Source organism: Serratia sp. CY33802, from assembly GCF_052169095.1.
GTDB lineage: Bacteria > Pseudomonadota > Gammaproteobacteria > Enterobacterales > Enterobacteriaceae > Serratia > Serratia bockelmannii.
Genome location: NZ_JBJNLL010000003.1, coordinates 1 through 55,455 on the forward strand (window position 1 = coordinate 1; position 55,455 = coordinate 55,455).

Here is a 55,455-nt window from a genome sequence, read left to right on the forward strand (position 1 = left end):
TGAATTTTACTTCAGTTAGTCACTCTTCAAGACTTGATATTTTTTTGCATCCGAAGATGCTGGATATCGTCTTGTGGAGTGCCCACACAGATTGTCTGATAAATTGTTAAAGAGCAGTGAGTTAGGCGCTTTCGCTTGCTAACTCGAGGTGGCGTATATTACGCTTTTCACCCGGAGAGTCAAGCGTTTATTTCGCTTTTCTCTCGCTGACCCGGCGGCTTGTCAGTCGTTGTTCCCGGTCAGTGGAGGCGCATTATAGGGAGTTCTCGGCGGGCCGCAACCCCTAAATGCAAAAAACTTTTCAAGCGTTCAAATAATCACCAAAAACGCCTTTTTAGGATGTTTATTAGTCAGAAAATACCGGTTTTAGCACAGTAATAGCGGCAAACCCTGTAAACAGGGACAAACGAAGGTAAAGAAAAGGGAGCGGCCACCCGCTCCCTTTCATCTTTATTACGCTTAATTGCCGTTATTGGCGTGCAACGATATGGTCGTTTTCCACATCCAGCGTTACCAGCTTGCCGGGGATCAGCTTGCCAGACAGGATTTGCTGCGCCAGCGGGTTCTCGATCTCCTGCTGAATAGCACGCTTCAACGGACGCGCACCATACACAGGGTCGTAACCGGTTTTGCTCAACAGAGCCAGGGCCGGTTCGGTCATGGTCACTTCGTAACCGCGCTCTTCCAAACGCTTATACAGACGCGACAGCTGAATCTTGGCGATCGCGGCAATGTGTTTCTCGCCCAGCGGGTGGAACACCACCACTTCGTCGATACGGTTGATGAACTCCGGACGGAAGTGGTGACTCACCATCTCCATCACCGACTCTTTCATCTGCGCGTAGTTCATCTGACCGAAATGCTCCTGGATCAGATCGGACCCCAGGTTGGACGTCATGATCACCACAGTATTGCGGAAATCGACGGTACGGCCTTGACCATCGGTCAGGCGGCCGTCATCCAACACCTGCAACAGAATATTGAACACGTCCGGATGCGCTTTCTCGACTTCATCCAGCAGAATCACCGAATAAGGCCGGCGACGTACGGCTTCCGTCAGGTAGCCGCCCTCTTCATAACCGACATAACCTGGAGGCGCACCGACCAGACGCGACACGGAGTGTTTCTCCATAAACTCGGACATATCGATACGCACCATAGCGTCGTCGCTGTCGAACAGGAACGAAGCCAGTGCCTTGCAGAGCTCGGTTTTCCCCACCCCGGTCGGGCCGAGGAACAGGAACGAACCGATCGGCCGATTAGGATCGGACAGCCCCGCACGGCTGCGGCGGATCGCATTGGAGACCGCGCTGACCGCTTCGTCTTGGCCAATCACTCGCGAATGCAGTTCTTGCTCCAGGCGCAGCAGCTTGTCGCGCTCACCTTCCAGCATTCTGGCCACCGGGATCCCGGTGGCACGCGCCAGCACTTCAGCAATCTCCGCATCGGTCACCCGGTTACGCAACAGCTTCATGCTCTTGCCTTCGGCCTGCGTAGCGGCGGCGAGCTGTTTCTCCAGCTCAGGGATCTTGCCGTACTGCAGTTCCGACATCCGCCCCAGATCGCCGACGCGGCGCGCCTGCTCCAGGGTGATTTTGGCCTGCTCGAGTTCAGCCTTGATGTTCTGGGTGCCGGAGAGCGACGCTTTTTCCGCCTTCCACTCTTCTTCCAGCTCAGAATATTCGCGCTCTTTCTGCCCCAGCTCATCGCTGAGCATGTCCAGGCGTTTCTTGCTGGCGTCGTCAGACTCTTTATTCAGCGCCTGCTGTTCCAGCTTCAATTGGATGATGCGGCGCTCAAGCCTGTCGAGCGACTCCGGCTTAGAGTCCATCTGCATGCGAATGCTGGACGCCGCTTCGTCGATAAGGTCAATAGCCTTGTCCGGCAATTGACGATCGGCGATATAGCGGTGCGAAAGCGTTGCCGCCGCCACGATGGCCGGGTCGGTGATTTGCACGTGGTGGTGCAGTTCATAACGCTCTTTCAGGCCGCGCAGGATAGCGATGGTGTCTTCCACGCTCGGCTCCGCCACATACACTTTCTGGAAACGACGTTCGAGCGCCGCATCCTTCTCTATATATTGACGATACTCGTCGAGCGTAGTCGCGCCGACGCAGTGCAGCTCGCCGCGCGCCAGCGCCGGTTTGAGCATGTTGCCTGCATCCATCGCGCCATCCGCCTTACCGGCGCCGACCATGGTGTGCAGTTCGTCGATAAACAGGATAACGCTGCCTTCCTGCTTGGCCAGATCGTTGAGCACGCCTTTCAGACGCTCTTCAAACTCGCCGCGATATTTGGCCCCGGCGATCAAGGCGCCCATATCGAGGGACAATACGCGCTTGTGCTTCAGCCCTTCCGGCACTTCGCCGTTAATGATGCGCTGCGCCAGGCCTTCGACGATGGCGGTTTTACCCACGCCAGGCTCGCCGATCAGCACCGGGTTGTTTTTGGTACGACGTTGCAGCACCTGGATGGTGCGGCGGATCTCTTCGTCACGGCCGATCACCGGATCAAGCTTGCCCTGCTCGGCGCGCTCGGTCAGATCGATAGTGTATTTCTTCAATGCTTGCCGTTGGTCTTCGGCGCCTTGATCTTCCACGCTGTCACCGCCTCTCATTTGTTCAATGGCTTTGCTGATTTTGTCGGCCGTCGCGCCGGCCGCTTTCAACAAGTCGGTCAACGAGCCGCGGTCTTCCAGCACCGCAAGCACAAACAGCTCGGAAGAAATGAATTTGTCCGCGCGCTTCTGCGCCAGCTTGTCGCACAGGTTCAGGACGCGCACCAGCTCGTGGGACGGTTGAACGTCGCCACCGGTGCCTTCTACCTGCGGTAAACGGGACAGTGCCTGTTCGATTTCGGTGCGCACACGCCCGGCATCGATACCTGCGGAAGTTAATAGTGGACGAACCGTGCCCCCTTCCTGATTGAGCAGGGCGCTCATCAGATGTAGCGGTTCAATAAACTGGTTGTCGTGCCCAAGGGCTAGTGACTGGGCATCGGCGAGGGCAAGCTGGAATTTGTTGGTAAGACGATCCAGACGCATAACACCTCCAAGATGGGTCGAAATTGCTACTGGAGATTAAATGAGGTCATCCCTCAAATTTTCAAGGTTATCTCGACGCTAAATTTTCGGTACAACGCCATGCGTCGTTGGATCGTCCTAATTCAATAGGTTATATCAGCCAGATTAAACTTGCCAGACGTCCGGTTATTCCGTCGCGTCGATAGGAGAAAAAATGGCTCGTTTCGTTAACCGTGCAGCGATCGCCACCATAGATGGCCTGAACGCCCGCACGCAACAAGCGTTGGCGAGCCAGCAGGTAGATATTAGCCAAAAACTTATCGCCGTGCGGGGTAAATGCCGACGCAGCTTCAGCATCTTCCGCCATGAAAGCGGCGCGCACCTCTGGCCCGACCTCAAACTGCTGCGGACCGATCGCCGGCCCCAGCCAGGCGCTAATCTGGCTCGGTGCGGCGCTGAACGCCGCCACGGTTTGCTCCAGCACGCCGTGGCACAATCCGCGCCAGCCGGCGTGGGCGGCAGCCACTTCGTCACCGTGCTGCGAGCAGAACAACACCGGAAGACAATCCGCCGTCATCACGGCACACACCTGCCCCGGCACGTTGCTGTACACCGCATCCGCCCGCAAATCGGCAGGTGCTTTCCCCGTCAACGTCACCACGCGAGTGCCGTGCACCTGCTCGAGCCACACCGGCATCTGCGGCAAACCGGCGGCGATAACCAATCGTTCCCGATTGCGTGTCACCGCTTGCTCCTCGTCACCGACGTGGGTGCCGAGGTTCAGCGAGTCATAAGGCGGCAGGCTGACGCCGCCGCCGCGCGTGGTACTGCAAGCTTTAACGCCGGTAGGCAACGGCCAGTCAAGCAGAATGAGCGAGCTCATTACCAGTCCATCTGATCTTTGAATTCTTCGGTGTCCGCCTTCAGCGCGTTGATCAGATCAACCATGTCCTGCGGCAGCGGCGCATGCCACTCCATCTGGATGCCGCTGATCGGGTGGTACAAACGCAGCATGGTGGCATGCAGCGCCTGACGGTCAAAGCCGCGCAGCGTGCTGATGAAGGCTTCCGAAGCGCCTTTCGGCGGACGTGGACGGCCGCCGTACAGCGGATCGCCCACCAGCGGATGGCTGATATAGGCCATGTGCACGCGGATCTGGTGAGTACGGCCGGTTTCCAGGCGCAGGCGCAGGCGAGTATGCGCACGGAAGTGTTCCATGATGCGGTAGTGCGTTACCGCCGGCTTACCCATCGGGTGCACCGCCATGTGGGTACGCTTGGTGGAATGGCGCGCGATAGGCTCTTCTACCGTACCGCCGGCGGTCATGGTACCGATCGCCACCGCTTCGTATTCACGGGTGATTTCGCGCGCCTGCAGCGCTTCCACCAGCCGGGTTTGCGCCGGCACGGTTTTCGCCACCACCATCAGGCCGGTGGTGTCTTTATCCAGACGGTGCACGATGCCGGCACGCGGCACGTCGGCAATTTCCGGGTAGTGATACAACAGCGCATTGAGCACCGTACCATCCGGGTTACCGGCGCCGGGATGCACCACCAAATCGCGCGGTTTGTTGATCACCAGGATGTCGCTGTCTTCATAGACGATATCCAGCGCGATATCCTGTGGCTCCCAACGCGCCTCTTCTTCAATCTGTGCATCGATGGCGACTGTTTCTCCGCCCAGCACCTTCTCTTTCGGTTTGTTTGACGTTTTGCCATTGACCTTCACCCGATCGCCCAGGATCCACTCTTTTATGCGAGATCGTGAATAATCAGGGAACAATTCGGCCAAAGCCTGATCTAAACGTTGTCCGAGTTGAGATTCGGCCACCGTTGCGGTGAGTTGTACTTGTTGTGCCATATGCAGCTTCTTCGTTAACGTTGGGTTTTCACGGCGATGCCGTTTAATATAATGTGCTATTGTACCTGGTCTTTGTCGGGAGCTTAACGGACAGTCTCCCGGAATAACACCCTGAGGATAATCAAAACGTCATGACGCGTATGAAATATCTGGTGGCGGCAGCCACGTTGAGCCTGGCGCTGGCAGGTTGCTCCACATCCAAGGATGCGGTTCCCGACAACCCACCTTCGGAAATCTATGCTACCGCGCAGCAAAAACTGCAGGACGGTAACTTCAAGGGCGCGATTACGCAACTCGAAGCGTTAGATAACCGCTATCCTTTCGGGCCGTATTCCCAGCAGGTCCAACTGGATTTGATTTACGCCTACTATAAGGCCGCCGACTTGCCGATGGCTCAGGCATCCATCGATCGCTTCATGCGTCTGAACCCGACGCACCCGAACATCGATTACGTGATGTACATGCGCGGCCTGACCGACATGGCGCTCGATGACAGCGCGCTGCAGGGCTTCTTCGGGGTTGACCGTTCTGACCGCGATCCTCAGCACGCTCGCGCTGCGTTCCGCGACTTCAGCCAGTTGATTCAGCAATACCCGAACAGCCAATACGCGACCGACGCCAACAAGCGTTTGGTGTATTTGAAAGACCGCTTGGCCAAGTATGAGCTTTCGGTGGCGGAATACTACACTAAACGCGGTGCTTACGTCGCGGTCGTTAATCGCGCCGAGCAGATGTTGCGTGAATTCCCGGATACCAAAGCGACGCACGACGTGTTGCCGCTGATGGAAAATGCCTACAAGCAGCTGCAGCTGAACGGCCAGGCTGACAAAGTGGCCAAAGTGATCGCCGCCAACCCGCAATAAGCGCGCGTCGGTAACGGCAGAAAAACAAAACGGCAGCCTCGGCTGCCGTTTTCATTGGCGTCGACCGGGTTTTCACTGGAAAAATACACAAGTAAAAACACGGTGTTAGCTAGCGCTCCTCACCGGTCAACTCATCGATAATGCGCCATCCGGCGGCAACTCTCAAGCATTAGATAGCCAATTCAAATGCTGAATCACAGATTGAACTAACTTTGCAAAAAGTGACAAAAAATCGTGATTTACATCACGCATTTAAACAAAAAGCGGGGTATGCTGGGTTCACCAAGACGGAAAGACAGAGAGGTAAGTTATATGACATTGAACATTACCAGCAAACAAATGGATATCACTCCCGCAATCCGCAATCACGTCGAAGACCGTCTCACCAAACTGGAAAAATGGCAGACCCAGCTGATAAACCCACATATCGTCTTATCTAAAGAACCGCAGGGGTTTGTCGCCGACGCTACCATTACCACGCCTAACGGCCCGCTGGTCGCCAGCGCCAAACATGATGACATGTACACCGCCGTTAATGAGCTGATCGCCAAGCTGGAACGCCAGTTGAACAAGGTGCAGCATAAAGGCGAAGCGCGCCGCTGCAATGCCAGCGTGAAAGACATCGTGCCGGAAGTCACGCAAGAGCAGGAATAACCGTCCGACAGCGATTGCCGCATCAAACGCGCCCGAGGGCGCGTTTTTTGTCGGGTATTTTTGTTGACGGGGTAAAAGCCAGCGGTTACTTTAAAACCTGTTCGCATTAACCTTAGGTAGACCATGCCACGCACACCGTTTTTCTTCGCATTCTTTTTTACCTTCCCCTGACTGGGAGGCGTTTCGTCGTGTAAGAAAGAATGCGAAGACGAACAACAAAGCCTCCTGGAAACAGGAGGCTTTTTTTATGGCTGTTTTACAACGAATAAGAACTGAAGGCGGAAGCTGATTATGACTGACAACCCGTTATTGGTGCTGCGCGAGCGCATCAGCGCACTGGACTTGAAACTGTTGGCCCTGCTGGCGGAACGCCGTGAGCTGGCGATCGAAGTCGGCAAGACCAAGCTGCACTCTCATCGCCCGATCCGCGATAAAGAGCGCGAGCGCGATCTGCTGGATGCGCTGATCGCCGCCGCCAAGCCTTACGACCTGGACGGCTTTTACGTCACCCGCCTGTTTCAACTGATCATCGAAGATTCCGTCCTGACCCAGCAGGCGTTGCTACAGCACCAGCTCAACCCCGTCAGCCAACATTCCGCCCGCATCGCCTTCCTCGGCCCAAAAGGCTCTTACTCACATCTGGCAGCACGCCAATACGCTGCCCGCCACTTCGATCAGCTGATCGAATGCGGCTGCCAGAAGTTTCAGGATATCTTCACCCAGGTGGAAACCGGCCAGGCGGACTATGCGATTCTGCCTATCGAGAACACCAGCTCCGGGTCGATTAATGAGGTGTACGATCTGCTGCAGCACACCAGCCTGTCGATCGTCGGCGAACTGACCAACCCGATCAATCACTGCGTTCTGATTGCCGGCGACAGCGATCTGAGCCAGATTGAAACCGTCTACAGCCACCCGCAACCGTTCCAGCAGTGCAGCCAGTTCCTGAACCGCTTCCCGCACTGGAAAATCGAATACACTGAAAGCACAGCGGCCGCGATGGAGAAAGTCGCCAAGCTGAATTCGCCGAAGGTGGCTGCTCTGGGCAGCGAAGCCGGCGGCGCACTGTATGGGCTGCAGGTGCTGGAACATAACCTCGCCAACCAGCAGCAGAACATCACCCGTTTTATCGTCCTGGCGCGCAAAGCGATCGACGTCTCCGAACAGGTGCCGGCCAAAACCACGCTGATCATGGCGACCGGCCAACAATCCGGCGCACTGGTCGAAGCGCTGCTGGTACTACGCGACAACGGCATAATCATGACCAAGCTGGAGTCACGCCCGATCAACGGCAATCCGTGGGAAGAGATGTTTTATATCGATGTGCAGGCCAACCTACGCGCCGAGGCGATGCAAAAAGCGCTGCGCGATCTGACGCCAATCACCCGCTCGCTGAAGGTGCTGGGCTGTTACCCGAGCGACACCGTGGTGCCGGTCAACCCATCCTGAAACCATAAAAAAAGGGTTCGGCTTGGCCGAACCCTTTACGTTTACTGCCCGCGTTTCACTGCCGGCTGTCGTTAGCCTGCCGCAACAGCGTGCGGCTCTCCACCAGAAAGCGCTGGGCGTAATCGCCGAACCAATGCTCTACCTTGCGGAAGCTATCGATAAACGCCTGTTTGTCGCCATGCTCCAACAGCTTGATCGCCTCGCCGAAGCGCTGGTAGTAACGCTTAATCAGCGCCACGTTTTCTTCCGACGACATGATGATGTCAGCGTACAGCTGCGGATCCTGCGCGAACAGGCGGCCAACCATCGCCAGCTCCAGCCGGTAGATCGGCGAGGAGAGCGCCAGCAGCTGCTCCAGTTGCACGTTCTCTTCCGCCAGGTGCAGCCCGTAGGCGAAGGTGGCGAAGTGCCGCAGCGCCTGAATAAACGCCATATTCTGATCGTGTTCGACCGCGCTGATACGATGCAGCCGCGCCCCCCACACCTGCAGCTGTTCAAGCAGCCATTGGTAAGCCTCCGGTTGGCGGCCATCGCAGTAAACCACCACCTGCTTCGCCACGCTGCCCACGTCCGGACCAAACATCGGATGCAACCCCACCACCGGGCCGCTGTGCGCCGCCAACATAGCATGCAGCGGACGATTCTTCACCGACGCCAGATCCACCAGAATGCAGTCGTCGGGCAACGGCGGCAGGCGGCTTATCACCTGCTCGGTCACATGGATCGGTACGCTGACAATCACCATACCGGCGTCGGCCAACAGCTGTTCCGCCTGCAGCCAATCTTCCTGATCCAATACCCTGACCTGATAACCCGACAGCGTCAGCAGACGGTTGAACAGCCGGCCCATCTGGCCGTTGCCGCCGATGATGACGATCGGCCGCAGCTGCGGGCACAGAGTTTTAAAACCTTTATCGTTCTCGCTGACGTACGATTCGCGCATCACACGGCGCAAGACGTCCTCGATCAAATCCGGCGGCACGCCGAGGTTTTCCGCCTCCTGGCGGCGCGAGGCCAGCATCGCCGCCTCGCGTTCCGGCACATAAACCGGTAAACCGTGGCGGCTTTTCACCTCCCCCACTTCCGCTACCAGATGCAGGCGTTTCGCCAGCAGATCCAGCAACGCTTTGTCCACCTCGTCGATTTGATCGCGCAGCGCGGTCAGTTCTGCCACCATAACTTACTTTTCTCCCGTGCGTGCCTTCAGCGCAGCGCCGAGTTCCTGATGCATGTGGCGCAGCAGCGTTTCCGTGCTCTCCCAGTCGATGCAGGCGTCGGTGACGGATACGCCGTAACGCATGTCAGCACGCGGCTGTTCGGAAGACTGATTGCCCTCATGCAGATGGCTCTCCAGCATAATGCCGGTAATCGAGCGGTTACCCGCTTTAATCTGCTCCACCACGGACTCGGCCACCGCCGGCTGACGGCGATAGTCTTTATTCGAGTTGCCATGGCTGCAATCTATCATCAAGGACGGATGGAGTCCCGCCTCGAGCATCTGTTTTTCACAGGCCGCAACGTGCTCGGCGCTGTAGTTCGGGGTTTTACCGCCGCGCAGGATCACGTGCCCGTCCGGATTGCCCTGAGTCTGCAGCAAGCAAACCTGGCCCGCCTGGTTGATGCCGACGAAGCGGTGCGGCATAGCGGCGGCGCGCATGGCATTGATGGCGGTACCCAGGCTGCCGTCGGTGCCGTTTTTGAACCCGACCGGCATCGACAGGCCAGAAGCCATTTCACGGTGGGTCTGCGATTCGGTGGTACGCGCACCGATCGCCGACCAGCTGAACAAGTCCCCCAGGTACTGCGGGCTGTTCGGATCCAACGCTTCGGTAGCCAACGGCAAGCCCATGCCCACCAGATCCAGCAACAGGCGACGCGCGATATGCAAGCCTGCTTCAACGTCAAACGAACCGTCCATGTACGGATCGTTGATCAAACCTTTCCAGCCGACAGTGGTTCTGGGTTTTTCAAAATAAACGCGCATAACGATATACAGCTGATCGCTCAAGTCAGCCGCCAGGGTTTTCAAACGACGGGCGTAGTCCAGTGCCGCATCCGGATCGTGGATCGAACAAGGCCCACACACGACCAACAGGCGATGATCGCGCCCCTGCAAAATGTTGGCGATGGTGTTACGCGCGGTGGCGATTTCATTTTCGTCGTCGGCGCTGAGCGGGAACTGGTTCTTCAGCTCCTCCGGCGTGATGAGAACCTGTTCTGCACTGATGTGTACGTTATTGAGCGCGTCTTTTTGCATGATGCTATTCCTGTCGTTTGGCGTTATGCGTTGAAATGGAACATTGAGCGTTTCAGGGCTCTACCCTATCACGATATGTAAAGTTTTCAATCCAATTTCCGTAAATAAAAAATTACCATAATTTATCTTATGAAAGAACATGCATAAATACATCAAGAAAATACAATAAAAACAAACAAATTCAATTAAATAATAAATTCACGAACGCCTCAAAACGCACCTGTTCGCCTTCCCGGCGAAAGCCCCATATCGTAAACATATGTGTACAATTTGTTTTACAGGCAAGATACGCCGCCCGTCTGGGCGCCAACGAACGGGCAGGCGCGGATACCGTCAGACTCAGCACGAAATGCCGCCGAAAGCGATGAATTTCAGTAGAAGAAAAGCGAATAAATGAGGAATAAAAATTAAAAACTTAAGCTAATAGCGGCTATTTTTGTCGCTGAAATGAACCGATATAATGTGACCGTCATCAACAATAACCACCCTTAACAACTGGATCCAAGATGCTCTCTTCTCGCGCTCGTCGCGCTTTTCCGCTGTATATTTGCTGCTTAACGACTTTCACCAGTGTTTCAGCCTTTGCCGACAATACGCTTTTCACCGCGATGGACGATCCGGCCACCGCCAAGAAACCATTCGAAGGCAACGTGCAGGCGGGCTACAACGCCCAGTCAGGCAACTCGCAGAGCTCCACCCTGCTTGCCAACACCAACATGACCTGGTTCAACAGCGACGCGGCGTACAGCCTGTGGGGGGCGGCTAACAACACCACCTCCTCCAACGTGCGCTCGTCCGAAAAATACCAGGCCGGTGGCCGTACGCGCTATAACCTGACCGATCGCAACTACCTGTTCGGCCAGGCCAGCTGGCTGAGCGACCGTTTCAACGGTTACGACTCACGCTCCACGCTGACCGGCGGCTACGGCCGTCAACTCCTCAACGGGCCGCTTAGCGATCTGCGGGTGGAATTCGGTCCCGGCGTGCGCCATGACGAATACCATGGCGGCGGCCGCTCGACCAAAGGGTTGGCCTATGGCGCGGCCAACTATTCCTATCAGCTGACCGACAACACCAAGTTCATTCAGGGCGTTTCCGCACTGGCGAACGAAGAAACCACGCTGAACTCGGAAAGCGCGTTGAACGTGGCGATCAACGATCGCTTCTCGCTGCGCGTGGCTTACACTGTGACCTACAACAGCAAACCGCCGGCCTCGGCGCCGAAGAACACCGACACGACGACCTCGGTCACGCTGGTCTACGGCCTGTAATTTTCCCCCAATATTTCTCAAAGCCCATCATTGATGGGCTTTTTTTATGCCTGCCGCCCTCTTTTGCACAATCTGCTAAAAATATTCACCCCACCCATTGACGACTTTAGCAAATAGCTTAATACTGTATGCATATACAGTAATTATTATACAGCCTCGGAGCATGATGGATTTCGATAGAGAGTGGCCAGAAACGCATCGATAGCCGCCACAGCTCCCGAGAGACTGTAAACAAAGCGAGCATAAGCTATGGAGAAAATCACCTCATTCATCACCTACGCCATGGCGTTGTTTCTCGCCTGGCTCGGCAAGCTGTCACCGCAGGACATTGCCTTTCTAGTCGGTGCGGCGGTAGGCATCGGCACGTTTCTGGTGAACTGGTACTACCGACGTAAAAGCCTGCAGATCTTGAAGGCTATTGAACGCAATGCGGCATCACGGAGGAAAATTTACGATGAATGCAATCGTTAAGCACTGCAGCGTCGCCACCGTTTTGGCCATCGCCGTGCTATTGCCGTCATTTGGCGAGCTGCAAACCTCAGAAGCCGGCCTCAGGCTGATCGCCGATCTCGAAGGCTGCCGCCTGTCGCCTTACCAGTGTAGCGCCGGGGTGTGGACACAGGGCATTGGACACACTGCCGGCGTCATCCCAGACAAGATGATAGATGAACGCAAAGCCGCGGTGGATTTGGTAGACGATGTTCGCCGCACCGAACGCGGCATGGCCGCTTGCCTGCCGCATACGCTCTCGCAACAAACCTATGACGCAGTGATCGCCTTCGCCTTCAATGTGGGCGTCGGCGCAGCCTGCCACTCTACGCTGGTCGCGCTGCTGCAACAGCGCCAGTGGCGGCAGGCCTGCGATCAGTTACCACGCTGGATTTACGTAAACGGAAAGAAAAATAAGGGGCTGGAACAGCGACGCGCCATGGAACGCGCACTGTGCTTGCAGGGGATTGCCTCATCATGACGAGTTCGCTCGCCAAAGGGTGATGCCACAACAATTTCACTTAATTTGTTCAAGGGGGTTCTTATGATGCACTGTCCACTATGCGGTCACGTGGCCCACACTCGCTCCAGCCGCTATCTGAGCGAGTCGACCAAAGAGCGTTACCATCAATGCCGCAACATCAATTGCAGCTGCACGTTCGCCACGCACGAGTCCGTCGCGCGGGTGATCGTCAAACCTGGCGATGACATTATCCCGGTGCAGCCTCACCCGCCGGAGAGTCAGCATAAACAAAGCGCCGCGGCGCTATAATGCAAAAAGCCTGCTTATGCAGGCTTTATTATGTTGGCGGCGCGCAGACGAAATCTCGCAAATGTAACCAGTCGAGATTTAAGATAAAAAAAGGGGTTGGCATAATGCCAACCCCTGATAACTATTAACTTTTGGATGCAGCGTTAGCCAACGCGGTTCAGACGCTCTTTGATACGAGCAGCCTTACCAGTACGCTCACGCAGGTAGTACAGTTTAGCTTTACGAACGGCACCACGACGTTTCACAGCAATGCTGTCGATTACTGGGGAGTGAGTCTGGAATACGCGCTCAACACCTTCGCCGTTGGAAATCTTACGAACAGTGAATGCAGAGTGCAGACCGCGGTTACGGATAGCGATAACCACGCCCTCGAATGCCTGCAGACGTTTTTTGCTACCTTCAACGACCCATACCTTCACTTCCACGGAATCACCCGGACGGAATGCAGGTACGTCTTGTTTCATCTGCTCTTGTTCAAGTTGCTTAATAATGTTGCTCATAATATGTCTCTTACCCTAGGTAAACTGATATATCGGTCCCGTCTGTTGTCAGACGTTTCCTTCATAGTCCTGTTGCCTGGCCTGATGTTCCCGTTGGAACTCAGCCAGCAACACCGCTTGCTCGTCAGTCAGAGCTAGGCTTTCTAGAAGTTCAGGTCTTCTAAGCCAGGTTCGGCCCAGCGACTGCTTTAAGCGCCAGCGACGTATCTCGGCATGGTTACCCGACAGCAGAACTGGCGGTACCTCCATCCCTTCCAACACCTCTGGGCGGGTATAGTGCGGGCAGTCCAGCAATCCGTCGGCGAAGGAGTCTTCCTCCGCTGAGGCCTGATGGCCCAGCACACCCGGTATGAAACGGGCGACTGAATCAATCAGGGTCATTGCCGGCAGTTCCCCGCCGCTGAGAACGTAATCGCCGATTGACCATTCTTCGTCAATTTCGGTTTGGATTACGCGCTCGTCTATCCCTTCGTAACGGCCGCATACCAGAATCATCTTCTGATTGGCCGCCAGTTCGCACACGCCGGTTTGATCCAGCTTGCGCCCCTGAGGTGACAGATAAATCACCTTTGCTCCCTCGCCTGCCGCTGCTTTCGCCGCATGAATGGCTTCCCGTAAAGGTTGCACCATCATCAGCATTCCCGGGCCGCCGCCGTAAGGGCGATCGTCCACGGTACGATGCCGGTCGTAGGTGAAGTCGCGAGGACTCCAACACTGCACGCTCAGCAGGCCATTTTTTACTGCCCGGCCAGTCACCCCGTAATCGGTGATAGCGCGGAACATCTCAGGAAACAGGCTTACAATACCGATGAACACAAGCCAATCCCCTTACCGTTATTCCACTTGCTTCGACCGTTTGATCCGGGGGTCAAAAACCAGGATCCCAATCTGCCTCAATCACGCGGGCAGTGAGATCGACTTTCTTGATAACCTGCCCATGAAGAAACGGAATCAACCGCTCCTTCATGCCGAACGCATCTTTCAGGTTCGCTTTCACAACCATCACATCGTTCGAGCCGGTTTCCATCATATCGATGACTTTACCCAGCTCGTAGCCGGCGGTGGTGACTACCTGGCAGCCCATCAGGTCTTTCCAGTAGTAATCGTCACCCTCCAGCGGAGGAAGTTGCTCAGAATCCACCATAATCTCGCGATTAGTCAGCAGATTCGCCGCGTCCCGATCGTCAATGCCTTTGACCTTGATGATCAGATCCTGACTGTGGCGCTTCCAGTCTTCCAACTCGATATGCTGCCACTGACCCGCCTGCTGGATAAACCACGGCTGATAGTCAAAAATGCTTTCGGCGTTCTCGGTGGATGAAAACACTCTGAGCCAACCACGAATGCCGTAAGCGGACCCCATTTTACCGAGTACAATCGGCTGCTTAGGCGCTACCGGTTTGAGTTGCTTGCTCATTGCCACCACCGCGACAGATTAAGCTGCTTTCTTAGCGTCTTTGATCAGCGCGTGAACGCGATCAGAAACGGTTGCACCCAGACCAACCCAGTGCTCGATGCGGTCCAGGTCCAGACGCAGTGCTTCAGCCTGACCGGAAGCGATCGGGTTGAAGAAGCCAACGCGCTCGATGAAACGACCATCACGAGCGTTGCGGCTGTCGGTCACTACTACTTGATAGAACGGACGCTTTTTAGCGCCGCCACGTGCCAAACGAATTGTTACCATAACATCCTCTTTAGTTAATAAAACAGCCGGGCCCCATTGAGGGACGGGGCCCGGTTGCAATATAAAAAGCCCGAAAATTTTACTCATTTTGGCGCAAAAAGCAATCTAAAGCGTCGATCGCAGGGGACAACTTTTGCAGCCTGTCAAATTTCGGGCGGTTTTCACCGCGAACGGCGAATGCTGAAAGCGCCCGCACTCAGCGTGCGGAGGCCCATCAGCGGCCTGGGAAGCCCGGTGGCATCATACCTTTCATGCCGCGCATCATCTTCGCCATACCGCCTTTCTTCATCTTCTTCATCATACGCTGCATTTCGTCGAACTGCTTCAGCAAGCGGTTGACGTCCTGCACCTGCATGCCGGCCCCCATCGCGATGCGGCGCTTGCGCGAGCCCTTGATGATTTCAGGTTTGGCGCGCTCTTTCAGCGTCATCGAGTTGATGATCGCCTCCATGCGCACCAGCACTTTGTCATCCATCTGCGATTTGACGTTGTCCGGCAGTTGGCCCGCGCCCGGCAGCTTGCTCAACATGTTGGCCATACCGCCCATGTTGCGCATCTGCTTGAGCTGCTCCAGGAAGTCGGTCAGATCGAAACCGTCGCCCTTCTTCAGCTTGTTGGCCAGTTTCTCCGCCTGCTCGCGGTCGACCTTGCTTTCGATATCTTCGATCAGCGACAGCACGTCGCCCATGCCCAGGATGCGTGACGCCACGCGATCCGGATAGAACGGCTCCAGCGCTTCGGTCTTCTCGCCGACGCCGAGGAACTTGATCGGCTTGCCGGTGATGTGGCGGATGGACAACGCCGCACCGCCGCGCGCATCGCCGTCGACCTTGGTCAGCACCACGCCGGTCAGCGGCAGCGCTTCGTTAAACGCCTTGGCGGTATTGGCGGCGTCCTGGCCGGTCATGGCGTCGACCACGAACAGGGTTTCCACCGGCTTGATCGCCGCGTGCACCTGTTTGATCTCGTCCATCATCGCTTCGTCAACGTGCAGACGGCCGGCGGTATCGACGATCAGTACGTCGTAGAATTTCAGCTTGGCCTGTTGCAGCGCGCGATTGACGATGTCGATCGGTTTTTCTTTGACGTCAGACGGGAAGAAATCGATGCCGACACCTTCCGCCAGCGTTTCCAGCTGTTTGATCGCCGCTGGGCGATAAACGTCCGCGGAAACCACCAACACTTTCTTCTTCTGTTTTTCTTTCAGGAACTTGCCGAGCTTACCGACGCTGGTGGTTTTACCGGCGCCCTGCAGGCCCGCCATCAGCACCACCGCCGGCGGCTGGGCCGCCAGATTCAGCTCGGTGTTGACTTCGCCCATCGCGGCGATCAGCTCACCCTTGACGATCTTGACGAACTCCTGCCCCGGCGTCAGGCTCTTGTTGACTTCATGACCAACCGCGCTTTCTTTGACGCGGTTGATGAAGTCGCGCACCACCGGCAGCGCAACGTCCGCTTCCAGCAATGCCATACGCACTTCACGCAGGGTTTCCTTGATATTCTCTTCGGTCAGCCGCCCGCGGCCGCTGATATTGCGCAACGTGCGCGACAATCGATCGGTTAAATTTTCAAACATCGTCTCATGCTCAACGTGTAATGACAGGCCGCTCCGGCGACACAATTGCGCCGATGATAACACGAAGCGCGGCGGATCTCTGCCTCAGCGTTGGAGATAGGTTGGAGTGAAACGCGCGCAACGTTATACTGACACTCCTATTAACCACGCCGAAGCAAAATTAAACGCTATGCCAGTTTTCTCCATTGTGGCTTTGATGGCCTACCTGCTCAGCCTTGGACTGATCATTCCCAGCTTGTTGCGGAAGAACAGCGCATACCGTCGACTGGCCCTCGTCTCGGCGGTGGTGGCGCTGATTTGCCACGCCATCGCGCTGCAGCAGCGCATCTTTGACGTCAGCGCCGGGCAGAATCTCAGCCTGCTGAACATTGGTTCCATCGTCAGCCTGATCATCTGCTCGGTGATGACCTTCGTCGCCTCGCGCGATCGCGGCTGGTTCCTGCTGCCGATCGTCTACAGCTTTGCGATGATCAACCTGGCCTTCGCCAGCTTTATGCCCGGCGAGTTCATTACTCACCTGGAAGCCAGCCCGGAATTGATGGTGCATATCGGCCTGGCGCTGTTCTCTTACGCCACCCTGATCATCGCCGCGCTCTACGCCTTGCAGCTCGCCTGGCTCGACTACCTGTTGAAAAACAAGAAGCTGACCTTCAGCGCCGACATGCCGCCGCTGATGAGCATCGAGCGCAAGATGTTCCATATCACCCAGATCGGCGTGGTGCTGCTGACGCTCACCCTGTGCACCGGCCTGCTGTACATGGATAACCTGTTCAGCAAAGAGAACGTGCATAAAGCCGTGCTGTCGATCATGGCCTGGTTCGTGTATATCGTGCTGTTGTGGGGCCATTACCATGAAGGCTGGCGCGGCCGCCGCGTCGTCTGGTTCAGCTTCGCCGGCGCCTTCCTGCTGACGCTCGCCTATTTCGGCAGCCGTCTGATTCAGCAGGTGATGGTGCGCTAGGCCAGCCTGGCTCAATTCTCCCTCTCTATAAGGAATACTGCATTGGAGCATGTGTCGACGGGGACCCTCATCATTATCCTGGTGATCATGATCGTGGTCTCCGCTTACTTCTCCGCCTCCGAAACCGGCATGATGACGCTCAACCGTTATCGCCTGCGTCATCTGTCCAAACAGGGCAACCGCTCGGCGCGTCGGGTGGAGAAGCTGCTGCAAAAACCGGATCGGCTGATCGGCCTGGTGCTGATCGGCAACAACCTGGTCAACATCCTCGCCTCGGCGCTGGCGACCATCGTCGGCATGCGGCTGTATGGCGATCTCGGCGTGGCGATCGCGACCGGCATACTGACCTTCGCCGTGCTGCTGTTCGCCGAAGTGCTGCCGAAGACCTTCGCCGCCCTCTATCCGGAACGTATTGCCTTCCCCAGCAGCGTCCTGCTGGCCCCGTTGCAAAAGGTGATGTTCCCGCTGGTCTGGCTGCTCAACGGCATCACCAGCCTGACCTTGCGCCTGTTCGGCATTCGCACCAACGTGCGCATCAGCGACGCCGTCAGCAAGGATGAGCTGCGTACCATCGTGCGCGAATCCCAGTCGCAGATCTCACGCCGCAATCAGGACATGCTGATCTCGGTGCTGGATCTGGAAAAGGTGACGGTCAACGACATCATGGTGCCGCGCACCGAGATCGTCGGCATCGACGTCAACGACGACTGGAAGTCGATCATGCGCCAGCTGACCCACTCGCCGCACGGCCGCATCGTGCTGTATCGCAGCTCGTTGGACGATGCGATCGGCATGCTGCGCGTGCGCGAAGCCTACCGCCTGATGACCGAGAAAAAAGAGTTCAACAAAGAGAACCTGCTGCGCGCCGCCGATGAGATCTACTTCGTACCGGAAGGCACGCCGCTCAACGTTCAGTTGGTGAAATTCCAGCGCAATAAAGAGAAGGTCGGCATCGTGGTCGACGAGTACGGCGACATTCAGGGCCTGGTTACGGTGGAAGACATCCTCGAGGAGATCGTCGGCGACTTCACCACCTCGATGTCACCGACGCTGGCGGAAGAAGTCACGCCGCAGAGCGACGGTTCGGTCTTGATCGACGGCACCGCCAACGTACGGGAGCTGAACAAAGCCTTCAACTGGACCTTGCCGGCCAATGAAGCCCGTACCGTCAACGGTATGCTGCTGGAAGAACTGGAAGAGATCCCCGAAATCGGCACCCGGGTGCGTATCGGCCATTACGATATCGACATTCTCGACGTACAGGGCAACATGATCAAACAGGTGCGAGTCACGCCGATCACCTCGCTGCAGTCCAGCGTCGGCCATCACTGACCGCCGGCCAGAACGTAAAAAAGACGCGAAATCGCGTCTTTTTTGTTTCTGCGGGAAACGTACGGTCAGATATGCAGCTCCTGCAGCTTCTCTTTCGGCAGCGCCAGCTCGTCGTTGTGGTTCACCACCACGCCGTTATCCAGAATGTGCTTGGCGATTTCCTGCGCTTCTTCCAGCGAGTGCATGTGGTAGGTACCACACTGGTACTCGTTCAGCTCAGGGATCTTGCGCTGGTCGGTCACTTTCAGCACGTCGGCCATCGCCGCTTTCCAGGCATCGGCAACGCGCTGCTCTTCCGGCACGCCGATCAGGCTCATGTAGAAACCGGTGCGGCAGCCCATTGGGGAGATGTCGATAATCTCCACGCCCTGGCCGTTCAGGTGGTCGCGCATAAAGCCGGCGAACAGGTGTTCCAGCGTGTGAATGCCGCGTTCGGGCATCACTTCCAGGTTCGGGCGGCAAAAGCGCAGATCAAATACCGTGATGGTATCACCATGAGGCGTTTTCATGGTTTTCGCAACGCGGACAGCCGGGGCTGCCATACGGGTATGATCGACGGTAAAGCTATCCAGCAATGGCATTTCGCTACCTCCTCGTAAAAGAGCATTTATTTCGAAACTTTTTTTCCTAACCGGGAAACCTTTTCCAACCCTGCGAGTCTGAGTATGTGAAAGACGCGCATTTGTTATCATCATCCCTGTCATCAGAGATGCATATTTGGCCACATTGATGTGGCCTTTTTCTTTTTCAGCTTCCGCCGTTTTGCTTCAGGAACGCTTCAAAGCTTAGCGTATCATTGGCTTCTATGTCGCGTTGGCGCTGCCACGAGGCTTCCCGCTCTTTATCCAGCTCGGCCTCATTCAGGATTTCCAACGGTTCTTCCAGCAACGTCTGGCGATACTGCTCCGCCAGCTGCAGACCGACGCGCCCAGTGCCTTCCGCCTTCATCGCCTTCAGAATGCGCGCGGAGAAGGTCAGCTCAGGATCGTCGAACGCGGCGACCAGCTCATCGCACACCTGCTGGTATTGACGGTTGCCGGCTTCGCCGTCCAACACTTCCGCCACCCGACGCAGATCGGCGAACAGCGCCTTACCCACTTTTTCCAGCGGCTCATGGCTGGCACCACAGCCGATGCCGATGGTCTGGCCCGGCTTGCGCCCTTCGAGGATCACCCGGTTCCAGTTCTTGCGCGTGCACAGCAGTTCATCGCTGCTCATCTCCGGCGCATCGGCCAGCGCGCACCACACCAGGAACAGATCCAGGAAACGCGCCTGCACCGCATCCACGCCGATCGGCGAGAACGGGTTGATATCCAGCGAACGCACTTCGATGTATTCGATACCGCCGCGCAGCAACGCGTCTGACGGTGTCTCGCCGCTTTGGGTCACGCGCTTCGGCCGGATCGGCGCATACAGCTCGTTCTCGATTTGCAGCACGTTGCTGTTCAGCTGCAGGTAGCGATCGCCCTCTTTCACGCCCAGCTTGGCGAACTCTTCGGAAGGCGTAGCAATCGCCCGTTTCAGACCGGCCACATAGCTGTGCAGATCGTTGAAGGTGATGCCCAAATTGCTCTGCGACTTATTGGTGTAGCCCAGGTCGCTCAGACGCAGCGAGGTGGCGTACGGCAGGTAGCACATCCCCTGCTCGGTGCGCTCGAACGGCAGAGTGGTCTCGCGCCCTTTGAGGAACGAAGAACAAATGGCCGGCGATGCGCCAAACAGATATGGGATCACCCAGCCGAAACGATAATAGTTGCGGATCAGGCGGAAATACCCCGCCGAGATCTGCTCTTTACCGCTTTCTGCGTCCTGCACGCCGGCCCAGGCCTGCCAAAATTCCAGCGGCAGCGAGAAGTTGTAGTGCACACCGGAAATAGTCTGCATCAGCGCGCCATAGCGATTCTTCAGCCCTTCACGGTACAGCGTCTTCATGCGGCCGATGTTCGACGAACCGAACTGCGCCAGCTCGATGTCCTGCTCGGCTTCGATAAAACACGGCATGCTGAGCGGCCACATGCGCTCATCGCCAATGTTGCGCGCCACGTAGCGATGAATATCGCGCAGGAACGTCAGCAGGTGATCGATATTGTCATCAACCGGCGTAATAAACTCTAACAGCGCCTCGGCGAAGTCCGTGGTGATCCAGTGGTGCGTCAATGCCGCCCCCAGCTTTTCCGGATGCCCGGTGGTCGCCAAGGTGCCGTTCGGCGTGACTCGCAGCGTTTCACGCTCGATGCCGCGACGAATGCCTTTTAATGCCTGAGGATGGGCTTCCAACCAAGAAAGCGCCTGTGATACGTCCGGGATCAAATTGACCTCCCGCTTCTAAAAACAATAACTCGTAAGCATACTGAATCCGCACCCGAGAGAATATTGAGTTATATTCACTTGGTTACTGCCACCAGGCAATGCCCTGTACCGTTATCATAGCCAAAACGATGTAACGCAGCGCCTTTCCGATACACAGAAACAGCGCGACAGAGCCCCAGGGCATGCGCAGCCAACCTGCCAACACGCACAACAAATCGCCCACCACCGGCACCCAACTGAGCAACAGCGCAGCCGGGCCGAAGCGTTGCAGCCACCCGAGCGCCGTTGCCAGCCCCCGCTGTGGTTTCAACGCCGGTAACAGGCGCCCGATAATGACATTGGTCAAGCCGCCCAGCGTGTTGCCCAAGGTCGCGGCCAATACCAGCAATTCCGGCGAGACGCGACTCTGGGTCAGCAAGGCGACCAGAACGATTTCTGAATTTCCCGGCAGCAGCGTCGCACTGAGGAAGCTACTGCCAAATAACGATATTACGGCTAGCGTACTACTCACAGCGTGCGGACGTCTACCACAGCCATACCGGCACTTTTCGCCGCCTGAATGCCAAATTCGGCATCTTCAAACACCACGCATTTTTCCGGCGGCACGCCGATCAGTTCAGCACAGCGTAAGAAGGTATCCGGCTCCGGTTTATGGCGCTGTACGTCGTCCGCGCCGACGATCGCGTCGAAGCAGTCGAACAGGCCGAGATGACGCAGCAGCATTTCAGCCATGCGGTGCTCGCTGCCGGTACCGACCGCCATCGGACGGCGGCCGTGATAGGACTTCACCACCTCGATCAGCGGCAATGGACGCACGCTATCCAGCAGCATCGCTTCCACCGCGCGGGTTTTCTCCGCCGCCAGGTGATGGGGATCGAGGTCGGCCTGATGGCTGGCGATAATCGCCTGAGCGATGCGCCAGGTCGGCGAACCGCTCAGCGCCACCATGGCCGTTTCATCAAACGTCATGCCATAACGGGACAGCACTTCATGCCACGCTTTACGGTGCGTTGGCTCGGTGTCCAGAATCGTGCCGTCCATGTCGAAAATAAGACCCTGATAGCGGTCGTACATCGTTACTCCATGATCGTTGAGGAAAGAAAACTACTTTAGCGTAAAGCCGATGGGTTGTCGCTGACTGCGTCATAGCGGAATGTGCTGTGCCTAATCGTGCACAAAGGGGAAAGGGGGGGAGATAGATAAAGGCTGAAAAGCGAAAAACCCGCCGAGGCGGGTTTCTCTTAGATGGTGCATCCAGGAGGATTCGAACCTCCGACCGCTCGGTTCGTAGCCGAGTACTCTATCCAGCTGAGCTATGGATGCATGTCTATTTTTTTACTGCTTGCCTGCTTCGCTAACGAAACACGACAGAAAGAATGGTGCATCCAGGAGGATTCGAACCTCCGACCGCTCGGTTCGTAGCCGAGTACTCTATCCAGCTGAGCTATGGATGCACAGGAATTCTTTTTTGATACCGTATGGTACGTTGTTACTACCCCACCATACTGCAAAATATGGTGCATCCAGGAGGATTCGAACCTCCGACCGCTCGGTTCGTAGCCGAGTACTCTATCCAGCTGAGCTATGGATGCAAATGGCGGTGAGGCGGGGATTCGAACCCCGGATGCAGCTTTTGACCGCATACTCCCTTAGCAGGGGAGCGCCTTCAGCCTCTCGGCCACCTCACCATACGCTTCTTTCGAATTGTGCCTAACTTGCTTTGTAGAAGCTCATCGGCACTGCGTGGCGCACATATTACTTTCTCCGACTTTTAAGTCAAACAATTTTTCCCAACTCATGCGCGTTTGCACAATTCACACCCAACATGGGCGATTTCACGGCAAAAAGGGCGTTTTATCAACAGGCAACCGTAGCGTCTGTGGCAACAAAGCAGAAAACTAACCGGGAAAATAATCACGAAAAAGAGAGGGGAGAACGAAAGAAGTGGGTAAAACGATGCAGTAGCGTCTCGTCTGGCAACGAGACGCTGCTTCGGAATCAGTAAGTCGTCTGCTGAGACTTCTCTGCCTGAATGCGCTGATAGATTTCTTCACGGTGAACCGAAACCTCTTTGGGGGCATTCACACCAATACGCACCTGGTTGCCTTTTACCCCTAGCACAGTGACCGTAACCTCATCGCCAATCATGAGGGTTTCACCAACTCGACGAGTCAGAATTAACATTCTTTGCTCCTTGAAAGATTAAAAGAGTCGGGTCTCTCAGTTTCCCCGTCATTATCCATCATATGTGGTGAAAACGTAAGCCGCGCAATCCACAATAAGTGTAAGCAGACTTGGTCCCACCTCAGATAATGGTAAGTTTAGCCGACCTGAAAAACTTTGTTCCCGCAATTGTAACTAAATTGTGTTAGCACAGTATGAAAACGCCATAATCAACAAAGTATTATGGCGTTTGTGCGTGCTATTTATTTATGTTCACAGCTTCGAGGCCACCCAGGCTTCTACGCTGTTTAACGCCGCTGGCAGGGCGTTGATATCCGTCCCCCCCGCCATCGCCATATCAGGGCGACCACCGCCCTTGCCGCCGACCTGCTGCGCCACGTTGCCGATCAACTCGCCGGCTTTCACGCGGTCAGTCAGATCCTTGGTCACGCCCGCGACCAGGCTGACTTTGTCATCAGCCGTCGTCGCCAACACGATAATGGCCGAACCCAATTGATTTTTCAGGTCATCCACCATAGTGCGCAGCATTTTGGCTTCGACATTGTCCAACTGGCTGACCAACAGCTTCACGCCGTTAACCACTTTCGCCTGACTGGACAGCGACGCGCTTTCCTGCGCCGCCTGCTGATCTTTCAGTTGCTGCAGTTCTTTTTCCAGCACGCGGGTGCGATCGAGCACCGAGCGCACTTTATCGGTCAGGTTGTTGCTATCGCCCTTCACCAACTGCGCAACGTCTTGCAACAAATCGCTTTGCTGATGCAGCGTAGCTATAGCGCCAGCACCAGTTACCGCTTCAATACGGCGAATGCCCGCCGCGGTGCCCGACTCGCTCAGAATGCGGAACAGGCCGATATCGCCGGTGCGGCTGGCGTGGGTGCCGCCGCACAGCTCGGTGGAGAAGTCGCCCATGGTCAGCACGCGAACGTTGTCGTCGTACTTCTCACCGAACAGCGCCATCGCACCCTTCTCTTTGGCATCTTCCAACGCCATCAGCTCGGTCTGCACCGGCAGGTTACGACGCACCTGCTGGTTAACCAGATCTTCCACCGCGCGAATTTGTTCCGGCTTCATCGCTTCGAAATGCGAGAAGTCGAAGCGCAGGTATTTGTCGTTAACCAGAGAGCCTTTCTGCGCAACGTGCTCGCCCAACGTTTGGCGCAGCGCAGCGTGTAGCAGGTGGGTCGCGGAGTGGTTCAGGCGGATGCTGTTGCGGCGCTCAGTGTCGATCTGCGCGTCCACGCGATCGTTCAGCTTCAGCGAACCTTGCGCCAGCTTGCCTTGATGGCCGATAGCCTGACCGTATTTCTGGGTGTCGTTGACCACAAACTCGGCGCCTGCGGTTTTCAGCACGCCTTTATCGCCGACCTGGCCGCCGGATTCACCGTAGAACGGCGTCTCGTCCAGCACCACCACCGCCTCTTCGCCAGCGTTGATCTGATCGACCGGCTGGCCGTCGCGGAACAGCGCAATGACCATCGCCTGCTGCTCGTCGTGATCGTAGCCGCTGAACTGGCTGCTGCCGTCCACACGGATCAGGCTGTTGTAGTCGGCGCCGAAACCGCTGGATTCGCGCGCGCGGCGGCGCTGTGCTTCCATCGCCTCTTCAAAGCCCGCTTCGTCGACTTTCAGACCGCGCTCGCGGCAGACGTCAGCGGTCAGGTCCACCGGGAAGCCGTAGGTATCGTACAGACGGAAAGCGGTTTCGCCGTCCAGGGTATCGCCCTGCAGCTTGGCCAGCTCTTCGTCCAGCAGCGCCAGACCACGCTCCAGCGTACGGGCAAACTGCTCTTCTTCGGTTTTCAGCACCTGCTCCACCAGCGACTGCTGGCGTTTCAGTTCATCGGCCGCCGGGCCCATCACTTCGATCAGCGGCGCCACCAGCTTGTAGAAGAAGGTGTCTTTCGCGCCCAGCATGTTGCCATGGCGGATCGCACGACGAATGATGCGACGCAGCACGTAGCCGCGGTTTTCGTTAGACGGGATCACGCCGTCAGACACCAGGAAGGCGCAGGAACGGATGTGGTCGGCGATAACGCGCAGAGATTTATTGTCCAGATCGGTCGCACCGGTCACTTTCGCCACGGCGGCAATCAGGGTGCGGAACAGGTCGATCTCATAGTTGGAGTTCACATGCTGCAACACCGCCGCGATGCGTTCCAGGCCCATACCGGTATCCACCGAAGGTTTCGGCAGCGGCAACATGGTGCCGTCGGACTGACGGTTGAACTGCATGAAAACGATGTTCCAGATCTCGATGTAGCGATCGCCGTCTTCTTCCGGGCTGCCCGGAGGACCACCCCAGATGTGATCGCCGTGATCGTAGAAAATCTCGGTGCACGGGCCGCATGGGCCGGTATCGCCCATCTGCCAGAAGTTATCGGAAGCGAAAGGCGCGCCCTTGTTGTCGCCGATGCGGATAATGCGCTCGGCCGGTACGCCGATTTGCTTCTGCCAGATGTCGAATGCTTCGTCATCGGTTTCATACACGGTGACCCACAGTCGCTCTTTCGGCAGGTTGAACCAGTTTTCACCGGTCAGCAGTTCCCACGCGTAGCTGATCGCGTCGTGCTTGAAGTAATCGCCGAAGCTGAAGTTGCCCAGCATTTCAAAGAAGGTGTGGTGACGAGCGGTATACCCGACGTTTTCCAGGTCGTTATGCTTGCCGCCTGCGCGCACGCAGCGCTGCGAGGTAGTGGCGCGGGAATAGGCGCGTTTGTCGAGCCCCAGGAAAACATCCTTAAATTGGTTCATGCCGGCATTGGTAAACAGCAATGTCGGATCATTGTTAGGCACCAGGGAGCTGCTTGCTACAACCTGATGACCCTTACTATGAAAGAAATCGAGAAACGCTTGACGGATCTCAGCGGTGCTCTTGCTCATAATTTTCCTGGAAAGGCTAGAATAACGACACGTGAGCCGGTGGCGCGTCATCCCGACGATGACAACCAGCTCACGAACAAAAAGTGGGGATAAGATAAATTTTCTTCAGAGGGAAGTAAAACCCCGTGTGCGCTCATTGCGCAAAATCACGGTAAATTGACTGAATTTCTTCCTGGAAAAAGCCGCGATAGAGCAGATAACGCTGCACTTTGGCTTTCTCTTTCCAGTCAGTTGGCAACGCATCGCCAAATTTTCGCTGCGCCACCTGTTTCGCCTGTTCACACCAGTCGATGTCGCATTCCGCCAGCGCGTCCTGTACCAGCGCTTTGTCGACGCCCTTTTGCATCAGTTCGCTGCGGATGCGCTGCGCGCCGTAACCTTTGCGGCTGCGGCTGCCAATGTAGCTGTGGGCGAAACGCTTATCGTCCAGCCAATTATGCTGATAACAGTAGGCGATAACCTGCTCGATCAGCGCAGGATCTACCGGCTCTTCAGCCACCGGCGGTGATGTCGACGCATGTGGCCCCTTGCCGCCAAAACGGGCTTTCGCCACAAACGGCTGCGCCGCAAGTTTGCGGCGCAGTTCAGCTTCACTATGATCGCGTTGCGACAGCAGGCGCATGGCGCGGCTTAGCAAGTCATTCATCATTTGAGCCTGAATTCAGGGGATGTGCGCCACATAAACGGCGGCGCACATCTTCAGCGATTAAAACTGCTCGCTGGTTTCCGCTTCGTCATCTTCGAAGTCGTCACCGGAGGCAGCCACCAGCTCACCGCCGCTGTGCAGCAGCAGGTCGCGCAGTTTCTTATCCAGCTCGGCGGCGATAGCCGGGTTTTCTTTCAGGAAGTTACAGGCGTTCGCCTTGCCCTGACCGATCTTCTCGCCGTTATAGCTGTACCAGGCGCCGGCTTTTTCGATCATCTTGTGCTTCACGCCCAGATCGACCAGCTCACCACGGCTGTTGATGCCTTCGCCGTACATGATTTGGAATTCAGCCTGTTTGAACGGCGCAGCGATTTTGTTCTTCACCACTTTCACGCGGGTTTCGCTGCCCACCACTTCGTCGCCCTCTTTGATGGCGCCGATACGACGGATATCCAGGCGTACCGAAGCGTAGAACTTCAGGGCGTTACCACCGGTGGTGGTTTCCGGGTTGCCGAACATCACACCGATCTTCATACGGATCTGGTTGATGAAGATCAGCAGGGTATTGGCGTTTTTCAGGTTGCCGGCCAGCTTACGCATCGCCTGGCTCATCATGCGCGCCGCCAGACCCATGTGCGAATCGCCGATTTCACCCTCGATTTCCGCCTTCGGCGTCAGCGCCGCCACGGAGTCGACGATGATGACGTCAACCGCGCCGGAGCGGGTCAGCGCATCACAGATTTCCAGCGCCTGCTCGCCGGTGTCCGGCTGGGAGCACAGCAGGTTGTCGATATCAACGCCCAGCTTTTTCGCATAGATAGGATCCAGCGCGTGCTCGGCATCGATGAACGCACAGGTTTTGCCTTCGCGCTGCGCAGCGGCGATCACCTGCAGCGTCAGGGTAGTTTTACCGGACGATTCCGGGCCGTAGATTTCGACGATGCGGCCCATCGGCAGGCCGCCAGCGCCCAGAGCGATATCGAGTGACAGTGAGCCGGTGGAGATCGTTTCCACGTCCATGGAGCGGTCTTCACCCAGGCGCATGATGGAGCCTTTGCCGAACTGTTTCTCAATCTGGCCCAGTGCCGCAGCTAACGCCTTTTGCTTGTTCTCATCAATAGCCATTTTTGCTCCTTCGTTTCGCAATGCCGGTGTTACCCCACACTGCCACTGAATGTATGTTGTGCAGGAAATGTCACTAATTATACTGTATGGTCATACAGTATCAAGCCTAATTTACAAAAATTCGTCGATGGCGGTTTGCAGCGCGAAAATCGTCGCCTGCAGCCGCACCGCATCGCGGTCGCCCTCGAATTGCATCTTGCGCGACAGCCCCCGGCCATCGCTGCCGGCGAAACCGAACCACACGGTGCCGACCGGCTTTTCCGCGCTGCCGCCGTCCGGGCCGGCGATGCCGCTCACCGACAGCGCCAGATCGGCCTGCGCCGCCCGCAGCGCCCCTATCGCCATCTCGCGCACCACCTCTTCGCTGACCGCGCCGTGCGCCGCCAACGTCGCTTCGCTCACCCCCAGCAGGTCATGCTTTGCCGCATTGCTGTAGGTGACGAAACCGCGATCGAAATAGGCGGAGCTGCCGGCGATATCGGTAATGGCCTTGGCGATCCCCCCCCCGGTGCAGGATTCCGCACAGGTGATCCAGCGGCCCTGAGCCTTCAGTTTCTCCCCTGCCAGCACGCTGAGCTGACGCAGTTGGTTTTCACTCATAATCCCTCCCTCGCGAATTCAGGTATATGCGCCCGATAGTAGCATTTATCAAGGCGCTGCAGCGGCTGACACGTTGAAATGCGCAGCGCCTCGCAGGAGGTGCGGTTTTAAGCGCCCGGCCAAGCTGCTAGTATCAAAAGAAGCGCCCCATCGAGCGGTGGCGCACCAGCACAAGGAACATCACGGAGGCGGCACGCTGCGGCGGCGGCCTCAGGGCGCACCAGAAGAGATTAGGATGATAGCGTGAAAAAAACGTTGGGCGTATTTTTGCCGTTGTACACCACCACCCTGCTGCTGCTGTTGGGCTCGGGCCTGCTCACCACCTACGTCTCGCTGCGGCTGACCTCCATCCACGTCAGCAGCGCGTTGATCGGCGCTATCATCGCCGCCAACTACATCGGGTTGGTGATCGGCGGCAAAGTCGGCCACTTTCTCATCGCCCGCGTTGGGCATATCCGCGCCTACGTGGCCTGCGCCGGCATCATCACCGCCGCGGTGCTGGGGCACGGCCTGACGGAGTTCATTCCCGCCTGGGTCGCGCTGCGTCTGGTGATCGGGCTGTGCATGATGTGCCAGTATATGGTGCTGGAAAGCTGGCTGAACGACCAGGCGGAATCCAACCAGCGCGGCATGGTGTTCGGCTTCTATATGGCGGCGACCTATCTCGGCATGTCGCTGGGCCAGATCGTGCTGATGCTGCAAAGCAATCTGGGCATCACCACGCTGCTGGTGATCGCACTGTGTTTCGCGCTCTGTCTGGTGCCGATCGCTCTCACCACCCGCACCAATGCGCGCCACATGTCGCCGGCCCCGATGGAGCTGCGTTACTTTGTCGGCGCCATTCCCAAGGTGCTGGCCACCACGTTGGTGATCGGCATGGTGGTGGGCTCGTTTTACGGCCTGGCGCCGGTCTACGCCAGCCTGCAATCCTTAACCACTCAGCAAACCGGCCTGTTCATGGCGCTGGCCATCTTCGCCGGGTTGGTGGCGCAGTTCCCGCTCAGTTGGCTGTCGGATCGCTATAACCGCCCGTTGCTGATGCGCTTCAACGCCATTTTGCTGATCGTGGCGGCGCTGCCGCTGGCGCTGCTGCCGCACATCGATTTCCCGCTGCTGCTGGCGGTGGGGTTCGTCGTCAGCATGCTGCAGTTTACGCTCTATCCGCTGGTGGTGGCATTGGCCAACGATCTGATCGAGCCGGAGCGCCGCGTCTCGCTGGCCGCCTGTCTGCTGATGGCGTTCGGCGTCGGCGCCAGCATCGGGCCGTTGGCGGTCGGCGCGCTGATCGAGCCGCTTGGCGGCAATATCCTGTACGCCTTCTTCGCTCTGTGCGGCGTACTGCTGGCGGCCCTCGGCCGTACGGCGAAAGCGGAGGAACCGCAGCTGGCACAGGACGCGCCGGTGCCGCACATTGCGCTGCCAGACAGCCTCGCCAGTTCACCGCTGTCGCCGGCGCTCAATCCGACCTTCGATGAGCAGATCATTCACGACACCATGCCGCCGCCGGAAGCGGCGCCCGATGTCGAGGAGCCGCAGCCCGAAGAACAGGAGGAGGAACCCTTGCCTCAGGGAGCCGATCCGCAAGAGGACACCGGCCTGAAAAAGGCGCACGCCATGCTGTAAACGGTGGTGCTACAGATCCTGGAAAGAGCCCAGCATAAAACCGCGTTCGGCGATCGCCGCTTTCAGCGTCGGCGCTGTCAACACATCCAGCTCGACGAGGCGCGGGTGGCAGTATTTGCTCTGCAGGATCGTCGCATCGAGGAACGCCGGGTGGCACATCATTTCCAATGACTCGGCGCCCTGCGCGTCGGCGCGCGCCAACCTCTGCAGGAACAAGGCTTCGGAAATCGTTTCACCGTAGAATCCCGCGTCAAACGCGTCGGTGCTGTAGGGCGTCTGCAACGCAATACCGCGCCGTTTCGCCTCTTCGCGATCGAGGCGCAGCGGCAGACCCTGTGCCTGCGCAAACGCCTCCACCAGCGGGTAAATCTGCGGCTGCATATGCACATGGTGGTGGCTGTCGATGTGCGTTGGCGCCCTGCCGAACAGCGTCACAAACCGCGTGAACTGGCGCTGCAGCTCCTCCTGAATCTCGTCCAGCTGCAGCTCGCCGGCCTCGGCGCGGTGCCACAGCCATTTGCCCAGCTCGCCATGCTCATTGACCAGCGAAGGCATGGCGCCCAGCGGCCTGCCATGGGTCAAAACGAAATGCAGCCCGATCGGCAATCCGGGATATTGCCGGCTGAGCGCTGCAGCATGCTCCGCGCCGCCGCCGTTCACCATCGCCGTGGTGGAGGAAACGACGCCATGCTGATACGCCTCGACGACACCGTAGTTCTGTCCTTTGCTCAGGCCGAAGTCGTCGGCATTCACGATCAGTAGTTTTTCCATAATGGCTCCCGCAGGATGAATTTTCGGCAAGGAAAGGCCGACCGACCGGCGCGGCATTCCCCTTCTCGAAGGTAAAAATCGAATGATTAACCGGCCGGCGGCCTAAAGCTCATCGGCATATCGGCGTTAATACTGATCGGGAGCGGCCCTAAAGAGGGCCGTAACACTTTTTTCGGTAGTTGCCTGGGGTCACGTCGGTGAGCCGCTTGAAGTTTTTAATGAACAGACTGACGTCGCCATAGCCAGAATCAAAGGCGATATCGGAAACTGAATAGTTGGTGACCTCCAGCTGCGTCTTGGCGAAGTTGATGCGGATCTCGTTGATCACCTGCATCGGCGTCTTCTGGTAGTAGCGCCGCATCGCCCGGGTCAGATATTCCTGGGTTTTCCCCGACAGCGCCACCATGTTCGCCAACGCCCTTTCGCCGAACATCGCCTTGTCATGCATGCCGGCGAGGGTGTTCTTCAGCCACTGCGGGATATCATCGCCGCCGTCATTGTCTTCTTTATAGTGACGAATACGGCTGATCACATAGAAAGTCAGCGTTTCGAGAAATTCGGCGAAGTCATCCTCGCGAAACTGTGGCGAACTCACCACCGACTCGATGTAGGCCAAGAACTCGCTTCTCAGGCTGTAGGCCTGCGAGGCGACAAAGCAACGCGGCAGCTGCTGCAAATAGTGCTCTTCAAAGAACGCTTTGCTGACCGCCACGTTGAAGATTTTCGTCGCGCCGAACTCGTAAAAGCTCTGGTGGTAGGAGCCGATAGGGATAAAGACGAAATCCCCGCGTTCCAGCAGCACCCGCTTGCCGTTGATCTCCTGATAACATTTGCCGCTCAGCACGATGGTGAACTCGTAATAATCGTGCTGATGCAGCCCGGTGGCGCTTTCCACCTTGTTGTAGATGAACAGGTGAAAATCTTTGCAGTTAAAGAAATCCTGCTCGCGAATCAGCTTCACGTCGTTCGCACTCAGCGAAATTCGGTTATCGGACACGGCGCCGGCCTCCCGTTAGTCAAATCCGTTGCGTCTGGCCGCCTCGGCAAACCAGTAGCCGCTTTTTTTGATGGTGCGCCGCTGCTCCGCCCGATCCAGCCGCACCAGCCCATAACGATTCTTGTAGGCGTTCAGCCAAGACCAGCAGTCGATAAAGGTCCACAGATGATAGCCCTTGCACTGCGAGCCTTCCGCCAGCGCGCGGTGCAGCCACTTCAGGTGATCGCGAATAAACTCGATGCGGTAATCGTCCTCCACCCGCCCATCGGCGCCGATAAACGCCTCTTCGCCCTCAACGCCCATGCCATTTTCGGAAATATAACAAGGCAGATTGCCGTAGTTCTCTTTCAGATCCATCAGAATGTCGTACAGCCCCTTCTCATAGATCTCCCAGCCGCGATGCGGATTGATTTTGCGGCCCGGCATTGCATAGTAACTGAACAAATCCTCCGGCGATGCGATCGGCCCCTCGGCACGACGCCCCTCTTTCGCCTGTACCCTGCGCGGCTGGTAGTAATTGACGCCGAGGATATCCACCACGCCGCCTTCGATCAGTTGCGCATCCTGCGGCTCGCAGTAGGGCATCAGCCCATGGCGCTCCAGCAAGTGCAGCAACGCCGCCGGATAACGCCCTTTGGCGACCGGGTCGAGGAAACTGCGGTTGAGCAGCAGATCGGCGTCGTATGCGGCCTGCCGATCCTCCGGCGCGTCGGAGCGCGGATAGGTCGGGCTCAGATTCAGAATAATGCCGATGCTCCCCGGCAGCTCGCGCGCTCTGAAACGCTGCACCGCCATGGAGTGCGCCAGTACGCTGTGATACGCCACGGTGATCGCCCGTTTGAAATCCACCACGCAAGGGTAATGCAGGTCATTCAGGTAACCGGCCTCCACCGGCACGATCGGCTCGTTGAAGGTGAACCAGTGGGTGATCCGATCGCCAAACAGACCGAAGCAGATGTCGGCATAACGCGCATAGGCTTCGACAACTGCCCGGTTTTCCCAGCCGCCGCGCTGCTGCATGCACAGCGGCATATCGAAGTGATAGAGATTGATAAACGGGGTGATGCCCTGCGCCAGCAGCTCGTCGATCATCGCGTTATAGAAGGCCACCGCCTGCGGGTTCACCTCGCCGTCGCCGTCCGGGATCAGCCGCGACCACGAAATCGAGGTTCTGAAGGTATTGTGGCCCAGCGTTTTGAGCAGCCCGATATCGGTACGGAAATGGTCGTAAAAGGTCGAGGCCTCGGCCGGCCCCACCCGATCGTGAAAGCGCTCGGGCGCGATCTCGTACCAATAATCGAAGATATTGCGGCTCTTGCCGTCCCGCGCTGCCGCACCTTCAGACTGCGGCGCGGAGGTGGCGCTGCCCCACCAGAACCCGTCGGCAAATTGATATTCCATACTCGTGTCCCTCGCGGGGCGGCCGCGCCGCCCCGTTCCACAGTTAGAATTTCAGCGCCTTGGCGATGTCTTCTTCGCTTTCCGTCGCCGCGTCGATCTGGCTCTGCGCCTTGTTGGAGATCGCCACGAACGGCAGATAAATCACGGTGGCGACCGCCAGGTTGAACAGGCTCAGCAACATGGCCATGATGCTGCCGTTGGTGTTGAAGAATGCCCCCAGGCCGACCGGCATGGTCCAGGGCGCAATGTTGGTGATCGGCGGGATCAGCCCGGAGTAATAAGCCAGCGAGGTGATAATGGTCAGTACCGGCTGCACCAGGATGAACGGAATGAACATCACCGGGTTCATGATCACCGGCAGGCCGAACAGAATCGGTTCGTTGATCTGGAAGATGCCGGACGGCGTCGCCAGCTTGGCGACCTGGCGGTAATCTTCGCGGCGCGAGGCGATGAAGATGGCGATGATCAGGCCCAGCGTCGAGCCGGTGCCGCCAAGGTAGATGTAGGAGTCGACGAACGGTTTCGCCCACATATGGAACTCTTTGCCGGCGGCCACCGCCGCTTCGACCGAACCGTATTTGTTGTACAGCTCCACGTTTTCCAGCGCGAACGGCGTCATGATGCCGCTGTCCAGCGCCGCCAGCGCCATGGAGCCGTGCACCCCGAAGAACCACAGCAGCGAGGAGAACAGCACGTAAACCCAGCCCACCACGCTGCCCATCTTGGCCAGCGGCGCCGAAATGCCGTCCATGATGATCTGGTGGAAGTTGGTGCCCCAGTGCGCCAGCGCGAACGCCACCAGCCCCATGATGGAGAGGATGATGAAACCGGGGATCAGCGCCGAGAAAGAGCGCGACACCGAAGCCGGCACGCTGTCCGGCAAGCTGATCACCCAGTTGCGCCGTACGATGAAAGCAAACATCTCAGCCACCGCCAGCCCGATCACCATACCGGAAATGATGTTGGCGCCGCCCAGCCAATTGGCGCCCACCGCATAGGCCTCGCCGACGTTGAACGGCGTGACGGTCATGAAGGCCGCCACCGCCAGCAGCGCCGAGGCCAGTGGATCGACCTTGCGCTCTTCGGCCAGCGCCATGCTGATAAAGAACGGCGTCATCAGGGACATGATCCCCAACGTACCGTTGTAAACGCTGCCGCCAATACTCTTCAGGCTATTGAGCGTCTCGATCGTGGATGCGTCCAATCGCACGCCCAGCGAATAGAAGAACGATCCCTCGCCAAAGCTCAGGAACACGTTATTGATCAACACGAACATCGCCCCGGTCAAGGTCAGCGGCATCAGGCGGATAAAGCCGTTTTTGATGGCGTTGACGTGGGGCTGCTTACCGATTTTTACGGCGAAAGGCAGGATAACCTTCTCGAGCGAGGCAATGAGGGTATTCACGGCGGCCTCCTGTTATTGATTGGCTTTCTTGATGGCGGCCACCGCGGCCTTCAGTACGCCCAGCCCATCGACCTTGCCGTACAACAGCGGATCGATGACTTCAACAGGTTTATTGGGCAGCTGTTTCTGCACTTCCGGCAGGGTGTAGGCGATCTGCGGCCCCAGCAGGATCAGATCCGCTTCAACGCCTTTCTCCGCGGCCAGCGCTTCCGGATAGGCGGCGATGATCACCGGCACTTCATATTTTTCGGCCTGCGCCTTCATTTTTGATACCAACAGGGAAGTGGACATACCGGCAGAACAAAACAGATAGATTTTTTTCTTTTCCATACCAAGCACCTCAGATAATCAAAAAAACCCGGTGTTATTTGTATGCCAGATGCAATCACGATTGCTTCACGCACATTCCTTATGAAAATTTCCGTCACGTTGCCCTGGTTACAGACAGTATACGGAGCATGAAAAACGGATCGGTAAGCCAAGAGGAAACAGAACCGTCTCTCATTGACCTGATGGATTGACCCTCTTCACATTTTGCACAAAAAAATAGTGTGACCGGGCTCTCAAATAACCGCTAATAACTCAGAATATTCTTAATAAATAATCAAATAACAATTATAAACAGCAAGTTATGAACTCGCTGAGAATTTAAGAGGTTATTTGCGCCTGAACAAACGGCGAGGGAATAAAAATAGTTCAAGCTTGATTCGGCTGCTGCCATCCGAACGCGACGGCAGCAGGCAAAGAGGATTACATGGGCAGACGCAGCAACTCGATCACCGTGGCCAGCGCCACGGAATGGTTCCTGCGGTTGGGGTAATAGAGGTAAAAACCGGGAAACGGCGTGCACCAGTCGGCCAGCACCCGCCGCAGCCGCCCGCTCGCCAGGTATTCTTCCACCTCCTGCTCGATGGCAAAAGCGATGCCGACGTTCGCCAGCGCCGCCTGCACCATCATCCTGCCGTCATCGAGTATCAACGGGCTGTTAACCGCCACAGAAAATCGCTGCTCCCCCTGCTGAAAAGCCCATTTGTAGCGCTCGCCTGAAGAGGCTTTGCGCCAACCGATGCAACGGTGCTGCAGTAAATCCCGCGGATGCGTCGGCTCGCCGTGCCGCTGAAAATAGTCCGGCGTGGCGACGATGGCGAAACGCAGATCCGGTGTCAGGCGCACCGCGCGCATATCGTTATGCAGGTCCTCACCGAGCCGGATGCCGGCGTCAAAACCTTGCTCGACGATATTGGCGAACCCCTCGTCCGCCACCACTTCCAGCGTAATGCCGGGGTATTCGCTGGCCAACCGCCCCAGATGCGGCACGATGGCGAGATCGATCGCAGAACGCGGCGCGTTGATGCGCACCAGGCCGCGCGGCCCTTCGCGAAACGCATTCAGGCTCTCGAGCGCGGCGTCGATGTCGGTAAAAGCCGGCACCAGCTGCGCCAGCAGATGCTCTCCGGCCTCCGTCGGCGAGACGTTGCGGGTGGTGCGGTTCAGCAGGCGAATGCCCACCTGCGCCTCCAGTTCGCGCAGGGTGTGGGTCAGCGTCGGCGGCGTCACGCCCAATCGGGCGGCGGCGCGGCGGAAGCTGCGTTCACTGGCGATAGCCACGAAGGCCGCCAGGCCGGACAGTTCGGGTTTCTTCATGCTATTGATATAAATTATCTAATAGTGAGATGAATTTTTAGCGGATAGTTATCCGTCATCTAACAACATAGCATTGCGATCGAACCCATTACCAGGTATCGATGCGATGATTAATGCTACAGCTCCAACCCATGAAATGCCGCGCCGTCTGGCAGACAAAGTCGTACTGGTGAGCGGCGGCGGTACCGGTATCGGCCGCGCTGCGGCGCTGGCCTATGCCCGCGAGGGCGCCAAAGTCGCACTGGTCGGCCGGCGCGCGGCGGAGATCGAAGCCACGGCGCGCGATATCGCGCTAGCCGGCGGTGACGCCCTGCCCATCGTGGCCGACGTCTCCCTGGAAGACGATATCCGTAGGCTGCTCGCCGCAGTGACCGCCCACTACGGCCGGCTCGACGTCGCTTTCAACAACGCCGGCATCATCGGCAACTTCGCCCCCATCACCGAACAGAGCAGCGAGGATTTTGACCGCGTGATCGCCATTAACCTCAGAGGCGTCTGGCTGGCGATGAAATACGAGATTGAAACCTTCCTGGCACAGCATTCAGGCGGCGTGATCATCAACACCTCCTCCTGGCTGACCCACGGCGCGCTGGCCGGCTCATCCAGCTACTCCGCCAGCAAAGGCGCGCTCGATGCGATGATCCGCGCGGTGGCGCTCGAATACAGCGGCCAGGGCATCCGCGTCAACAACATCAACCCCGGCATCATCGACACGCCGATGGCGCGCGGCAGCGTGGCCGACAGCGCGGCGTTCGCGCCCTTTATCGCCCATACGCCCGCCGGCCGCTTGGGCGAATCGGAAGACATCGGCGATGTGGCGCTGTGGTTGGCGACGGACGAGGCCCGCTTCATCACCGGCCAAAGCCTGCTGGTGGACGGCGGTTACACCATCGCCGGCATGCGCTGAGGAGACGATGCCATGAACTACGTTCGGCTTGGCGACAGCGGCCTGCAGGTGTCCCGCCTCTGCCTGGGTTGCATGACCTACGGCGATCCGGCCTGGCGGCCCTGGGTGCTGAAAGAAGATGAAGCGCGCCCCTTTATCCGCGAGGCGCTGGAAGCGGGCATCAATTTTTTCGATACCGCCAACATTTACTCCGGCGGAGAAAGCGAGCGCATTCTCGGCCGCGCGCTGAAGGCGTTCGCCCGCCGTGAAGACGTGGTGATCGCCACCAAGGCCTACTTTCCGATGGACGCGCAGCCGAACAGCCGAGGGCTGTCGCGCAAGCACCTGCTGCACAGCGTCGACGCCTCTTTGCAGCGGCTGGGGACGGATTACCTCGATCTGTTTGTGCTGCACCGCTTCGACACCGAAACGCCGATCGAAGAAACCACCGATACCCTCGACAGCCTGGTGCGGGCGGGCAAGATCCGCTATCTCGGTGCCTCCTCGCTGCACGCCTGGCGCCTGATGAAAATGCTGGCCTTTCAACGTCAGCACCGCCTGGCGCCGTTTATTTCGCTGCAGAGCCAATACAACCTGGTGACGCGTGAAGATGAAGAGGAGCTGATCCCGCTGTGTCTGGAGGAGGGGCTCAGCCTGACGCCCTGGTCGCCGCTGGCCCGCGGCGTGCTGGCCGGCTCCGGCAACGCCGGCACGCTGCGCGCCGCCACCGACGAACAGGCGCCCCGTTGGTACGGCGGCAGAAACGAAGTGGAACGCACCGTCGCGGCGGTCGCGGAGGTGGCGGCCACACGCGGCGTTCCACCGGCGCAGATCGCGCTGGCCTGGCTGCTGGCCAAACCCGGCGTGGCGTCGCCGCTGGTGGGCATGTCCAAGCCGCACCATCTGCAGGATGCGCTGGCAGCGCTCACCCTCAGGCTATCGCCGGAAGACCTAGCCGCGCTGGAGGCGCCAATGGCACAGGCTGCCCGCCCCGATCGCTGGTAGCCCCTTTTCCGTCATTCCAGGAGAGAAGACATGTCATATGCGCTTACCGCGCGAGCAGCGTTGTTCACCCTCGCCGCCGCACTCCCCCTGACCACTCCGGCGCAGGCCGCCGCCAATACCCACTGCGCCGAAAGCAGCATGACGCTGCCGCCCGGCGCGCTTTATCCCAACGGCATCGCCCGCGCGACGGACGGCACGTTGTATGTCGGCCTGATCACCAGCGGCAACGTGCTGCGCAAGCGGCCGGGTAAAGCGTGGGAAACCTTTTTCCCTGGCGCTGACACGGTGTTCGCCTCAAACGCGCTGCGGCTGGACGAACGGCGCGGGTTGCTGTGGGGCAATTCGCCGGACTTCCTTTCCGGCGGCAAATCGCGGGCCAACCGCATCTATGCGCTGAACGTCGCGGATGGCACCCTCAACCGCAGCCTGGCACTGCCGACGGGGGAAATGGGCAACGATATCGTGCTCGGCGCAGACGGTACGGTGTACGTGACGGAAACCCGCGGCGGCGGCATCCTGCGCCTGCGGCCGGGCGAAGCGGCATTCAGTACGCTGTTTCAGGATGCGCGATTGGCGGCCCCCAGCGGGCTGGGCGCCGCCGGGATCGTGCTGCTCGACGATCGGCTGATGGCTGTCGCCAATTTCGGCACCGGTAAGCTTTATACCCTCAGCTATAACGATCCGCAGCCGCAGCTGACGGAAATGCAGCTGCCGCGCCTGATTGAAAACCCGGACGGAATGGGATTGGCGCCGGACGGCGCGCTGATCGTGCTGGAAAACGGGATCCAGAGCGGCCAAGGGCGGATCCTGCGGATCCCGTCACCCAAGGCGGCAGGGATGCACCAACTTGAGGTCTTGCGCGAAGGCATGGAGTCGCCGGTTAACCTGACTATCACCCCACAAGGCTGCGCCTTCGTCAGCGAGTCGCGCATCCGCCACCGTCTGCTGCCCGGCCATGAAACCGAAGTGCCCGACAGTTTCCGCCTCTATCAACTGCCCCTGCCTCTCACCGCCGCGCAATAAAGTCGCCCCCCCACTGCGGGCGGCGACTTGCGTTGTTGCCCGCAGGCGAACGACAATCTCGCTGCGTTACAAACCGGCCTTGCGCAGCGCTTCCCATTTTTACCTGTGACAGCCGATTGCCCGCTGGGCTAGTATAAGCGTCTGTGCAAACCTTGGGTTTGAGCGCGCCGTTTGGCGTTTTGATGATTTGATTTGCGCCGCCCGGCAAGCGCTAAAAGGGGCGGCGTCTGCTGAAACAATGTGATAGCGAATGACGACAATGAAAATCACAGTTCCCTTTACATTCAATGGATTGGAAAAATAATCGCATGAATAGCACCGATAAACTCGATTCGCACACGCCGATGATGCAGCAGTACCTGCGCCTCAAGGCCCAGCATCCTGAAATCCTGCTGTTCTACCGCATGGGCGACTTCTACGAGCTGTTTTACGACGACGCCAAGCGCGCTTCCCAACTGCTGGATATCTCGCTGACCAAACGCGGCGCCTCGGCGGGTGAACCGATCCCGATGGCCGGCGTGCCGCACCACGCGGTAGAGAACTACCTGGCCAAGCTGGTGCAGCTTGGCGAGTCCGTCGCCATCTGTGAGCAGATCGGCGATCCGGCCACCAGCAAAGGGCCGGTCGAGCGCAAAGTGGTGCGTATCGTCACCCCCGGCACCATCACCGACGAAGCGCTGCTGCAAGAACGCCAGGACAACCTGCTGGCGGCGATCTGGCAGGATGCGCGTGGCTTCGGTTATGCCACGCTGGACGTCAGCTCCGGCCGCTTCCGCGTCGCCGAGCCGCAGGATTTGGAAACCATGGCTGCCGAGCTGCAGCGCACCAATCCGGCCGAGCTGCTCTACCCGGAAACCTTCGAACAAATGGAGCTGATCGAACAACGCCACGGCCTGCGCCGCCGCCCGCTGTGGGAATTCGAACTGGAGACCGCACGCCAGCAGCTCAACCTGCAGTTCGGCACCCGCGACTTGACCGGTTTCGGCGTCGAGCAGGCGCATCAGGCGCTGCGCGCCGCCGGCTGCCTGCTGCAATACGTCAAAGATACCCAGCGTACTTCGCTGCCGCATATTCGCGGCATCACTATGGAGCGCCAGCAGGACGGCATCATCATGGACGCCGCGACCCGCCGCAACCTGGAGCTGACGCAGAGCCTGTCCGGCGGCAGCGACAACACGCTGGCGGCGATCCTCGATCGCACAGTCACGCCGATGGGCAGCCGCATGCTGAAACGCTGGCTGCACATGCCGACCCGAGACATCAAGGTGCTGACCGCCCGCCAGCAGGCGATCGGCGCATTGCAGGAACTGTTCGCCGATCTGCAGCCTTCGCTGCGTCAGGTGGGCGATCAGGAGCGAATTTTGGCGCGCCTGGCGCTGCGTACCGCGCGTCCGCGCGATCTGGCGCGCATGCGTCATGCTTTCCAGCAATTGCCGGACATCCGCGCGCTGCTGCAAGACGTGGACACCCCGCACGTGCAGCAGCTGCTGGCGCAGGTGGGCCAGTTTGACGAGCTGCGCGAGCTGCTGGAGCGCGCGGTGATTGAATCGCCGCCGGTATTGGTGCGCGACGGCGGCGTGATCGCCCCCGGTTACAACAGCGAGCTGGACGAGTGGCGCGCACTGGCCGATGGCGCCAGCGACTACCTCGACCGGCTGGAGATCCGCGAGCGTGAAAAGCTGGGGCTGGATACGCTCAAGGTCGGTTTTAACGGCGTACATGGCTACTACATTCAGGTGAGCCGCGGCCAAAGCCATCTGGTGCCGATCCACTATGTGCGCCGCCAGACGTTGAAAAACGCCGAGCGCTACATCATCCCGGAATTGAAAGAGTACGAAGACAAAGTGCTCACCTCCAAGGGCAAGGCGTTGGCGATCGAGAAAAGCCTGTACGACGAACTGTTCGATCTGCTGCTGCCGCACCTGGCGGAGCTGCAGCAGAGCGCCGCCGCACTGGCCGAGCTGGACGTGCTGGCCAACCTGGCCGAGCGCGCCGATACCCTGAACTACGGTTGCCCGACCATGAGTGAGCAGCCGGGGATCCGCATTACCGAAGGCCGCCACCCGGTGGTGGAGCAGGTGCTGAGCGAACCGTTTATCTCCAACCCGCTCACCCTGTCGCCGCAGCGCCGCATGCTGATCATTACCGGCCCGAACATGGGCGGTAAAAGCACCTATATGCGGCAAACGGCGCTGATCGTGCTGATGGCGCACATCGGCAGTTACGTGCCGGCCACCAAGGCCACCATCGGCCCGGTGGATCGCATCTTCACCCGCGTCGGCGCGGCGGACGATCTGGCTTCCGGCCGCTCCACCTTCATGGTGGAGATGACCGAAACCGCCAACATCCTGCACAACGCCACCGAACACAGCCTGGTGTTGATGGATGAAATCGGCCGCGGTACCTCCACCTACGACGGCCTGTCGCTGGCCTGGGCCTGCGCCGAGAACCTGGCTAACCGCATCAAGGCGATGACACTGTTCGCCACCCACTACTTCGAACTGACGACCCTACCGGAGAAAATGGAGGGCGTGGTCAACGTGCATCTGGACGCGCTCGAACATGGCGACACCATCGCTTTTATGCACAGCGTACAGGACGGGGCTGCCAGCAAAAGCTATGGCCTGGCGGTCGCCGCGCTTGCCGGCGTGCCGCGCGACGTCATCAAGCGCGCCCGTCAGAAGCTGCGCGAGCTGGAGTCTATCTCCAGCCACACCGCGTCGGGCAGCGTCGATGCCACCCAGATGACGCTGCTGCAGGAAGAGGCCTCGCCGGCGGTTGAAGCCCTGGAAGCGCTGGATCCGGATTCCCTGTCGCCGCGCCAGGCGCTGGAATGGATCTACCGGCTGAAAAATATGGTGTAGTCAGGCGCCAGACGCAGGCATAAAAAAACGGTGAGCATAATGCTCACCGTTTTTATTTGATGCGGTTCAACAACCGGCGTTATTCGCGGAACAGCGCCTCAATGCTCAGGCCCTGCATCTGCAGAATCTCACGCAGACGGCGCAGACCTTCAACCTGAATCTGACGGACGCGCTCGCGCGTCAGGCCAATCTCCCGGCCTACGTCTTCCAGCGTCGCCGCTTCATAGCCCAGCAGGCCGAAACGACGCGCCAACACTTCACGTTGTTTGGCGTTCAGTTCGAACAACCATTTGACGATGCTTTGTTTCATATCGTCATCTTGCGTGGTGTCTTCAGGCCCGTTGTCCTTCTCGTCGGCCAGAATGTCCAGCAGCGCTTTCTCCGAATCCCCGCCCAGCGGCGTATCCACCGAAGTGATGCGCTCATTCAGGCGCAGCATGCGGCTGACGTCATCCACCGGCTTGTCGAGTTGCTCGGCAATCTCTTCAGCGCTCGGTTCATGATCCAGTTTATGGGAAAGCTCACGCGCGGTGCGCAGATAGACATTCAGTTCTTTGACGATATGGATAGGCAAACGAATAGTACGGGTTTGGTTCATGATCGCCCGTTCAATCGTCTGACGGATCCACCAGGTTGCATAAGTGGAGAAGCGGAAACCGCGTTCCGGGTCGAATTTTTCCACTGCGCGAATCAAACCGAGGTTACCTTCTTCGATCAGATCCAGCAGCGCCAGACCACGGTTGCTGTAGCGGCGGGCGATTTTCACCACCAGCCGCAGGTTGCTTTCAATCATGCGACGGCGGGACGGCACGTCACCGCGCAGAGCACGCCGCGCAAAATAGACTTCTTCCTCTGCGGTCAGCAGAGGTGAATAACCGATCTCACCCAGATAGAGCTGCGTCGCATCCAATACGCGTTGCGTAACGCCTTGAGACAACAGCTCTTCTTCCGCTAAATCGTTCTCGCTGGTCTCTTCTTCTACCAGCGCTTTTTCATCAAACGACTCGGCCTCAGCTCCATTCTCGTCGAAATCCGCATCATCATGTAACTCGTTAACTTTCAGCGTATTTTGGCTCATATGCTGCTCCTACCCGTGATACCGCGAGCAGAATCTCAGCGTATTCTGCCCAATCTATCGCTGCGGAAGATAACGCAGCGGGTTTACGGATTTCCCCTTGTAACGAATTTCAAAATGCAAACGTACTGAACTGGTACCGGTGCTACCCATGGTGGCTATTTTTTGACCCGCCTTCACTTCTTGTTGTTCCCGGACCAGCATTGTGTCGTTATGAGCGTAGGCGCTCAGGTAATCATCATTATGTTTGATGATGATTAGATTACCGTAACCCCGTAAAGCGTTGCCTGCATACACTACGCGACCATCGGCGGTAGCAAAGATAGGCTGCCCACGAGAACCGGCGATATCGACACCTTTATTCCCACCTTCTGATGAGGAAAAGTTATCAATAACCTTACCGTCAGTCGGCCATCTCCAAGTACTGACCGGAGCGCTGTTGCTGACGGTGCTGCTCACGGGTGGAGCGGCTTCCGGCGCGGTAACAGGCGCAGTCGCGGTCCCAACCGCTGCGGCACCTGCTGCAGGTAACATCTTACCTACATTCTGTTTACCCGAGTTTTCAGAATACGCGTTAGTTGATTGAGAATCAACCGTTGCCGTCTGGATCTGGGCGCTGGAAGGTGGCTTCGGAACGCCGCCTTTGGTCGCGTCTGTCGTCGCCAACATGCCGCCGCCGCCGTTGGCAGAACCATTACCAAGCTGAATGGTTTGACCAACATTCAGGCTGTATGGCTCGGGAATATTGTTGCGCTGAGCCAGGTCGCGGAAATCATTGCCGGTGATCCAGGCGATGTAAAACAGCGTGTCGCCGCGCTTGACCGTATAAGTTTCGCCGCCGCTGTAGCTCCCTTTTGGGATGGCGTTATAACTACGATTATAGACAATGCGGCCCTCTGGGCTGGCCTGCTGCACTCCGCCATTATTATTGCCGGATGGAACGGCGCCGCCGCCCACACTGCTGATAGGGGCCGACGTCGAGGCCGTATTCGTACAACCCGCCAACCACAAACTTACCATCGTACACACCGCTACCCGGCGTAACGTAATCATTGGGCTTCCCGTGCTCATGCTTCCCCCATGACAGCAATATCAGTGATATATCCAAAATACCCTTTACATCGTAGCCGAGCTTTTGCCACTTCCCAGTTTCTGCGATGTAAAGGCGCCGCCGGCCGATCCCTGAACGCCAGGTCATCTCCCGCCGGAGCATCAAAACGCGCGCCAATGCTAACCACATTGGCGTCGCCGCACCATAAGACAACTACGTAGAAAGGCCAATTCTAGTGAAAATTAGCCTGATTGGAACGAGAAAACCTTATCCGCACGTGATGAAAGTGCAACAGATTTTGCAGACGGTCGAAAAATCAGACAATCGCTAGGCCAATTCGCCTTTCACCAACGGCACAAAGCGCACCGCTTCTACCGCATCGACCACGAAATCGTTGCCATGACGCTGAATGCGTTTGAGGGTTTGGGCCTGCTCGCCCACCGGCAACACCAAAATGCCGCCGTCGTCCAGCTGCTCCACCAGCGCCTGCGGGATCTCCGGCGGCGCGGCAGTGACGATGATCGCATCGAATGGGCCGCGCGACGCCCAGCCCTGCCAGCCGTCGCCGTGGCGAGTGGAAACATTATGAAGATCGAGCTGCTTCAGGCGGCGCTTGGCCTGCCACTGCAGCCCCTTGATGCGCTCGACAGAACAAACGTGTTGCACCAGATGCGCCAGGATGGCGGTTTGATAACCGGAACCGGTGCCGATCTCCAGCACTCTTGAGGTGGGCTTCAGATTCAGCAGCTCGGTCATCCGCGCCACCATATAAGGCTGAGAAATGGTCTGGCCAGAGCCGATCGGTAATGCAGTGTTTTCGTAGGCTTTGTGATCCAGCGCTTCGTCGACAAAACGCTCGCGCGGCACCGCCTCGATCGCTCTCAGCAGCTTTTCGTCCCGGATCCCTTGCTGACGCAGCTGCGTCAGCAATGTTTGCATACGCTTGTTCACCATTCCCCGCTAACCTCTGCCTTGGTTAACCATGTTGTCACGACTTCCTGCGCCGCGTAGGCGGTCAAATCCACCTGTAGCGGCGTGATCGCCACATAGCCTTGTTCCACCGCCGCAAAGTCGGTATCCGGCCCGACATCAAATTTATCACCAGGCGGCCCGATCCAGTAGAGATTTTGTCCACGCGGATCCTGCTGGCAGAAGACCTTATCGGCAGGATGACGGCTGCCACAGCGAGTGACGCGCATGCCTTTGATCTCCGCCAGCGGCAAATCCGGCACGTTGATATTCAGGATTTTTCCGGTGCGTAACGGTTCACGCTGCAGCGCACGCAGGATGCGGCAGGTAATGGCCGCTGCGGTTGCGTAGTGTTGGTGACCGTTCAGAGACACCGCCAGTGCGGGCAGCCCCAGGTGCCGGCCCTCCATCGCCGCCGCGACGGTGCCGGAATAGATGACGTCATCACCTAAATTCGGTCCGGCGTTAATGCCGGAGACGACGATATCCGGCGCCGGGCGCATCAATGCGTTGACGCCAAGATAAACGCAGTCGGTCGGCGTCCCCTGCAGCACCGCGATATCGCCGTTGGCCAGCGTCTGCGTGCGCAGCGGCGACTCCAGCGTCAAGGCGTTGGAAGAACCGCTGCGGTTACGATCCGGCGCCACGACCTGCACCTCGGCGAACTCCCGCAGCGCCGCCGCCAGCACCTGAATGCCCGGGGCGCTAACGCCGTCATCGTTACTCAGCAATATCCGCATCACTGTTATCCTGCTGCATGATTTCGCGAACTACGCTGGTGGCGAAGCTGCCTGCTGGCAGCCAGAAGCGCAGTTCCACGGTAACGTCATCCCACCAGTTCCACTGCAAATTTTGCGGCTGCAACAGCAGGGCCCGACGAGCGGGTTCGACACGCTCGCGCTTTAAAAGCGTAAGCAATTCCGGTTGTTCCGCCAAGCATTGTTGTTCAAAAGCCAAGGCTTTGCCGGCGGAGCCTGGCTCACCGTCGCCCGGCAACGCCGCGGTGACAACCAACTCGCCGGCATCCAGCCGTTGCTGCAACGTCTCCAGCTCATCGGCCTTGGCGACGAACCAGCTGCCGCGGCCGCTCAACTGCAGGGCGTCCCCCTCCAGCACGGTGCGCTGCAGGCCGTCGGCCAGGCGCCGGCCGACTATCAGATTGAACAGCGCGCTGCGGCTGGCGGAAAGGTAGAAGCTGCGTTTGCTGCGCTCTTTGACGCGGATTTCGTCGTTTGCCCAGCGACGCGCCATCACCAGATTGTTGCCGCCGCGGCCGAAGCGCTGGCTGCCGAAATAGTTTGGCACGCCCTGCGCGGCGATAGCCTGCAGACGGTTTTCCACGTCCTGACGATCGGAAATGTGGCGCAGCACCAGCGTAAAGTGGTTACCCTTCAGGTTGCCGATGCGCATTTTGCGCAGGTGGCGGGCGAACGAGAGCACCTCGCAGCCTTCCAGCGCAAACTGTGAGAAATCCGGCGTGTCCTTGCCCGGCATATGCAGGCAGAACCACTGTTCGGTCACCGCGTGGCGATCCTTCAAGCCGGCATAGCTGACGGAACGGGCGTGAATACCGGCGAAGCGCGCCAGATAGTCGGCCACGAACTGGGTATTGCAGCCGTTTTTACGGATGTTCACCAGCACGTGCTCGCCTTCGCCGTCCGGCGCAAAGCCCAGGTCTTCCACCACCACGAAATCTTCCGGATTGGCTTTCAACACCCCGGTGCTCTGCGGCCGGCCATGCAGCCAGGTCAGATTCGCCATATCCATGCGGTTATTCCTTAACCAGCAAAGCGACCGCTTCGCACGCGATGCCCTCGCCGCGCCCGGTGAAGCCGAGCTGCTCGGTGGTCGTGGCCTTCACGTTGACGTCATCCATATGGCACTGCAGATCTTCCGCCAGGAAGACGCGCATCTGCGGGATGTGCGGCGCCATTTTCGGCGCCTGAGCGATAATCGTGATATCGAGGTTACCGAGGCGGTATCCTTTGGCGCGGATACGTTTCCAGGCTTCGCGCAGCAGCTCGCGGCTGTCCGCGCCCTTGAAAGCCGGATCGGTATCGGGGAACAGCTTGCCGATATCACCCAGCGCCGCAGCGCCCAGCAGGGCGTCGGTCGCGGCGTGCAGCGCAACGTCACCGTCCGAGTGGGCCAGCAAACCTTTGTCGTAAGGGATGCGAACGCCACCGATCACCAACGGGCCTTCGCCGCCGAATTTATGTACGTCAAAACCGTGACCGATACGCATGATGCGCTCCTTAATTGTCTAACTGAGTCAAATAGAACGCCGCCAGCGCCAAATCCTCCGGCCGCGTTACTTTAATGTTGTCCGCCCGGCCGGCGATCAGCTGCGGATGATAACCGCAATGCTCCAGCGCCGAGGCTTCGTCGGTGACGTTAGCGCCTTCATCCAGCGCGCGCTGCAGGCACTGCTTGAGCAGCGGCAGCGGAAACAGCTGTGGCGTCAGCGCATGCCACAGATCCTGCCGTTCGACGGTGTGGGCGATGGTGTCGCGGCCGGGTTCGGCGCGTTTCATGGTGTCACGCACCGGCGCGGCAAGAATGCCGCCGACCTTGCTGTGTGCGGTGATCGCCAGCAGGCGCTCGAGATCGTCGGCGTGCAGGCAGGGGCGCGCAGCGTCATGCACCAGCACCCAGTCCGCATCGCCCGCGAGCTTCAGCCCGGCCATCACCGAATCAGCGCGCTGTTTGCCGCCCTCAGTGACGGTCACCCGCGGATCCTGGGCGATGGGCAGCCGTTCGAACTGGCGATCTTCCGGGCTAATCGCCACGATCACCCGTTCAATGCGCGGGTGGCGCAACAGGGCATGGATAGCGTGTTCGACGATGCTGTGCCGGCCGATGGTTAAATATTGCTTCGGGCATTCCGCCTGCATGCGGCTGCCGATACCGGCAGCGGGCAGGACGGCAATCACCGAGGGAAAGGTGCCTGCGGAGTGATTCATGCGTTATTTTTGTGCGTTATTTTGCGAGGAAGACGCCGCGTTGCGTCTGGATTGGTCAGGAACCAGACGATAGAAAGTCTCACCGGGCTTGATCATGCCCAGCTCATTACGCGCTCGCTCTTCGATCGCTTCCTGACCGCCGTTCAAATCATCGATTTCGGCAAATAGCTGATCGTTACGCGCTTTCAACTTGGCGTTACTGCCCTGTTGGACCGCAACGTCTTCATTGACTCGCACGTAATCGTGAATACCATTTTTGCCCAGCCACAGTGAATACTGTAACCAACCGAGCAATGCCAGCAATAGCAGCGTAAGTTTTCCCATCTCCGCCCCCTGAAAAACCGACCAATCATCCCACAACTTCTCGTTGGACTCCACACTGAGAGCGGCATTTCAACGCCAAATTCAGAATACGGATGAAGGATTCCCGACTTTATCGCCTAATTCCGCCGCGAAAGCGGTAAAAAAAGCCCCTTTTGCCCGGCATGCGCGACGCATTTTCCGATGAGACATACACTGCCCTCCCCCCATTATGCAGCAAGAACCACTGCATCGCCGCTTGCTGACCCATCGCTTACGCCAAAGCAACGTAAAAAGTGAATATTTAACACCATAGAAAGAATAATCCTCATGCAGTGGTTGCACTTTCATTCATTGAAGCTTATTTTTATGCATTCATAGTGCATAAATAATTCCAATATATAACCATTCATTATCGGGGATCACGATGTTAAAACGTTTAGTTCTGATCGGTGCCTGCCTGGCCGCCACCTTCTCCACCGCCGCGTTAGCGGCTGAAACGACCTACGTCGTCGGCTCCGGCGGCACCTATCGGCCGTTCGAGTTTGAAAACAGCCAAAAGCAGCTGGAAGGTTTCGACATCGACATCATCAAAGCGGTGGCCAAAGCCGAAGGCTTCCAAATCAAACTGATCAATACGCCGTGGGAGGGGATCTTCGCCACGTTGAATTCCGGCGATCGCGACATCATCATTTCCGGCATCACCATCACCGACAAGCGCAAGCAAATGGTTGATTTCTCGGCGCCTTACTTCCCGGCCGAACAGGCTATCGTGGTGCCGCAAGACTCGACGGTGGACTCCATCGCCGCGCTGAAGGCGCTGAAGGTCGGCGTGGTGAACTCCAGCACCGGCGACATCGTGGTGTCCGACGTGCTGGGTAAAAACAGCACCGCCATCAAGCGCTTCGACAATACCCCGCTGATGCTGCAGGAGCTGTATGAAGACGGCATCGGCGCGGCGGTCGGCGACGTCGGCGTGGCCAAGTTCTATATCAAAACCCACCCTGAGAAAGCCTTCAAGTTGGTGCCCGACGCCAAGTTTGAGCGCCAGTATTTCGGCATCGCCGTCGCCAAAGGCAACGATGAGCTGCGCAACAAAATCAACGACGGCCTGAAGAAAATCGTCGCCGACGGCACCTACGCCAAGATCTACCAAACCTGGTTCGACAGCAACGTACCGACGCTGCCGGCGGAATAATGCCCTGCCGCCGGCGCCCGCATGGGCGTCGGCGCGCCACCGTTTCAGCCTACCAAGAAGGAATACCCCTTGAACTTCCGCTGGGAGATCATCCAGGAATACGCGCCGCTGTTTATGGAAGGCGCCTGGATGACCATCAAATGCACCATTATCTGCGTGCTGCTGGGCACCACCTGGGGCTTGATCCTCGGGCTGGGCCGCTTGGCGCAGGCGCCGCACGGCATCTGGAAACCCATCCTGCATTACGGCGTTCAGTGGCCGGTACGCATCTACATCAGCGCCTTTCGCGGCACGCCGCTGTTCGTGCAGATCATGGTGGTGCACTTTGCATTGGTGCCGCTGTTCATCAATCCGCGCGACGGCCTGTTGGTCACCAGCGGCCTGATGAGCGTCGATTTCGCCCGTGCTCTGCGCGCCGACTACGGTGCCTTTCTTTCCTGCGTGGTGGCGATCACGCTCAACGCCGGCGCCTATGTGTCGGAGATCTTCCGCGCCGGGATCCAATCGATCGATCGCGGCCAGATGGAGGCTTCGCGTTCGCTGGGCATGAGCTACGGCAAGACCATGCGACAGGTTATCTTGCCGCAGGCCTTCCGCCGCATGCTGCCGCCGCTGGGCAACAACGCCATCGCGATCGTCAAGGATTCGTCGCTGGCCTCCGCCATCGGCCTGGCGGATCTGGCCTATGCCGCCCGTACCGTCTCCGGCGCCTACGCCACTTACTGGGAGCCCTATCTGACCATTTCGCTGGTCTATTGGGTCATCACCTTCCTGCTCTCGCTGCTGGTGCAACACATGGAAAAGAGGTTCGGTAAAAGTGATTCGCGTACATAACCTGCAAAAACAGTTCGGCGAGAGCCACGTGCTGCGCGGCATTTCCTGTCAGATCGCCGCCAATGAAGTGGTGTGCGTCATCGGCCCTTCCGGCTCAGGGAAGAGCACCTTCCTGCGCTGCATCAACGCGCTGGAAACGCTCTCCGGCGGCGAGATCGAGGTGAATGGCTTCGCCGTCCACGATCAGAAAACCGACCTGAACAAAATGCGTGAAAGCGTGGGCATGGTATTTCAGCGCTTCAACCTGTTCCCGCACATGACGGTGTTGGAAAACATCATCATGGCACCGGTAAGCGTGAAGAAACTGCCTCGCGCCGAAGCCATTACGCAAGCTGAACAGCTGCTGCGCAAGGTCGGCCTGCTCGACAAGATTGACGCCTACCCCAACAGCCTGTCCGGCGGCCAGCAGCAGCGGGTGGCGATCGCCCGCGCGCTGGCGATGGAGCCGAAGATCATGCTGTTCGACGAACCGACCTCCGCGCTCGATCCGGAGCTGGTGGGCGAAGTATTGGCAGTGATGAAATCGCTGGCCCACGAGGGCATGACCATGGTGGTGGTAACGCATGAGATGGGCTTTGCCCGCGAGGTGGCCGACCGGGTGCTGTTTATCGATCAGGGGATCATTCAGGAGGAAGGCGCACCGCAGCAGATCTTCAGCCATCCGACTAATCCGCGCACTCAGGCATTTCTAAGCAAAGTTTTGTAACCTTCGGCACCGCTTTGCAATCCTTCGGGCGCCGGCATCGGCGCCCGCTCCCTCACCACCCGGTCAGGAAGCTGAACACCAGCCAAAACAGGCACAGCACAATGGTGCCGGTCAACAGCAGCGTCAAGATCAGACGACCGCGCAGCAGCATGCTGAGGGTGATGCCGATCAACACCGACAGCGGCATCAGCGCCAGGAAGAATGGCCAAGTATAAAGCAGGAAAAACAGCGTGTTGGAACCGTAAACCAGAAACGGCAACGCGAACGCCAGCCAGTAGAAAACAAAGCCGCTGACGCCGCCCAGGAAAGAATAAGAAGGCTCCTCTCTCTCCTGTTTTGATTGCTTGGCGTCGATCAAGATAGGCGTGACATTTTGCATAGTGATCCCTGGTTATTCGGCTCGCTCTGCGGCGGCTTAGAGTAAAAAGCGCATGGCGAAAAACGCCACACGCTTTTTTTGAATTCAGGGTTTGATAATAGCCTGACCACGCAACACGTCTAACAATTGCGCAATCAAATTTGTTACCAATTGTTGGCCATCAAGGTGGATTTCCGGCTGCTGCGGCGCCTCGTAAACCGCGTCGATACCGGTGAAATTGCGCAGCTCGCCGGCGCGCGCTTTCTTATACAATCCCTTCGGATCGCGCGCCTCGCAGATCGCCAACGGCGTATCGACAAACACCTCGATAAAGCGATCGTCACCGAGCATCTCGCGCACCATCTGCCGTTCGGCGCGGTGCGGCGAAATGAACGCGGTCAGCACCACCAGCCCAGCGTCCACCATCAGCTTGGCCACTTCCCCCACCCGGCGAATGTTCTCGCGCCGATCCTCGTCGGAGAAGCCGAGATCGCGGCACAGGCCATGGCGCACGTTATCGCCGTCCAGCAGGTAGGTGCTGACGCCGAGCCCATGCAGCGCCTGCTCCAGCGCGCCGGCGACGGTGGATTTGCCCGAGCCGGACAGCCCGGTAAACCACAGCACCGCGCCGCGATGGCCGTTGCGCGCTTCGCGATCCGCGCGCGTCACCGCGTGCGGATGCCAAACCACGTTCTCGTCGTCCGGCCCGGTCGCCCTCAGTTCAACGGCCACCTTATCGGCCACCGAGCAGATCGCGCGCGCCCCAGTGCGGGAAGTGCTTGCGCACCAGGGCATTCAGCTCCAGCTCGAAGGCGCTGAATTCGCCGCGCGCCGCCGATGCGGCCTGCAGCGTTTCACGCACCAGACCGGCGCCAACCGTGACGTTGCTCATGCGATCGATAAAGATCAGCCCGCCGGTGTCGTGATTGCTCTGGTAGCTGTCCAGCACCAGCGGTTCGTCGAAGGTCAGTTCCACCAATCCGATGCCGTTGAGCGGCAACGTGTCGGCCGGATGCTGCGTCAGCGTATTGATCTCCACCTGATGACGGATGCTCTCCACGCGTGCGCGGGTCTTTTTACCGGCGATCTTGATGTCGTAGCTCTGGCCCGGCACCAACGGCTGCTCGGCCATCCATACTACGTCCACCAGCGCGCTCTGCGCCGCCTGCAGACTTTCGCCGGCGTCGACCAGCAGATCGCCCCGGCTGATGTCCACTTCATCCTTCAGCACCAGCGTAATCGCCTCGCCCGGCACCGCTTCTTGCAGATCGCCGTCGAAGGTCACGATGCGCGCCACGCTGGACTCCACACCGGAAGGCAGCACTTTGACCCGTTGCCCCACCCGCACCACGCCGGCAGACAGCGTGCCGGCATAGCCGCGAAAATCGAGGTTCGGGCGGTTGACGTACTGCACCGGGAAACGCAGCGGCTGGTTTTCTCGCTCGCTGATCACGTCAACGCTCTCCAGCACTTCCAGCAGCGTCGGGCCGCTGTACCACGGCATATGGGCGCTTTCGCTCGCCACGTTGTCGCCGTCCAGCGCCGACAGCGGCACGAATTTGATGTCCAGGTCGCCTGGCAGCTGCTGGGCGAAGGTCAGGTAATCCTGTTTGAACTGCTCGAACACCGCTTCCTGATAGTCCACCAGATCCATCTTGTTCACCGCGACCACCAGATGGCGAATGCCCAGCAGGGTCGCGATAAAGCTGTGGCGGCGAGTCTGATCCAGCACCCCTTTGCGCGCGTCGATCAACAGGATCGCCAGATCGCAGGTCGAGGCGCCGGTGGCCATGTTGCGGGTGTACTGCTCATGCCCCGGGGTATCGGCGATGATAAACTTGCGTTTTTCGGTCGAGAAATATCGATAGGCCACATCGATGGTGATGCCCTGCTCGCGCTCGGCCTGCAGGCCGTCCACCAGCAGCGCCAGGTCGAGCTTTTCGCCCTGAGTACCGATGCGTTTGCTGTCGCTGTGCAGAGTCGACAGCTGATCCTCGTAGATCTGGCGGGTATCGTGCAGCAGGCGGCCAATCAGGGTGCTTTTGCCGTCATCGACGCTGCCGCAGGTCAGAAAGCGCAGCAGGCTCTTGTGCTGCTGCGCGTGCAGGTAGGACTCGACGCCGCCCTGGTCAGCGATTTGTTGTGCAATTGCGTTGTTCATCCGGCGGCTCCTTAGAAATACCCTTGACGCTTTTTCAGCTCCATCGAGCCGGACTGATCGCGATCGATCATCCGCCCCTGGCGTTCACTGGTGGTGGAGACCAGCATTTCTTCGATGATCTCCGGCAGGGTTTGCGCCTGCGAGTCCACCGCGCCGGTCAGCGGCCAGCATCCCAGGGTGCGGAAACGCACCATGCGCTGGCTGATCACTTCACCCGGCTGCAGATCGATGCGATCGTCGTCCACCATCATCAGCATGCCGTCGCGCTCCACCACCGGGCGAGGTTTCGCCAGGTACAGCGGCACGATGTCGATCTTTTCCAGGAAGATGTACTGCCAGATATCCAGCTCGGTCCAGTTCGACAGCGGGAACACGCGGATGCTCTCCCCTTTGTTGATCTGGCCGTTGTAGTTGTGCCACAGCTCCGGCCGCTGGTTTTTCGGATCCCAGCGGTGGAAGCGATCGCGGAACGAATAGATGCGCTCTTTAGCGCGCGATTTCTCCTCGTCGCGCCGCGCACCGCCGAAGGCAGCGTCGAAACCGTACTTGTTCAGCGCCTGCTTCAGGCCCTCGGTCTTCATGATGTCGGTATGCTTGGCGCTGCCGTGCACGAACGGGTTAATGCCCATCGCCACCCCTTCCGGGTTTTTATGCACCAGCAGCTCGAAGCCGTACTCCTTCGCGGTGCGATCGCGGAATTCGTACATTTCGCGGAATTTCCAGCCGGTATCGACGTGCAGCAGCGGGAACGGCAGCGTGCCGGGGAAGAACGCCTTGCGCGCCAGATGCAGCATCACGGAAGAGTCTTTGCCGATGGAATACAGCATCACCGGGTTGGCGAATTCAGCGGCGACTTCACGGATGATATGGATACTCTCCGCCTCCAATTGCCGCAAATGAGTGAGTCGTTTTTCGTCCATAACAGGTCCTTAAAAGCCTTGCCTATGCCAAATTCACGACGGCCGGGCGCGCTGCCCCTTCCGTCTGCGATTGATGCCCGAACCAGGCGATTTGATGGTGCAGTTCCACCACTTCGCCGATCACCAACAGCGCCGGCAGCGGCGCCTGTTGGGCCAGGTGTTCCAGTTGTTCCAGCGTGCCGATCTGCACCTGCTGATCGGCGCGCGTGCCGCGGCTGATCACCGCCACCGGCGTCGCGGCAGCGCGACCGTGGGCGATCAGCCGCTGGCTAATGTCCGCCGCCTTCATCGTGCCCATGTAGATAGCCAACGTCTGCCGCGCCCGAGCCAGATCGGCCCAGTCCAGGCCATCGCCGTCGGGGCGGCAGTGGCCGGTGATAAAGGTCACGCTCTGCGCGTGGTCGCGGTGCGTCAGCGGAATGCCGGCGTAGGCGGTCGCCCCCGCGGCGGCCGTGACGCCCGGCACCACCTGGAAAGGAATGCCGGCGGCGGCGGCCACCTGCAGCTCTTCGCCGCCGCGGCCAAAGATGAACGGATCGCCACCCTTGAGGCGCACCACGCGTTTGCCCTGCTGCGCCAGTTCCACCAGCAGCCGATTGGTCTCCTCCTGGATCACCGAGTGCGCGCCGGCGCGCTTGCCCACGCAGATGCGTTCGGCGTCACGGCGCACCAGATCGAGGATTTCGCCGCTGACCAGATGGTCATACAGCACCACGTCCGCCTGCTGCATCACCTGCAGCCCACGCAGGGTCAACAGCCCCACGTCGCCCGGCCCGGCGCCCACCAACGCTATCTCGCCCTGGGCGCCCTCATCGCCTGCGGCGAAGCGGTGCAAATCCTGCTCCAGCTGCCGTTCCGCCTGCGCC

Annotated in this window: 57 protein-coding genes, 4 tRNA genes and 1 other annotated feature (1 of these 62 only partly in view); of the genes, 19 read left to right on the top strand and 42 right to left on the bottom strand. The window is 58.5% G+C overall.

Features of this window, described 5'->3' with window-relative positions; genetic code table 11:
* Window positions 1–469 precede the first annotated feature (469 nt).
* From clpB to rluD, 3 genes are all read right to left on the bottom strand, one after another.
* Window positions 470–3,043, bottom strand: coding sequence for an ATP-dependent chaperone ClpB (gene clpB, locus ACJ8HA_RS13320; protein WP_025301647.1), 2,574 nt, complete (start codon window positions 3,041–3,043; stop codon window positions 470–472).
* Between the two features lie 130 nt (window positions 3,044–3,173).
* Window positions 3,174–3,905: a purine nucleoside phosphorylase YfiH gene (gene yfiH, locus ACJ8HA_RS13325; RefSeq protein ID WP_060448143.1), complete on the bottom strand. Its 732-nt coding sequence runs from the start codon at window positions 3,903–3,905 to the stop codon at window positions 3,174–3,176.
* The gene (gene rluD, locus ACJ8HA_RS13330; protein ID WP_025301645.1) at window positions 3,905–4,882 is read right to left on the bottom strand and encodes a 23S rRNA pseudouridine(1911/1915/1917) synthase RluD; all 978 of its coding nucleotides are present in this window, start codon (window positions 4,880–4,882) and stop codon (window positions 3,905–3,907) included. The genes yfiH and rluD overlap by 1 nt, the downstream gene beginning before the upstream one ends.
* 131 nt (window positions 4,883–5,013) lie before the next feature.
* Between rluD and bamD the strand changes: the two genes are divergently transcribed.
* From bamD to pheA, 4 genes are all read left to right on the top strand, one after another.
* A complete protein-coding gene (gene bamD / locus ACJ8HA_RS13335; protein WP_004932456.1) occupies window positions 5,014–5,745 on the top strand; it encodes an outer membrane protein assembly factor BamD in 732 nt (243 codons plus the stop codon).
* 312 nt (window positions 5,746–6,057) lie between these two features.
* On the top strand, window positions 6,058–6,399 hold the full coding sequence (gene raiA / locus ACJ8HA_RS13340; RefSeq protein ID WP_004932457.1) for a ribosome-associated translation inhibitor RaiA: 342 nt from the start codon (window positions 6,058–6,060) through the stop codon (window positions 6,397–6,399).
* A 122-nt stretch (window positions 6,400–6,521) separates the two neighbouring features.
* Window positions 6,522–6,648, top strand: a sequence feature (Phe leader region).
* Window positions 6,523–6,570 carry a hypothetical protein gene (locus tag ACJ8HA_RS13345; protein ID WP_101428074.1) on the top strand — a complete coding sequence of 16 codons (48 nt, stop codon included), beginning with the start codon at window positions 6,523–6,525 and terminating at the stop codon, window positions 6,568–6,570. (Overlaps the previous feature by 48 nt.)
* 42 nt (window positions 6,649–6,690) lie before the next feature.
* Window positions 6,691–7,848: a bifunctional chorismate mutase/prephenate dehydratase gene (gene pheA / locus ACJ8HA_RS13350; RefSeq protein ID WP_025301644.1), complete on the top strand. Its 1,158-nt coding sequence runs from the start codon at window positions 6,691–6,693 to the stop codon at window positions 7,846–7,848.
* 55 nt (window positions 7,849–7,903) lie between these two features.
* On the opposite strand, the gene tyrA is transcribed toward pheA, so the two are convergent.
* Both tyrA and ACJ8HA_RS13360 read right to left on the bottom strand, forming a co-directional pair.
* The gene (tyrA, locus tag ACJ8HA_RS13355) at window positions 7,904–9,025 is read right to left on the bottom strand and encodes a bifunctional chorismate mutase/prephenate dehydrogenase (protein ID WP_197812898.1); all 1,122 of its coding nucleotides are present in this window, start codon (window positions 9,023–9,025) and stop codon (window positions 7,904–7,906) included.
* Between the two features lie 3 nt (window positions 9,026–9,028).
* Window positions 9,029–10,105 (bottom strand): 3-deoxy-7-phosphoheptulonate synthase, encoded by a 1,077-nt coding sequence (locus tag ACJ8HA_RS13360; RefSeq protein ID WP_025301643.1) that lies wholly within the window; start codon window positions 10,103–10,105, stop codon window positions 9,029–9,031.
* Window positions 10,106–10,611: 506 nt separating this feature from the next.
* Between ACJ8HA_RS13360 and ACJ8HA_RS13365 the strand changes: the two genes are divergently transcribed.
* The 4 genes from ACJ8HA_RS13365 (at window position 10,612) to ACJ8HA_RS13380 (ending at window position 12,637) form a co-directional block, all read left to right on the top strand.
* Window positions 10,612–11,376 (top strand): DUF481 domain-containing protein, encoded by a 765-nt coding sequence (locus tag ACJ8HA_RS13365; RefSeq protein WP_025301642.1) that lies wholly within the window; start codon window positions 10,612–10,614, stop codon window positions 11,374–11,376.
* Between the two features lie 249 nt (window positions 11,377–11,625).
* Complete coding sequence (locus ACJ8HA_RS13370) at window positions 11,626–11,847, top strand: HP1 family phage holin (RefSeq protein WP_025301641.1); 222 nt, start codon at window positions 11,626–11,628, stop codon at window positions 11,845–11,847.
* Window positions 11,831–12,346 carry a lysozyme gene (locus tag ACJ8HA_RS13375; protein ID WP_025301640.1) on the top strand — a complete coding sequence of 172 codons (516 nt, stop codon included), beginning with the start codon at window positions 11,831–11,833 and terminating at the stop codon, window positions 12,344–12,346. Before ACJ8HA_RS13370 ends, ACJ8HA_RS13375 begins: the two co-directional genes overlap by 17 nt.
* 63 nt (window positions 12,347–12,409) lie before the next feature.
* On the top strand, window positions 12,410–12,637 hold the full coding sequence (locus ACJ8HA_RS13380; RefSeq protein WP_442515371.1) for an ogr/Delta-like zinc finger family protein: 228 nt from the start codon (window positions 12,410–12,412) through the stop codon (window positions 12,635–12,637).
* 143 nt (window positions 12,638–12,780) lie between these two features.
* Here the strand turns inward: ACJ8HA_RS13380 and rplS are convergent, their stop codons facing one another.
* From rplS to ffh, 5 genes are all read right to left on the bottom strand, one after another.
* Window positions 12,781–13,137, bottom strand: coding sequence for a 50S ribosomal protein L19 (gene rplS / locus ACJ8HA_RS13385; protein WP_025301638.1), 357 nt, complete (start codon window positions 13,135–13,137; stop codon window positions 12,781–12,783).
* A 48-nt stretch (window positions 13,138–13,185) separates the two neighbouring features.
* On the bottom strand, window positions 13,186–13,953 hold the full coding sequence (gene trmD / locus ACJ8HA_RS13390; RefSeq protein WP_004932485.1) for a tRNA (guanosine(37)-N1)-methyltransferase TrmD: 768 nt from the start codon (window positions 13,951–13,953) through the stop codon (window positions 13,186–13,188).
* A gap of 52 nt (window positions 13,954–14,005) precedes the next feature.
* Window positions 14,006–14,554 (bottom strand): ribosome maturation factor RimM, encoded by a 549-nt coding sequence (rimM, locus tag ACJ8HA_RS13395; protein ID WP_019455135.1) that lies wholly within the window; start codon window positions 14,552–14,554, stop codon window positions 14,006–14,008.
* 18 nt (window positions 14,555–14,572) lie between these two features.
* On the bottom strand, window positions 14,573–14,821 hold the full coding sequence (rpsP, locus tag ACJ8HA_RS13400; RefSeq protein WP_004932501.1) for a 30S ribosomal protein S16: 249 nt from the start codon (window positions 14,819–14,821) through the stop codon (window positions 14,573–14,575).
* A 214-nt stretch (window positions 14,822–15,035) separates the two neighbouring features.
* The gene (gene ffh / locus ACJ8HA_RS13405) at window positions 15,036–16,397 is read right to left on the bottom strand and encodes a signal recognition particle protein (protein WP_004932504.1); all 1,362 of its coding nucleotides are present in this window, start codon (window positions 16,395–16,397) and stop codon (window positions 15,036–15,038) included.
* Window positions 16,398–16,566: 169 nt separating this feature from the next.
* On the opposite strand from ffh, the gene ACJ8HA_RS13410 reads away from it, so the two are divergent.
* Complete coding sequence (locus ACJ8HA_RS13410; protein WP_004932506.1) at window positions 16,567–17,358, top strand: cytochrome C assembly family protein; 792 nt, start codon at window positions 16,567–16,569, stop codon at window positions 17,356–17,358.
* Window positions 17,359–17,400: 42 nt separating this feature from the next.
* Window positions 17,401–18,690, top strand: coding sequence for an HlyC/CorC family transporter (locus ACJ8HA_RS13415; protein ID WP_016929024.1), 1,290 nt, complete (start codon window positions 17,401–17,403; stop codon window positions 18,688–18,690).
* A 65-nt stretch (window positions 18,691–18,755) separates the two neighbouring features.
* Here the strand turns inward: ACJ8HA_RS13415 and luxS are convergent, their stop codons facing one another.
* From luxS to alaS, 10 genes are all read right to left on the bottom strand, one after another.
* The gene (gene luxS, locus ACJ8HA_RS13420; protein ID WP_004932513.1) at window positions 18,756–19,271 is read right to left on the bottom strand and encodes an S-ribosylhomocysteine lyase; all 516 of its coding nucleotides are present in this window, start codon (window positions 19,269–19,271) and stop codon (window positions 18,756–18,758) included.
* A 166-nt stretch (window positions 19,272–19,437) separates the two neighbouring features.
* On the bottom strand, window positions 19,438–21,000 hold the full coding sequence (gene gshA, locus ACJ8HA_RS13425; RefSeq protein WP_043143899.1) for a glutamate--cysteine ligase: 1,563 nt from the start codon (window positions 20,998–21,000) through the stop codon (window positions 19,438–19,440).
* Between the two features lie 82 nt (window positions 21,001–21,082).
* Window positions 21,083–21,511 carry a YqaA family protein gene (locus tag ACJ8HA_RS13430; protein ID WP_004932520.1) on the bottom strand — a complete coding sequence of 143 codons (429 nt, stop codon included), beginning with the start codon at window positions 21,509–21,511 and terminating at the stop codon, window positions 21,083–21,085.
* Entirely contained in the window at window positions 21,508–22,074 is a 567-nt protein-coding gene (gene yqaB / locus ACJ8HA_RS13435) for a fructose-1-phosphate/6-phosphogluconate phosphatase (protein WP_025301636.1), read from the bottom strand. Before yqaB ends, ACJ8HA_RS13430 begins: the two co-directional genes overlap by 4 nt.
* 172 nt (window positions 22,075–22,246) lie before the next feature.
* Window positions 22,247–22,323, bottom strand: a tRNA-Arg gene (locus ACJ8HA_RS13440).
* A 54-nt stretch (window positions 22,324–22,377) separates the two neighbouring features.
* Window positions 22,378–22,454, bottom strand: a tRNA-Arg gene (locus tag ACJ8HA_RS13445).
* Between the two features lie 61 nt (window positions 22,455–22,515).
* Window positions 22,516–22,592 (bottom strand) — tRNA-Arg (locus ACJ8HA_RS13450).
* A gap of 3 nt (window positions 22,593–22,595) precedes the next feature.
* A tRNA-Ser gene (locus ACJ8HA_RS13455) sits at window positions 22,596–22,688 on the bottom strand.
* A gap of 310 nt (window positions 22,689–22,998) precedes the next feature.
* Window positions 22,999–23,184: a carbon storage regulator CsrA gene (csrA, locus tag ACJ8HA_RS13460; protein ID WP_004091602.1), complete on the bottom strand. Its 186-nt coding sequence runs from the start codon at window positions 23,182–23,184 to the stop codon at window positions 22,999–23,001.
* Window positions 23,185–23,436: 252 nt separating this feature from the next.
* The gene (alaS, locus tag ACJ8HA_RS13465) at window positions 23,437–26,064 is read right to left on the bottom strand and encodes an alanine--tRNA ligase (protein WP_025301635.1); all 2,628 of its coding nucleotides are present in this window, start codon (window positions 26,062–26,064) and stop codon (window positions 23,437–23,439) included.
* Between alaS and ACJ8HA_RS13470 the strand changes: the two genes are divergently transcribed.
* Window positions 26,014–26,157: a hypothetical protein gene (locus ACJ8HA_RS13470; RefSeq protein ID WP_162180460.1), complete on the top strand. Its 144-nt coding sequence runs from the start codon at window positions 26,014–26,016 to the stop codon at window positions 26,155–26,157. The genes alaS and ACJ8HA_RS13470 overlap by 51 nt on opposite strands.
* 40 nt (window positions 26,158–26,197) lie before the next feature.
* On the opposite strand, the gene recX is transcribed toward ACJ8HA_RS13470, so the two are convergent.
* The 3 genes from recX to pncC form a co-directional block, all read right to left on the bottom strand.
* On the bottom strand, window positions 26,198–26,710 hold the full coding sequence (recX, locus tag ACJ8HA_RS13475) for a recombination regulator RecX (protein WP_025301634.1): 513 nt from the start codon (window positions 26,708–26,710) through the stop codon (window positions 26,198–26,200).
* Window positions 26,711–26,770: 60 nt separating this feature from the next.
* Window positions 26,771–27,835 carry a recombinase RecA gene (gene recA, locus ACJ8HA_RS13480; RefSeq protein ID WP_004932541.1) on the bottom strand — a complete coding sequence of 355 codons (1,065 nt, stop codon included), beginning with the start codon at window positions 27,833–27,835 and terminating at the stop codon, window positions 26,771–26,773.
* Window positions 27,836–27,946: 111 nt separating this feature from the next.
* On the bottom strand, window positions 27,947–28,435 hold the full coding sequence (pncC, locus tag ACJ8HA_RS13485) for a nicotinamide-nucleotide amidase (protein WP_060448145.1): 489 nt from the start codon (window positions 28,433–28,435) through the stop codon (window positions 27,947–27,949).
* Window positions 28,436–28,678: 243 nt separating this feature from the next.
* Between pncC and ACJ8HA_RS13490 the strand changes: the two genes are divergently transcribed.
* Window positions 28,679–30,058 carry an MFS transporter gene (locus ACJ8HA_RS13490; protein ID WP_043135805.1) on the top strand — a complete coding sequence of 460 codons (1,380 nt, stop codon included), beginning with the start codon at window positions 28,679–28,681 and terminating at the stop codon, window positions 30,056–30,058.
* A 9-nt stretch (window positions 30,059–30,067) separates the two neighbouring features.
* On the opposite strand, the gene chbG is transcribed toward ACJ8HA_RS13490, so the two are convergent.
* The 6 genes from chbG to ACJ8HA_RS13520 form a co-directional block, all read right to left on the bottom strand.
* On the bottom strand, window positions 30,068–30,829 hold the full coding sequence (gene chbG, locus ACJ8HA_RS13495) for a chitin disaccharide deacetylase (RefSeq protein WP_025301631.1): 762 nt from the start codon (window positions 30,827–30,829) through the stop codon (window positions 30,068–30,070).
* A 148-nt stretch (window positions 30,830–30,977) separates the two neighbouring features.
* The gene (chbR, locus tag ACJ8HA_RS13500; protein WP_043135810.1) at window positions 30,978–31,826 is read right to left on the bottom strand and encodes a transcriptional regulator ChbR; all 849 of its coding nucleotides are present in this window, start codon (window positions 31,824–31,826) and stop codon (window positions 30,978–30,980) included.
* 15 nt (window positions 31,827–31,841) lie between these two features.
* Window positions 31,842–33,227 carry a glycoside hydrolase family 1 protein gene (locus tag ACJ8HA_RS13505; RefSeq protein WP_442515372.1) on the bottom strand — a complete coding sequence of 462 codons (1,386 nt, stop codon included), beginning with the start codon at window positions 33,225–33,227 and terminating at the stop codon, window positions 31,842–31,844.
* A 43-nt stretch (window positions 33,228–33,270) separates the two neighbouring features.
* Window positions 33,271–34,632: a PTS N,N'-diacetylchitobiose transporter subunit IIC gene (gene chbC, locus ACJ8HA_RS13510; RefSeq protein ID WP_016929034.1), complete on the bottom strand. Its 1,362-nt coding sequence runs from the start codon at window positions 34,630–34,632 to the stop codon at window positions 33,271–33,273.
* Window positions 34,633–34,644: 12 nt separating this feature from the next.
* Entirely contained in the window at window positions 34,645–34,962 is a 318-nt protein-coding gene (locus ACJ8HA_RS13515; RefSeq protein ID WP_004932561.1) for a PTS sugar transporter subunit IIB, read from the bottom strand.
* Between the two features lie 420 nt (window positions 34,963–35,382).
* Window positions 35,383–36,276 carry a LysR family transcriptional regulator gene (locus tag ACJ8HA_RS13520; protein WP_025301628.1) on the bottom strand — a complete coding sequence of 298 codons (894 nt, stop codon included), beginning with the start codon at window positions 36,274–36,276 and terminating at the stop codon, window positions 35,383–35,385.
* Window positions 36,277–36,412: 136 nt separating this feature from the next.
* Between ACJ8HA_RS13520 and ACJ8HA_RS13525 the strand changes: the two genes are divergently transcribed.
* From ACJ8HA_RS13525 to mutS, 4 genes are all read left to right on the top strand, one after another.
* Window positions 36,413–37,183 carry an SDR family NAD(P)-dependent oxidoreductase gene (locus ACJ8HA_RS13525; protein WP_089195549.1) on the top strand — a complete coding sequence of 257 codons (771 nt, stop codon included), beginning with the start codon at window positions 36,413–36,415 and terminating at the stop codon, window positions 37,181–37,183.
* A 12-nt stretch (window positions 37,184–37,195) separates the two neighbouring features.
* The gene (locus tag ACJ8HA_RS13530) at window positions 37,196–38,167 is read left to right on the top strand and encodes an aldo/keto reductase (RefSeq protein ID WP_089195548.1); all 972 of its coding nucleotides are present in this window, start codon (window positions 37,196–37,198) and stop codon (window positions 38,165–38,167) included.
* A gap of 30 nt (window positions 38,168–38,197) precedes the next feature.
* Window positions 38,198–39,190: a Vgb family protein gene (locus tag ACJ8HA_RS13535; protein ID WP_235614430.1), complete on the top strand. Its 993-nt coding sequence runs from the start codon at window positions 38,198–38,200 to the stop codon at window positions 39,188–39,190.
* 308 nt (window positions 39,191–39,498) lie between these two features.
* Window positions 39,499–42,054, top strand: a complete 2,556-nt coding sequence (mutS, locus tag ACJ8HA_RS13540) for a DNA mismatch repair protein MutS (protein ID WP_197812901.1) — start codon at window positions 39,499–39,501, stop codon at window positions 42,052–42,054.
* A gap of 79 nt (window positions 42,055–42,133) precedes the next feature.
* Here the strand turns inward: mutS and rpoS are convergent, their stop codons facing one another.
* The 8 genes from rpoS to ftsB all read right to left on the bottom strand — a co-directional run bounded on the left by rpoS (window position 42,134) and on the right by ftsB (window position 48,436).
* Window positions 42,134–43,132 carry an RNA polymerase sigma factor RpoS gene (gene rpoS / locus ACJ8HA_RS13545; protein ID WP_004932578.1) on the bottom strand — a complete coding sequence of 333 codons (999 nt, stop codon included), beginning with the start codon at window positions 43,130–43,132 and terminating at the stop codon, window positions 42,134–42,136.
* 54 nt (window positions 43,133–43,186) lie between these two features.
* Window positions 43,187–44,182 (bottom strand): murein hydrolase activator NlpD, encoded by a 996-nt coding sequence (nlpD, locus tag ACJ8HA_RS13550; protein ID WP_025301622.1) that lies wholly within the window; start codon window positions 44,180–44,182, stop codon window positions 43,187–43,189.
* Between the two features lie 325 nt (window positions 44,183–44,507).
* Complete coding sequence (locus tag ACJ8HA_RS13555; RefSeq protein WP_004932585.1) at window positions 44,508–45,134, bottom strand: protein-L-isoaspartate(D-aspartate) O-methyltransferase; 627 nt, start codon at window positions 45,132–45,134, stop codon at window positions 44,508–44,510.
* Window positions 45,128–45,889: a 5'/3'-nucleotidase SurE gene (gene surE, locus ACJ8HA_RS13560; RefSeq protein WP_043135825.1), complete on the bottom strand. Its 762-nt coding sequence runs from the start codon at window positions 45,887–45,889 to the stop codon at window positions 45,128–45,130. The genes ACJ8HA_RS13555 and surE overlap by 7 nt, the downstream gene beginning before the upstream one ends.
* A complete protein-coding gene (truD, locus tag ACJ8HA_RS13565; RefSeq protein ID WP_151428284.1) occupies window positions 45,870–46,916 on the bottom strand; it encodes a tRNA pseudouridine(13) synthase TruD in 1,047 nt (348 codons plus the stop codon). The genes surE and truD overlap by 20 nt, the downstream gene beginning before the upstream one ends.
* Window positions 46,917–46,920: 4 nt before the next feature.
* Window positions 46,921–47,394, bottom strand: coding sequence for a 2-C-methyl-D-erythritol 2,4-cyclodiphosphate synthase (ispF, locus tag ACJ8HA_RS13570; protein WP_151428285.1), 474 nt, complete (start codon window positions 47,392–47,394; stop codon window positions 46,921–46,923).
* A 10-nt stretch (window positions 47,395–47,404) separates the two neighbouring features.
* Window positions 47,405–48,112: a 2-C-methyl-D-erythritol 4-phosphate cytidylyltransferase gene (gene ispD / locus ACJ8HA_RS13575; protein WP_127146513.1), complete on the bottom strand. Its 708-nt coding sequence runs from the start codon at window positions 48,110–48,112 to the stop codon at window positions 47,405–47,407.
* A gap of 3 nt (window positions 48,113–48,115) precedes the next feature.
* The gene (gene ftsB / locus ACJ8HA_RS13580) at window positions 48,116–48,436 is read right to left on the bottom strand and encodes a cell division protein FtsB (RefSeq protein ID WP_021505314.1); all 321 of its coding nucleotides are present in this window, start codon (window positions 48,434–48,436) and stop codon (window positions 48,116–48,118) included.
* 403 nt (window positions 48,437–48,839) lie between these two features.
* On the opposite strand from ftsB, the gene ACJ8HA_RS13585 reads away from it, so the two are divergent.
* The 3 genes from ACJ8HA_RS13585 to ACJ8HA_RS13595 are packed head-to-tail and all read left to right on the top strand — an operon-like array spanning window position 48,840 to window position 51,150.
* Window positions 48,840–49,610, top strand: coding sequence for a basic amino acid ABC transporter substrate-binding protein (locus tag ACJ8HA_RS13585; RefSeq protein ID WP_197812903.1), 771 nt, complete (start codon window positions 48,840–48,842; stop codon window positions 49,608–49,610).
* A 21-nt stretch (window positions 49,611–49,631) separates the two neighbouring features.
* Complete coding sequence (locus ACJ8HA_RS13590) at window positions 49,632–50,444, top strand: amino acid ABC transporter permease (protein WP_060434258.1); 813 nt, start codon at window positions 49,632–49,634, stop codon at window positions 50,442–50,444.
* The gene (locus tag ACJ8HA_RS13595; protein ID WP_043135839.1) at window positions 50,428–51,150 is read left to right on the top strand and encodes an amino acid ABC transporter ATP-binding protein; all 723 of its coding nucleotides are present in this window, start codon (window positions 50,428–50,430) and stop codon (window positions 51,148–51,150) included. The genes ACJ8HA_RS13590 and ACJ8HA_RS13595 overlap by 17 nt, the downstream gene beginning before the upstream one ends.
* Window positions 51,151–51,202: 52 nt before the next feature.
* Here ACJ8HA_RS13595 and ACJ8HA_RS13600 read toward each other — a convergent pair whose 3' ends face one another.
* From ACJ8HA_RS13600 to cysG, 5 genes are all read right to left on the bottom strand, one after another.
* Window positions 51,203–51,529, bottom strand: coding sequence for a DUF3561 family protein (locus tag ACJ8HA_RS13600; RefSeq protein ID WP_025301616.1), 327 nt, complete (start codon window positions 51,527–51,529; stop codon window positions 51,203–51,205).
* 84 nt (window positions 51,530–51,613) lie between these two features.
* Entirely contained in the window at window positions 51,614–52,303 is a 690-nt protein-coding gene (cysC, locus tag ACJ8HA_RS13605) for an adenylyl-sulfate kinase (RefSeq protein WP_197812904.1), read from the bottom strand.
* Complete coding sequence (gene cysN, locus ACJ8HA_RS13610; RefSeq protein ID WP_197812905.1) at window positions 52,242–53,669, bottom strand: sulfate adenylyltransferase subunit CysN; 1,428 nt, start codon at window positions 53,667–53,669, stop codon at window positions 52,242–52,244. The genes cysC and cysN overlap by 62 nt, the downstream gene beginning before the upstream one ends.
* Window positions 53,670–53,680: 11 nt before the next feature.
* On the bottom strand, window positions 53,681–54,589 hold the full coding sequence (gene cysD, locus ACJ8HA_RS13615; RefSeq protein ID WP_004932620.1) for a sulfate adenylyltransferase subunit CysD: 909 nt from the start codon (window positions 54,587–54,589) through the stop codon (window positions 53,681–53,683).
* A gap of 22 nt (window positions 54,590–54,611) precedes the next feature.
* Window positions 54,612–55,455: the 3' portion of a siroheme synthase CysG gene (gene cysG / locus ACJ8HA_RS13620; RefSeq protein WP_043135853.1), read on the bottom strand. 587 nt of this gene lie beyond the right edge of the window; 844 of the gene's 1,431 nt are visible here — the last part of the coding sequence; its start codon lies off the right edge, out of view — the gene reads right to left on this strand; it ends in the stop codon at window positions 54,612–54,614.

What these genes read in the sequence shown, in the direction of transcription:
- clpB (WP_025301647.1), bottom strand. Translation starts at nt 3,043, where the DNA reads ATGCGTCTGGATCGTCTTACCAACAAATTCCAGCTTGCCCTCGCCGAT.
- yfiH (WP_060448143.1), bottom strand. Translation starts at nt 3,905, where the DNA reads ATGAGCTCGCTCATTCTGCTTGACTGGCCGTTGCCTACCGGCGTTAAA.
- rluD (WP_025301645.1), bottom strand. Translation starts at nt 4,882, where the DNA reads ATGGCACAACAAGTACAACTCACCGCAACGGTGGCCGAATCTCAACTC.
- bamD (WP_004932456.1), top strand. Translation starts at nt 5,014, where the DNA reads ATGACGCGTATGAAATATCTGGTGGCGGCAGCCACGTTGAGCCTGGCG.
- raiA (WP_004932457.1), top strand. Translation starts at nt 6,058, where the DNA reads ATGACATTGAACATTACCAGCAAACAAATGGATATCACTCCCGCAATC.
- pheA (WP_025301644.1), top strand. Translation starts at nt 6,691, where the DNA reads ATGACTGACAACCCGTTATTGGTGCTGCGCGAGCGCATCAGCGCACTG.
- tyrA (WP_197812898.1), bottom strand. Translation starts at nt 9,025, where the DNA reads ATGGTGGCAGAACTGACCGCGCTGCGCGATCAAATCGACGAGGTGGAC.
- ACJ8HA_RS13360 (WP_025301643.1), bottom strand. Translation starts at nt 10,105, where the DNA reads ATGCAAAAAGACGCGCTCAATAACGTACACATCAGTGCAGAACAGGTT.
- ACJ8HA_RS13365 (WP_025301642.1), top strand. Translation starts at nt 10,612, where the DNA reads ATGCTCTCTTCTCGCGCTCGTCGCGCTTTTCCGCTGTATATTTGCTGC.
- ACJ8HA_RS13370 (WP_025301641.1), top strand. Translation starts at nt 11,626, where the DNA reads ATGGAGAAAATCACCTCATTCATCACCTACGCCATGGCGTTGTTTCTC.
- ACJ8HA_RS13375 (WP_025301640.1), top strand. Translation starts at nt 11,831, where the DNA reads ATGAATGCAATCGTTAAGCACTGCAGCGTCGCCACCGTTTTGGCCATC.
- ACJ8HA_RS13380 (WP_442515371.1), top strand. Translation starts at nt 12,410, where the DNA reads ATGATGCACTGTCCACTATGCGGTCACGTGGCCCACACTCGCTCCAGC.
- rplS (WP_025301638.1), bottom strand. Translation starts at nt 13,137, where the DNA reads ATGAGCAACATTATTAAGCAACTTGAACAAGAGCAGATGAAACAAGAC.
- rimM (WP_019455135.1), bottom strand. Translation starts at nt 14,554, where the DNA reads ATGAGCAAGCAACTCAAACCGGTAGCGCCTAAGCAGCCGATTGTACTC.
- rpsP (WP_004932501.1), bottom strand. Translation starts at nt 14,821, where the DNA reads ATGGTAACAATTCGTTTGGCACGTGGCGGCGCTAAAAAGCGTCCGTTC.
- ffh (WP_004932504.1), bottom strand. Translation starts at nt 16,397, where the DNA reads ATGTTTGAAAATTTAACCGATCGATTGTCGCGCACGTTGCGCAATATC.
- ACJ8HA_RS13410 (WP_004932506.1), top strand. Translation starts at nt 16,567, where the DNA reads ATGCCAGTTTTCTCCATTGTGGCTTTGATGGCCTACCTGCTCAGCCTT.
- luxS (WP_004932513.1), bottom strand. Translation starts at nt 19,271, where the DNA reads ATGCCATTGCTGGATAGCTTTACCGTCGATCATACCCGTATGGCAGCC.
- yqaB (WP_025301636.1), bottom strand. Translation starts at nt 22,074, where the DNA reads ATGTACGACCGCTATCAGGGTCTTATTTTCGACATGGACGGCACGATT.
- csrA (WP_004091602.1), bottom strand. Translation starts at nt 23,184, where the DNA reads ATGTTAATTCTGACTCGTCGAGTTGGTGAAACCCTCATGATTGGCGAT.
- ACJ8HA_RS13470 (WP_162180460.1), top strand. Translation starts at nt 26,014, where the DNA reads ATGAAAGAAATCGAGAAACGCTTGACGGATCTCAGCGGTGCTCTTGCT.
- alaS (WP_025301635.1), bottom strand. Translation starts at nt 26,064, where the DNA reads ATGAGCAAGAGCACCGCTGAGATCCGTCAAGCGTTTCTCGATTTCTTT.
- recX (WP_025301634.1), bottom strand. Translation starts at nt 26,710, where the DNA reads ATGAATGACTTGCTAAGCCGCGCCATGCGCCTGCTGTCGCAACGCGAT.
- recA (WP_004932541.1), bottom strand. Translation starts at nt 27,835, where the DNA reads ATGGCTATTGATGAGAACAAGCAAAAGGCGTTAGCTGCGGCACTGGGC.
- pncC (WP_060448145.1), bottom strand. Translation starts at nt 28,435, where the DNA reads ATGAGTGAAAACCAACTGCGTCAGCTCAGCGTGCTGGCAGGGGAGAAA.
- chbG (WP_025301631.1), bottom strand. Translation starts at nt 30,829, where the DNA reads ATGGAAAAACTACTGATCGTGAATGCCGACGACTTCGGCCTGAGCAAA.
- ACJ8HA_RS13505 (WP_442515372.1), bottom strand. Translation starts at nt 33,227, where the DNA reads ATGGAATATCAATTTGCCGACGGGTTCTGGTGGGGCAGCGCCACCTCC.
- ACJ8HA_RS13515 (WP_004932561.1), bottom strand. Translation starts at nt 34,962, where the DNA reads ATGGAAAAGAAAAAAATCTATCTGTTTTGTTCTGCCGGTATGTCCACT.
- ACJ8HA_RS13520 (WP_025301628.1), bottom strand. Translation starts at nt 36,276, where the DNA reads ATGAAGAAACCCGAACTGTCCGGCCTGGCGGCCTTCGTGGCTATCGCC.
- ACJ8HA_RS13525 (WP_089195549.1), top strand. Translation starts at nt 36,413, where the DNA reads ATGCCGCGCCGTCTGGCAGACAAAGTCGTACTGGTGAGCGGCGGCGGT.
- ACJ8HA_RS13530 (WP_089195548.1), top strand. Translation starts at nt 37,196, where the DNA reads ATGAACTACGTTCGGCTTGGCGACAGCGGCCTGCAGGTGTCCCGCCTC.
- ACJ8HA_RS13535 (WP_235614430.1), top strand. Translation starts at nt 38,198, where the DNA reads ATGTCATATGCGCTTACCGCGCGAGCAGCGTTGTTCACCCTCGCCGCC.
- mutS (WP_197812901.1), top strand. Translation starts at nt 39,499, where the DNA reads ATGAATAGCACCGATAAACTCGATTCGCACACGCCGATGATGCAGCAG.
- rpoS (WP_004932578.1), bottom strand. Translation starts at nt 43,132, where the DNA reads ATGAGCCAAAATACGCTGAAAGTTAACGAGTTACATGATGATGCGGAT.
- nlpD (WP_025301622.1), bottom strand. Translation starts at nt 44,182, where the DNA reads ATGATTACGTTACGCCGGGTAGCGGTGTGTACGATGGTAAGTTTGTGG.
- ACJ8HA_RS13555 (WP_004932585.1), bottom strand. Translation starts at nt 45,134, where the DNA reads ATGGTGAACAAGCGTATGCAAACATTGCTGACGCAGCTGCGTCAGCAA.
- surE (WP_043135825.1), bottom strand. Translation starts at nt 45,889, where the DNA reads ATGCGGATATTGCTGAGTAACGATGACGGCGTTAGCGCCCCGGGCATT.
- truD (WP_151428284.1), bottom strand. Translation starts at nt 46,916, where the DNA reads ATGGATATGGCGAATCTGACCTGGCTGCATGGCCGGCCGCAGAGCACC.
- ispF (WP_151428285.1), bottom strand. Translation starts at nt 47,394, where the DNA reads ATGCGTATCGGTCACGGTTTTGACGTACATAAATTCGGCGGCGAAGGC.
- ispD (WP_127146513.1), bottom strand. Translation starts at nt 48,112, where the DNA reads ATGAATCACTCCGCAGGCACCTTTCCCTCGGTGATTGCCGTCCTGCCC.
- ftsB (WP_021505314.1), bottom strand. Translation starts at nt 48,436, where the DNA reads ATGGGAAAACTTACGCTGCTATTGCTGGCATTGCTCGGTTGGTTACAG.
- ACJ8HA_RS13585 (WP_197812903.1), top strand. Translation starts at nt 48,840, where the DNA reads ATGTTAAAACGTTTAGTTCTGATCGGTGCCTGCCTGGCCGCCACCTTC.
- ACJ8HA_RS13590 (WP_060434258.1), top strand. Translation starts at nt 49,632, where the DNA reads ATGGGCGTCGGCGCGCCACCGTTTCAGCCTACCAAGAAGGAATACCCC.
- ACJ8HA_RS13600 (WP_025301616.1), bottom strand. Translation starts at nt 51,529, where the DNA reads ATGCAAAATGTCACGCCTATCTTGATCGACGCCAAGCAATCAAAACAG.
- cysC (WP_197812904.1), bottom strand. Translation starts at nt 52,303, where the DNA reads ATGCCCTGGTGCGCAAGCACTTCCCGCACTGGGGCGCGCGCGATCTGC.
- cysN (WP_197812905.1), bottom strand. Translation starts at nt 53,669, where the DNA reads ATGAACAACGCAATTGCACAACAAATCGCTGACCAGGGCGGCGTCGAG.
- cysD (WP_004932620.1), bottom strand. Translation starts at nt 54,589, where the DNA reads ATGGACGAAAAACGACTCACTCATTTGCGGCAATTGGAGGCGGAGAGT.